The sequence below is a fragment of the Rhodococcus sp. ACS1 genome (assembly GCF_002300155.1).
Taxonomy (GTDB): domain Bacteria; phylum Actinomycetota; class Actinomycetes; order Mycobacteriales; family Mycobacteriaceae; genus Rhodococcus_F; species Rhodococcus_F koreensis.
The window spans coordinates 346028-403342 of sequence record NZ_NSDZ01000001.1 but is presented as its reverse complement, the minus strand read 5'-3'; the positions used below and the strand labels follow the sequence as shown (position 1 = coordinate 403342).

At 65.2% G+C, this 57315-nt stretch carries 52 protein-coding genes and 9 pseudogenes (2 of these 61 only partly in view); 18 read left to right on the top strand and 43 right to left on the bottom strand.

The genetic code is table 11. The features are described 5' to 3' along the window. The 4 genes from CJ179_RS01900 to CJ179_RS01885 form a co-directional block, all read right to left on the bottom strand. Positions 1 to 809, bottom strand: partial view of a metal ABC transporter permease gene (locus CJ179_RS01900; RefSeq protein WP_095860569.1) — the 5' portion only. It extends 82 nt beyond the left edge of the window; the window shows 809 of its 891 coding nt (coding positions 1-809); the start codon lies at positions 807 to 809; its stop codon lies beyond the left edge, outside the window. Positions 810 to 815: 6 nt separating this feature from the next. After that, entirely contained in the window at positions 816 to 1553 is a 738-nt protein-coding gene (locus CJ179_RS01895) for a metal ABC transporter ATP-binding protein (protein ID WP_095860568.1), read from the bottom strand. Next, on the bottom strand, positions 1550 to 2476 hold the full coding sequence (locus tag CJ179_RS01890) for a metal ABC transporter substrate-binding protein (RefSeq protein WP_306454234.1): 927 nt from the start codon (positions 2474 to 2476) through the stop codon (positions 1550 to 1552). The genes CJ179_RS01895 and CJ179_RS01890 overlap by 4 nt, the downstream gene beginning before the upstream one ends. Positions 2477 to 2612: 136 nt before the next feature. Next, the gene (locus tag CJ179_RS01885; protein ID WP_095860567.1) at positions 2613 to 4004 is read right to left on the bottom strand and encodes an NAD(P)/FAD-dependent oxidoreductase; all 1392 of its coding nucleotides are present in this window, start codon (positions 4002 to 4004) and stop codon (positions 2613 to 2615) included. 193 nt (positions 4005 to 4197) lie between these two features. On the opposite strand from CJ179_RS01885, the gene CJ179_RS01880 reads away from it, so the two are divergent. Next, positions 4198 to 4743, top strand: coding sequence for an Lrp/AsnC family transcriptional regulator (locus tag CJ179_RS01880; protein ID WP_095860566.1), 546 nt, complete (start codon positions 4198 to 4200; stop codon positions 4741 to 4743). A 16-nt stretch (positions 4744 to 4759) separates the two neighbouring features. On the opposite strand, the gene nrdH is transcribed toward CJ179_RS01880, so the two are convergent. The 3 genes and pseudogenes from nrdH to CJ179_RS01865 all read right to left on the bottom strand — a co-directional run. Further along, positions 4760 to 4987: a glutaredoxin-like protein NrdH gene (gene nrdH, locus CJ179_RS01875; RefSeq protein WP_095860565.1), complete on the bottom strand. Its 228-nt coding sequence runs from the start codon at positions 4985 to 4987 to the stop codon at positions 4760 to 4762. 126 nt (positions 4988 to 5113) lie between these two features. Beyond that, positions 5114 to 5455: a YciI family protein gene (locus CJ179_RS01870; RefSeq protein ID WP_072941977.1), complete on the bottom strand. Its 342-nt coding sequence runs from the start codon at positions 5453 to 5455 to the stop codon at positions 5114 to 5116. Between the two features lie 260 nt (positions 5456 to 5715). Next, positions 5716 to 5989, bottom strand: a pseudogene (locus CJ179_RS01865) (nucleotidyltransferase domain-containing protein); the annotation flags it as partial. Between the two features lie 931 nt (positions 5990 to 6920). Between CJ179_RS01865 and CJ179_RS01850 the strand changes: the two are divergent. Next, complete coding sequence (locus CJ179_RS01850; protein ID WP_072942435.1) at positions 6921 to 7370, top strand: hypothetical protein; 450 nt, start codon at positions 6921 to 6923, stop codon at positions 7368 to 7370. Between the two features lie 140 nt (positions 7371 to 7510). Here CJ179_RS01850 and CJ179_RS01845 read toward each other — a convergent pair whose 3' ends face one another. Next, entirely contained in the window at positions 7511 to 8470 is a 960-nt protein-coding gene (locus CJ179_RS01845; RefSeq protein ID WP_095860563.1) for a hypothetical protein, read from the bottom strand. 234 nt (positions 8471 to 8704) lie between these two features. Between CJ179_RS01845 and CJ179_RS01840 the strand changes: the two are divergent. The 6 genes and pseudogenes from CJ179_RS01840 to CJ179_RS01815 form a co-directional block, all read left to right on the top strand. Next, positions 8705 to 9585 (top strand): annotated as a pseudogene (locus tag CJ179_RS01840) (IS256 family transposase); the annotation flags it as partial. Between the two features lie 1284 nt (positions 9586 to 10869). Beyond that, complete coding sequence (locus CJ179_RS01835; RefSeq protein ID WP_257015253.1) at positions 10870 to 11118, top strand: hypothetical protein; 249 nt, start codon at positions 10870 to 10872, stop codon at positions 11116 to 11118. Positions 11119 to 11122: 4 nt separating this feature from the next. After that, positions 11123 to 12940: a hypothetical protein gene (locus tag CJ179_RS01830; RefSeq protein ID WP_095860562.1), complete on the top strand. Its 1818-nt coding sequence runs from the start codon at positions 11123 to 11125 to the stop codon at positions 12938 to 12940. Then, complete coding sequence (locus CJ179_RS01825) at positions 12940 to 13737, top strand: hypothetical protein (RefSeq protein ID WP_095860561.1); 798 nt, start codon at positions 12940 to 12942, stop codon at positions 13735 to 13737. Before CJ179_RS01830 ends, CJ179_RS01825 begins: the two co-directional genes overlap by 1 nt. Before the next feature lie 377 nt (positions 13738 to 14114). Beyond that, positions 14115 to 14381: a hypothetical protein gene (locus CJ179_RS01820; RefSeq protein ID WP_143548867.1), complete on the top strand. Its 267-nt coding sequence runs from the start codon at positions 14115 to 14117 to the stop codon at positions 14379 to 14381. 247 nt (positions 14382 to 14628) lie between these two features. Next, entirely contained in the window at positions 14629 to 15303 is a 675-nt protein-coding gene (locus CJ179_RS01815) for a ScbR family autoregulator-binding transcription factor (RefSeq protein ID WP_095860559.1), read from the top strand. 5 nt (positions 15304 to 15308) lie between these two features. On the opposite strand, the gene CJ179_RS01810 is transcribed toward CJ179_RS01815, so the two are convergent. From CJ179_RS01810 to CJ179_RS01800, 3 genes are all read right to left on the bottom strand, one after another. Further along, positions 15309 to 16235 carry a ScbA/BarX family gamma-butyrolactone biosynthesis protein gene (locus CJ179_RS01810; RefSeq protein WP_095861031.1) on the bottom strand — a complete coding sequence of 309 codons (927 nt, stop codon included), beginning with the start codon at positions 16233 to 16235 and terminating at the stop codon, positions 15309 to 15311. A 386-nt stretch (positions 16236 to 16621) separates the two neighbouring features. Continuing rightward, positions 16622 to 17236, bottom strand: a complete 615-nt coding sequence (locus tag CJ179_RS01805; protein ID WP_257015252.1) for an RES family NAD+ phosphorylase — start codon at positions 17234 to 17236, stop codon at positions 16622 to 16624. 19 nt (positions 17237 to 17255) lie between these two features. Then, positions 17256 to 17867 carry a hypothetical protein gene (locus tag CJ179_RS01800; RefSeq protein ID WP_095860557.1) on the bottom strand — a complete coding sequence of 204 codons (612 nt, stop codon included), beginning with the start codon at positions 17865 to 17867 and terminating at the stop codon, positions 17256 to 17258. Positions 17868 to 18008: 141 nt separating this feature from the next. Between CJ179_RS01800 and CJ179_RS01795 the strand changes: the two genes are divergently transcribed. Then, complete coding sequence (locus CJ179_RS01795; RefSeq protein ID WP_095860556.1) at positions 18009 to 18782, top strand: hypothetical protein; 774 nt, start codon at positions 18009 to 18011, stop codon at positions 18780 to 18782. Positions 18783 to 19282: 500 nt separating this feature from the next. Here the strand turns inward: CJ179_RS01795 and CJ179_RS01790 are convergent, their stop codons facing one another. The 4 genes from CJ179_RS01790 to CJ179_RS52555 all read right to left on the bottom strand — a co-directional run bounded on the left by CJ179_RS01790 (position 19283) and on the right by CJ179_RS52555 (position 22303). Beyond that, the gene (locus CJ179_RS01790) at positions 19283 to 20443 is read right to left on the bottom strand and encodes a hypothetical protein (protein WP_095860555.1); all 1161 of its coding nucleotides are present in this window, start codon (positions 20441 to 20443) and stop codon (positions 19283 to 19285) included. Then, positions 20440 to 20790 carry a hypothetical protein gene (locus tag CJ179_RS01785; RefSeq protein WP_095861030.1) on the bottom strand — a complete coding sequence of 117 codons (351 nt, stop codon included), beginning with the start codon at positions 20788 to 20790 and terminating at the stop codon, positions 20440 to 20442. Before CJ179_RS01785 ends, CJ179_RS01790 begins: the two co-directional genes overlap by 4 nt. A gap of 254 nt (positions 20791 to 21044) precedes the next feature. Further along, complete coding sequence (locus tag CJ179_RS52560) at positions 21045 to 21854, bottom strand: transposase (RefSeq protein WP_257015251.1); 810 nt, start codon at positions 21852 to 21854, stop codon at positions 21045 to 21047. Then, positions 21851 to 22303, bottom strand: coding sequence for an IS110 family transposase (locus CJ179_RS52555; protein ID WP_257015250.1), 453 nt, complete (start codon positions 22301 to 22303; stop codon positions 21851 to 21853). The genes CJ179_RS52560 and CJ179_RS52555 overlap by 4 nt, the downstream gene beginning before the upstream one ends. Before the next feature lie 627 nt (positions 22304 to 22930). Between CJ179_RS52555 and CJ179_RS01775 the strand changes: the two genes are divergently transcribed. Together CJ179_RS01775 and hadA are read left to right on the top strand one after the other, a co-directional pair. Beyond that, a complete protein-coding gene (locus tag CJ179_RS01775) occupies positions 22931 to 23341 on the top strand; it encodes a class I SAM-dependent methyltransferase (RefSeq protein ID WP_179377509.1) in 411 nt (136 codons plus the stop codon). A 41-nt stretch (positions 23342 to 23382) separates the two neighbouring features. After that, positions 23383 to 23841 carry a (3R)-hydroxyacyl-ACP dehydratase subunit HadA gene (gene hadA / locus CJ179_RS01770; protein ID WP_095860553.1) on the top strand — a complete coding sequence of 153 codons (459 nt, stop codon included), beginning with the start codon at positions 23383 to 23385 and terminating at the stop codon, positions 23839 to 23841. A 379-nt stretch (positions 23842 to 24220) separates the two neighbouring features. Here the strand turns inward: hadA and CJ179_RS01765 are convergent, their stop codons facing one another. Continuing rightward, complete coding sequence (locus CJ179_RS01765; protein WP_257015249.1) at positions 24221 to 24619, bottom strand: hypothetical protein; 399 nt, start codon at positions 24617 to 24619, stop codon at positions 24221 to 24223. A gap of 300 nt (positions 24620 to 24919) precedes the next feature. On the opposite strand from CJ179_RS01765, the gene CJ179_RS01760 reads away from it, so the two are divergent. Further along, on the top strand, positions 24920 to 25660 hold the full coding sequence (locus CJ179_RS01760) for a VIT family protein (RefSeq protein ID WP_095860552.1): 741 nt from the start codon (positions 24920 to 24922) through the stop codon (positions 25658 to 25660). 1001 nt (positions 25661 to 26661) lie between these two features. On the opposite strand, the pseudogene CJ179_RS01755 reads toward CJ179_RS01760, so the two are convergent. The 9 genes and pseudogenes from CJ179_RS01755 to CJ179_RS01715 all read right to left on the bottom strand — a co-directional run bounded on the left by CJ179_RS01755 (position 26662) and on the right by CJ179_RS01715 (position 38309). Then, a pseudogene (locus CJ179_RS01755) lies at positions 26662 to 27527 on the bottom strand (CoA ester lyase). A gap of 184 nt (positions 27528 to 27711) precedes the next feature. Continuing rightward, on the bottom strand, positions 27712 to 28881 hold the full coding sequence (locus tag CJ179_RS01750; RefSeq protein ID WP_095860551.1) for a Glu/Leu/Phe/Val dehydrogenase: 1170 nt from the start codon (positions 28879 to 28881) through the stop codon (positions 27712 to 27714). Between the two features lie 273 nt (positions 28882 to 29154). Further along, a complete protein-coding gene (locus CJ179_RS01745; RefSeq protein WP_095861029.1) occupies positions 29155 to 30693 on the bottom strand; it encodes an AbgT family transporter in 1539 nt (512 codons plus the stop codon). A gap of 252 nt (positions 30694 to 30945) precedes the next feature. Beyond that, a complete protein-coding gene (locus tag CJ179_RS01740) occupies positions 30946 to 32196 on the bottom strand; it encodes a lyase family protein (protein ID WP_179377508.1) in 1251 nt (416 codons plus the stop codon). A 1256-nt stretch (positions 32197 to 33452) separates the two neighbouring features. Continuing rightward, a complete protein-coding gene (locus CJ179_RS01735) occupies positions 33453 to 34580 on the bottom strand; it encodes an ABC transporter ATP-binding protein (protein ID WP_095860549.1) in 1128 nt (375 codons plus the stop codon). After that, positions 34577 to 35389 carry an ABC transporter permease gene (locus tag CJ179_RS01730; protein ID WP_179377507.1) on the bottom strand — a complete coding sequence of 271 codons (813 nt, stop codon included), beginning with the start codon at positions 35387 to 35389 and terminating at the stop codon, positions 34577 to 34579. Before CJ179_RS01730 ends, CJ179_RS01735 begins: the two co-directional genes overlap by 4 nt. Next, entirely contained in the window at positions 35386 to 36150 is a 765-nt protein-coding gene (locus CJ179_RS01725) for an ABC transporter permease (RefSeq protein WP_095860548.1), read from the bottom strand. The genes CJ179_RS01730 and CJ179_RS01725 overlap by 4 nt, the downstream gene beginning before the upstream one ends. Before the next feature lie 128 nt (positions 36151 to 36278). Next, positions 36279 to 37331, bottom strand: coding sequence for an extracellular solute-binding protein (locus tag CJ179_RS01720; RefSeq protein WP_179377505.1), 1053 nt, complete (start codon positions 37329 to 37331; stop codon positions 36279 to 36281). A gap of 324 nt (positions 37332 to 37655) precedes the next feature. Next, on the bottom strand, positions 37656 to 38309 hold the full coding sequence (locus CJ179_RS01715) for a GntR family transcriptional regulator (protein WP_095860546.1): 654 nt from the start codon (positions 38307 to 38309) through the stop codon (positions 37656 to 37658). A 609-nt stretch (positions 38310 to 38918) separates the two neighbouring features. On the opposite strand from CJ179_RS01715, the gene CJ179_RS01710 reads away from it, so the two are divergent. Continuing rightward, on the top strand, positions 38919 to 40385 hold the full coding sequence (locus tag CJ179_RS01710; RefSeq protein WP_095860545.1) for an aspartate ammonia-lyase: 1467 nt from the start codon (positions 38919 to 38921) through the stop codon (positions 40383 to 40385). Between the two features lie 149 nt (positions 40386 to 40534). Here the strand turns inward: CJ179_RS01710 and CJ179_RS01705 are convergent, their stop codons facing one another. Next, positions 40535 to 43816, bottom strand: a complete 3282-nt coding sequence (locus CJ179_RS01705; RefSeq protein ID WP_095860544.1) for a protein kinase — start codon at positions 43814 to 43816, stop codon at positions 40535 to 40537. Between the two features lie 381 nt (positions 43817 to 44197). On the opposite strand from CJ179_RS01705, the pseudogene CJ179_RS01700 reads away from it, so the two are divergent. After that, positions 44198 to 44479, top strand: a pseudogene (locus CJ179_RS01700) (hypothetical protein); the annotation flags it as partial. 345 nt (positions 44480 to 44824) lie between these two features. Here CJ179_RS01700 and CJ179_RS01695 read toward each other — a convergent pair. The 13 genes and pseudogenes from CJ179_RS01695 to CJ179_RS01635 all read right to left on the bottom strand — a co-directional run. Further along, a pseudogene (locus CJ179_RS01695) lies at positions 44825 to 44902 on the bottom strand (DUF4193 family protein); the annotation flags it as partial. A 93-nt stretch (positions 44903 to 44995) separates the two neighbouring features. Beyond that, on the bottom strand, positions 44996 to 45418 hold the full coding sequence (locus CJ179_RS01690) for a DUF6262 family protein (protein WP_095860543.1): 423 nt from the start codon (positions 45416 to 45418) through the stop codon (positions 44996 to 44998). Next, a complete protein-coding gene (locus tag CJ179_RS01685) occupies positions 45415 to 45600 on the bottom strand; it encodes a hypothetical protein (RefSeq protein WP_143548866.1) in 186 nt (61 codons plus the stop codon). Before CJ179_RS01685 ends, CJ179_RS01690 begins: the two co-directional genes overlap by 4 nt. Then, a complete protein-coding gene (locus tag CJ179_RS01680; protein ID WP_095860541.1) occupies positions 45597 to 45923 on the bottom strand; it encodes a hypothetical protein in 327 nt (108 codons plus the stop codon). Before CJ179_RS01680 ends, CJ179_RS01685 begins: the two co-directional genes overlap by 4 nt. A 37-nt stretch (positions 45924 to 45960) precedes the next feature. Further along, entirely contained in the window at positions 45961 to 46524 is a 564-nt protein-coding gene (locus CJ179_RS53945) for a site-specific integrase (RefSeq protein ID WP_095860540.1), read from the bottom strand. Positions 46525 to 46563: 39 nt separating this feature from the next. Continuing rightward, a pseudogene (locus CJ179_RS01670) lies at positions 46564 to 46689 on the bottom strand (DUF4193 family protein); the annotation flags it as partial. A gap of 35 nt (positions 46690 to 46724) precedes the next feature. After that, a complete protein-coding gene (locus CJ179_RS51235; protein ID WP_179377502.1) occupies positions 46725 to 46868 on the bottom strand; it encodes a hypothetical protein in 144 nt (47 codons plus the stop codon). Positions 46869 to 47069: 201 nt separating this feature from the next. After that, on the bottom strand, positions 47070 to 47240 hold the full coding sequence (locus CJ179_RS53735; protein ID WP_306454232.1) for a hypothetical protein: 171 nt from the start codon (positions 47238 to 47240) through the stop codon (positions 47070 to 47072). A gap of 136 nt (positions 47241 to 47376) precedes the next feature. Continuing rightward, positions 47377 to 47904 (bottom strand): VOC family protein, encoded by a 528-nt coding sequence (locus CJ179_RS01655; protein ID WP_095860539.1) that lies wholly within the window; start codon positions 47902 to 47904, stop codon positions 47377 to 47379. 88 nt (positions 47905 to 47992) lie between these two features. Continuing rightward, entirely contained in the window at positions 47993 to 48271 is a 279-nt protein-coding gene (locus CJ179_RS01650) for a YciI family protein (protein ID WP_143548865.1), read from the bottom strand. Between the two features lie 33 nt (positions 48272 to 48304). Then, on the bottom strand, positions 48305 to 48736 hold the full coding sequence (locus tag CJ179_RS01645) for a cupin domain-containing protein (RefSeq protein ID WP_095860537.1): 432 nt from the start codon (positions 48734 to 48736) through the stop codon (positions 48305 to 48307). A gap of 70 nt (positions 48737 to 48806) precedes the next feature. After that, a complete protein-coding gene (locus CJ179_RS01640) occupies positions 48807 to 49859 on the bottom strand; it encodes a hypothetical protein (protein ID WP_143548864.1) in 1053 nt (350 codons plus the stop codon). 166 nt (positions 49860 to 50025) lie between these two features. Continuing rightward, positions 50026 to 51180, bottom strand: coding sequence for a substrate-binding domain-containing protein (locus CJ179_RS01635; RefSeq protein WP_095860535.1), 1155 nt, complete (start codon positions 51178 to 51180; stop codon positions 50026 to 50028). Positions 51181 to 51582: 402 nt separating this feature from the next. Between CJ179_RS01635 and CJ179_RS52550 the strand changes: the two are divergent. Together CJ179_RS52550 and CJ179_RS01625 are read left to right on the top strand one after the other, a co-directional pair. Next, positions 51583 to 51672: pseudogene (locus CJ179_RS52550) on the top strand (recombinase family protein); the annotation flags it as partial. Positions 51673 to 52154: 482 nt separating this feature from the next. Beyond that, positions 52155 to 52373 (top strand): hypothetical protein, encoded by a 219-nt coding sequence (locus CJ179_RS01625; RefSeq protein ID WP_257015247.1) that lies wholly within the window; start codon positions 52155 to 52157, stop codon positions 52371 to 52373. Between the two features lie 297 nt (positions 52374 to 52670). Here CJ179_RS01625 and CJ179_RS52100 read toward each other — a convergent pair. Next, positions 52671 to 52868, bottom strand: a pseudogene (locus CJ179_RS52100) (Tn3 family transposase); the annotation flags it as partial. A gap of 376 nt (positions 52869 to 53244) precedes the next feature. Here CJ179_RS52100 and CJ179_RS01610 point away from each other — a divergent pair. Beyond that, positions 53245 to 54057, top strand: coding sequence for a helix-turn-helix domain-containing protein (locus CJ179_RS01610; RefSeq protein WP_179377501.1), 813 nt, complete (start codon positions 53245 to 53247; stop codon positions 54055 to 54057). Positions 54058 to 54186: 129 nt separating this feature from the next. Then, the gene (locus tag CJ179_RS01605; protein ID WP_095860532.1) at positions 54187 to 55017 is read left to right on the top strand and encodes a phytanoyl-CoA dioxygenase family protein; all 831 of its coding nucleotides are present in this window, start codon (positions 54187 to 54189) and stop codon (positions 55015 to 55017) included. 923 nt (positions 55018 to 55940) lie between these two features. Here CJ179_RS01605 and CJ179_RS51230 read toward each other — a convergent pair. The 3 genes and pseudogenes from CJ179_RS51230 to CJ179_RS01595 form a co-directional block, all read right to left on the bottom strand. After that, complete coding sequence (locus CJ179_RS51230) at positions 55941 to 56087, bottom strand: hypothetical protein (protein WP_179377467.1); 147 nt, start codon at positions 56085 to 56087, stop codon at positions 55941 to 55943. 74 nt (positions 56088 to 56161) lie between these two features. After that, positions 56162 to 56318, bottom strand: a pseudogene (locus tag CJ179_RS52545) (phosphatidylserine/phosphatidylglycerophosphate/cardiolipin synthase family protein); the annotation flags it as partial. A 684-nt stretch (positions 56319 to 57002) separates the two neighbouring features. Further along, a protein-coding gene (locus CJ179_RS01595) for an AMP-binding protein (RefSeq protein WP_095860530.1) crosses the window boundary here: on the bottom strand, positions 57003 to 57315 show its 3' end. Its footprint extends 1349 nt past the window's final position; only the last 313 of its 1662 coding nucleotides appear in the window; the start codon falls outside the window, past its right edge; the stop codon is at positions 57003 to 57005.

The window sequence follows — 57315 nt, the reverse complement described above, 5'->3', positions numbered from 1 at the left end:
CGCGGCGCGAACAGATAGACCAGCGCGAAGGCCGCGCCCTGGGACAGCACCACCATGCCGCCGCTGGCGGTGTCGAGGTGATAGCTCAGGTACAGGCCGATGACGGCGCAGGATGCCGAGACCGCCGGGGCGATGATCAGCATCCGATGGAAACTGTCGGTCAGCAGGTACGCCGTCGCCCCGGGAATGATCAGCATGGCCACGACCAGGATGACGCCGACGGCCTGCAGAGCCACCACCGCCGTCAAGGCCAGCAGCCCCAGCAGCGCCGCCCCGAGCAGCCGCGGGTTCAGGCCGATGGCGTGCGCATGGGTGGGATCGAAGGCGTACAGCGTGAAGTCGCGGCGCTTGACGATCAGTGCGATGAACACGAACGCCCCGAGGATCGCGATCTGGACCAGGTCGGACCGGCTGACGCCCAGCAGGTTGCCGAAGATGATGTGGTTCAGATCGGTCTGGCTGGGGGTGACCGAGACCAACACCAGTCCGAGGGCGAACAGTGTGGAGAACACGATGCCGATCGCGGCGTCCTCCTTCACCCGGCTGGTGTCGCGGACCAATCCGATCAGTGCCACGGCCAGGAATCCGAAGATCACCGCGCCGATCGCGAACGGGGCGCCGACGATGTACGCCAGGACCACGCCGGGCAGGACGGCGTGCGAGACCGCATCACCCATCAGCGACCAGCCGATCAGCACCAGCCAGCACGACAGCACCGCACACACCACCGCCGCGATCAGGGTGGTGATCAGCGCGCGGACCATGAAGTCGTAGCGCAGGGGGTCGACGAAGAAATCGATGACGTCCATTGATTCTCAGGTCCTTGTCATCACGTCGAGGCCGAACGCGGCCGCCAGATTCTCCGGTTGCAGCACGACCGCCGGGTCGCCGTGCATCAGCACCGTGCGCAGCAGCAGGATCGCCTCGTCGGCCAGATCGGGTAGCGCATGCAGGTCGTGGGTGGAGACCAGGATCGCCGCGCCCGCGTCGGCGAGTTCACGCAGCAGCGCGGTGATGGTGGCCTCGGAGCGTTTGTCGACCCCGGCGAACGGTTCGTCGAGGAGAAGGATGGTGGCGCCCTGCGCGATTCCCCGGGCGACGAACGTGCGCTTCTTCTGGCCGCCGGACAGTTGCCCGATTTGCCGGTCCGCCAGGTCCGTGAGTTCGACGCGTTCGAGAGCGTGATCGACGGCCTCGCGGTCGGCCTTTCCGGGCCTCCGGGTCGGTCCCATGCGCCCGTACCGGCCGGTCATCACCACGTCCCGCACCGAGAGCGGGAACGTCCAGTCGACGTCCTCGCTCTGCGGGACGTACCCCAGCACCCCGGCCTTGCGCGCCGCGGCCGGCGCCGCGCCGGTGATGCGGACCGCGCCGGTATCGGGTTTGACCGTGCCCATGATCGTCTTGAACAGGGTGGACTTTCCTGAGCCGTTCATGCCGACGAGTCCGCAGACGCGTCCGGGGCGAAGGGCGAGGGAGACCCGGTCGAGCGCGAGGACGTCGCCGTAGTGGACGGTGACGTCCTCGACCTCGACGGCCGGCTGCGCGGTCACGACCGCTGCCCGTTCAGTGCGGAGGTGAGGGTGTCGGCGTCGTGCCGGATCAGATCGAGATACGTCGGCACGGGCCCGTCCGCCTCGGACAGCGAGTCGACGTACAGGGTGCCACCGAACGCGGCGCCGGACGCTTCGACGACCCGTTGCATCGGCGCATCCGACACCGTGGACTCGCAGAACACCGCCGGAACCCGGTTCTGCTTCACGAACTCGATCGTCGACGCGATCTGCTGGGGAGTGGCCTGCTGCTCGGCATTGACCGGCCAGATGTACTTCTCCGTCAGCCCCGCGTCGCGGGCCAGGTACGAGAACGCTCCCTCGCACGTGACCAGCGCCCGTTCGTTGACCGGCAGTGCGCCCAGTTCGGCGACCAACTCGTCCTGCACGGCCTGCAACTGCGCCTTGTACGCGTCGCCGTTGGAGCGGTAGTCGGCGGCATGAGCGGAATCGAGTTCGCTGAACGCGGCGACCATGTTGTCGACGTAGATCTGCACGTTCAGCGGTGACATCCAGGCATGCGGATTCGGTTTGCCCGCATACGCATCTTCGCCGATGGCGATCGGTTCGACGCCCTCACTGACGACCACGTGCTCGACGTCCACCCCGTCGACGAACTGGCCGAACCAGGCCTCCAGGTTCATGCCGTTGTCGAGGATCAGGTCGGCCTGCGCGGCCTTCTTGATATCGCCCGGGGTGGGCTCGTATCCGTGAATTTCCGCGCCCGCCTTGGTGATCGACTCGACGGTCAGGTGCTCGCCGCCGACATTCGCGGCGATGTCGGCGAGCACGGTGAACGTGGTCAGCACCACCGGTTTGTCGTCGGCGGGCCCGTCGCCCTTGCCGCACCCGGACAGCATCAGCGTCGCGGCCAGCGCTGTCAGTACCGCGGCAGCGGTCGCCGGCCGTCGTCGCGCACCCACCTTGAAGGACGTTATTTTCACGTAGCGAATCATAATGTTCGGCTCGCCGAAACCACAAGTGCGGATCTTCGAGCTGCGTGCCGAGCGGGGCGAGATCGCGTCGTTCACGACTGCGCGCCCACGGCGGATGCGACCGTCAGCTCGCCTGCGCGACAGGGGTGTCCGCATCCTCAATACGACGCTCGAGGCTGTGCAGCTGCGCGATCGCATTGCGGGCGGTGATCTGCTGATGCGTGTTGGTCAGTTGCCCGCGCCAGGTGCCGAGGAAGGTCCAGGCCCACGACAACAGGGTGGCGACACGGCTCCGGAACCCGACGACGTAGACCACGTGCACGGCCAGCCACATGATCCACGCAAGGAAGCCGGTCAGCTCGACGCCGCCGATCTTGGCGACCGCGTTGAACCGGGAAATGGTGGCCATCGAGCCCTTGTCGCGGTATCGAAACGGTGGCCGTTCCGGCGCCGGGCGTCCCTTGGCAGCCGGGGCGACCTCGGCGGCGATCCGCTTCGCGGCGTAGCGGCCCCCTTGAATCGCGACCTGGGCGACGCCGGGCAGGCGATCACGCGACATCATGTCGCCGACGACGAACACGTCGGGATGGCCCGGCAGGGTGAGGTCTTCGTCGACGGCGACGCGGCCGGCGCGGTCGAGGGCCGCACCCGACTGGGCGGCGAGCTGCGCGCCGAGTGGGCTCGCCGCCACCCCCGCGGACCAGACCTTGCAGACGGACGCGATGCGGTGCTCGGTGCCCTCCGCATCCCGGACGGTCAGTCCGCCGGCATCGACGTCGGTCACCGACGCACCCAGTCGCACCTCGACACCGAGCTTTTCGAGGGTTTCCGCCGCCTCCGAACCCAGGTTGTCACCGAACGGCGGCAGTACCGCGGAGGCTGCGTCGAGCAGGATGATCCGCGCGTCGCGGGGGTCGAAGTTGGTGTAGGCCCCGACGAGGGTTCGGTGGGCGAGTTCGGCGATCTGACCGGCCATCTCGACGCCGGTGGGCCCGGCACCGACCACCACGAACGTGAGCAGGCGTGCCCGCTCCTGCGGGTCGGCGGTCACTTCCGCCTGCTCGAACGCGCCGAGGATGCGGCCGCGGAGTTCGAGGGCGTCGTCGATGGACTTCATCCCCGGGGCGTGCTCGGCGAAGTGGTCGTTGCCGAAGTACGACTGCTGCGCCCCGGCGGAGACGATGAGGCTGTCGTACCCGGTGACGGTGGACTGCCCGAGGTGTTCGGACGTCACCGTGCGTTCGGTCAGGTCGATGCCGGTGACCTCACCGAGACGGACGGCGGCGTTCGCTTGGTCCTTGAGGATCATCCGCGTCGACGGGGCGATCTCGCCCTCGGAGAGAATGCCGGTGGCCACCTGATACAGGAGAGGCTGGAACAGATGGTGGGTGGTGCGGTCGATCACCGTGACGTCCACGTCCGCGCCGCGGAGGGCCTTGGTCGCGAACAACCCACCGAAGCCGGATCCGATCACCACGACGCGGTGGCGTGCGGGCGGGGACTGGGGGTTGCTCATAGTGAGCCTTTCCGATCACGCTGGGAAGCGACGATCTCGGTATCGGGGCATCTTGCAGCCGTGGACCAGGGGAGTCGGGCGGTGCTCATGGTTCGTGAAGGGCCAGTCGGCGAATTCGGCCGACAGGCACCAATGGTGAACAATCAGCGCACCGAATCCAAGGCGGAAGAAGAAAATTCTCTAGACTGAGCTGATGAAGAAGAATGTTCCGGGCGCACCGTATGCCGAAGGCCCGCGGTCGAATGATGTTCGAGCAGGGGCGCCGATCGACGACATCGACCGGATCCTCCTCGATCAACTCTCGCGGGACGCCCGTACTCCCAACAACGCCCTCGCCGCGCTCGCGGGCATCGCCCCGTCGACCTGCCTGGGTCGGGTGCGCTCCCTGATCGACCGTGGAGTGATCCGCGGCTTCCATGCCGACATCGATCCCGCCACCCTCGGCAGGGATCTGCAGGCGATGATCGCAGTTCGCGTGCAGGCCAATGCAAGACAGCACCTCGGGCAGCTCGCCGAGCAACTCGCCACCCTCGACGACGTGCTGAACGTGTACTTCATCGCCGGCGCCGACGACTACCTCATCCACGTCGCCACCGGCAGCAGTGAGGAGTTGAGGCGTTTCGTCCTCGACCACCTCAGCGCGCACCCTGCGGTCGCCTCGACCGAGACCATCCTGATCTTCGAACATGTGCGCCCGCGGCTCCGGGCGCCTCAGGTCGAGCAATCTTCGGGCCGCTGAGGGGCCTGCGTCCCGGTCAGGCCGCGGTGAGGGCCTTGATGCGGTCGGGCCGGAAACCGGCCCAATGGTCGTCACCGGCCACGACGACGGGCGCCTGCAGGTAGCCGAGAGCCCGCACATAGTCGTGGGCGTCGAGGTCGCGGGTGATGTCGACGACCGTGTAGTCGAGGCCTTCCTTGTCCAGGGCGCGGTAAGTGGCGGTGCATTGCACGCAGGCCGGTTTGGCGTAGATCGTGATGGTCATCGTGCGCTCCGCTCTGTCTGGTGTGTGCCGGCGGGGGACCGGAAGCATATGCGTTCCGGTCCCGGTTCGCCCGGCGAGCGGCGATGGCGGAGCCTCGTGGGCGATTCCCAGCGAGGTCGAGACCCGTCAGCTGGCGGGGTCGTACCCGAACGCTCGCACCTCCTGCGCGCACCGGCAGGCAACTGCGAGCTTCGCGGCCCATTCCAGTGCCGCCTCACGGGACGGCAGTTCCAGTACCGCGTAGCCGCCTTCGAGCTGAGTCGTCTGCGGGTACGTGCCCGCGGTCACCGTTCCGTCCCCGTCGACCATGACCGGTGGAACACTTTCGTCGATGCCACCGCCGAACACCCAGACGCCGGCGTCCTTCGCCTCTTGAACCACCGCGTGCGACGCATCGGACACTGCCTGCAGATCCCCGTCGGGAATGACCATGGCACCACTCGGGAACGAGATCAGGTACTTCGTCATCGCGTCGACTCCTTCTTCGCGTCGGAATAGCGGACTCAGGATAGACACGACATTAGGGGACCACGCCGACAAGCGATTTCAGTCGAACGCAAGTTCGATCATCTGTCACGGTGACGGTTCGGCGGTCGGGCGCAGTGGATGACATCCGATGTTGCGATGCCCGCGTGCACCCAGAATGTCGTGACCGCATCATCGACACCGTCCAGGTTCGTCGGCGACGTCGCGACCGGTCTCGGCCAGGTGGAAGAGCTGTTCGGCTCGGTCCATCTGGTGACCTCGGCCATCAGTTCCGCCACCTGCTCATCCCACTGCTCATCCGAGGCGTGATCCGGCCGGACCAGGAAGAGGTCGATGTCACTGTCGATCGTCATCGTTCCGTTTGCCGCCGACCCGAACACGGCGGCATACCGTGCCCTGCTTGCTCAATCGTTGCAGCACCTTCCGTATCCCCTCTTTCGACTGGCGGTGCAGCACCCGGTGCAACTGGCCGGTCGTGAACCTCGCCTCGGATGCGGCGCCCAGTGCAGCGAGCACGTCACCGTCGAGCGTGGGCCTCACTGTTTCAGGTACTCTCCGCCGCCCCGACTGTCGTTGTCTCGGAATCGGTGGATTCTGTAATCGAAAAGTCATACCCAACAGCGTATTTGGTGCTTTGTTCGATCTTCCGGCTGCGGGATGATGTCGTGGTGCTCGGGTTCGGCGGGGACGTCGTGCATGCCGTTTGCGTGGGGAGTGACCGCCTGGTGGCCGGCGCCGTACGGATCGAGTACCGGCCGGCGGGGCCGCGTCACCGGTGAGCTGCCATTCGGCGAGTCCGGTGTGACGGTCGGCAGGTCGGTCGAAGAAACTCGTGTACCAGGTAACGGCGGCCTCGACGTCGACGACAGAGGCTACTGCGCTGACGTGGCTGGGCTTGATGGTCATTTTCTCCAGTGGACCTGAGTAGTGATCGATCGACCGTCGATTCAACGCCCGGTCCATCCATGTTGTGCGGGCAGCGAGATCGATGTGACGCTCCGTCGGTCCGGGGTGTTCGGCGTGAGGCACGGTGATGCGCGATAGTGGCAGGGGTTCGGACTCGGGCCGCCCACTTCGAGGAGGACTTTGCGGTGTCACTGTCGCTGGCCGTGTTGGCGGACCTGGGCGAGGAGCAGGGCCGGGGCACCGTTGAGTTGGTGTCGCCGCGGGTCCTGATGCGGAGTGTGCGCAGAGTGCCGCGCTCGACGGTGTCATCGGACGGCTGTCGGACCGCTGTGGGCGGTGTGGGTTGACACCGGTCGAGTCTGCGCCGTGGGCGCCTGGGGATGTCGACTGCCTTCGAGGCGTGTGGGGTGGCACGGTCCCGGCTCGGTGCGGTCCGCGCGACCACGCTGTCGTTGTCGCTCGGTCAGCTTCCCCGCCCCCGGTGCCGGACGAGTAATCGAACCGACGCCATATCATCCGCCCGATATCCAGGAGAATGCCGATGCGCAGCTTCGTCCATGTGGTCCTGTTCGCGTGCGCCATTGCGGTCGCGATCGGTGCCTTTCTTCCCGTGGTCGGCGGCATTTCCCCGGGCGACGTCGCGGTGATCGATCTGCGCGACGGCTTCCCTGCCGGAATCACCGTCGAGCAGATCGAGAATCAGGCCGTGACCTTCTACCGGTCGATGACGGTGTTGCTGTTGGGGGCTGCGGCCTTGCTGCTGGTCGCCGCGTGGGTGGGTTCATGTGCGGCCGAGTGGGTGGGGGTGATCGTAGGGATCGGCACCCTCGCGGTGTTCGGGTGGCGGCTCAATGACCGTGTCGGCGACTACCTCCGGGACAACTCCGACACCGTGTTCACCGATCGCTGGGGGTTGTATCTCGCCGGTGGTGGCCTGATCGTCGCGCTGGTGGCGTTACTGGTGCCGAAGGAACGACCGGCGGCGGCGTGATTCGGGCGGTCTGACTCGGTTCACAGGGACTGCACCTGGACCGACGACGTCGCCCACTCCACCCGGGTCGGCGGCCGCACACACCGCGTCGCCGGTCATGTCGTACGCACGGGGTCGAGCCGGGAATCGTGCGGATCGGCTCACAGGTTCCAGAGTCGAAGCAGCGCGGCCCGCAGGCTGGCGGAGACGATGCGGTGGTCGGTGCGCAGCCGGGGGCCCGGGTGCCCGAGGTCGGCGAGCAGTACTTCCGCGTCGGTCACCGCGATCGGCTCCAGGTCGATCCGGGTACGCAGGTGGTGTGCCACCGCTGTGCGTGTGTGGGGGATCGCGATCGGGTCGGAGTCCACGACCGCGGGCGGGTAGAGCCATTCGTTGTCGGCGGTGACCTGGAGCAGGACGTCGCCACGCTGGAGCCGGCCGCGGCCGCGGCCGGCGGGGGTGTCGATGCGGAACCATTCGAGCTGGTATTTCGCCGCCGGACCCGCGGACTTACGGTGGCGGCTGGTGTGGGCTGCGCGCTCGTGTTGTTCCGCGGCGCCGGGCTGGTAGTGGGTGATGTGCCACAGGAACATCCGGGTTACCGGGGTGGGGAGGAAGTCGGGTTCGGCGCGGTTGCGGCCGCCGATCCCGGGCAGGGGTACGGCCCGGCCGATCTGCCAGATGGCGGTGGCGTTGTCGAGGAACACCTGGTCGACCTCGGTGATCTCGTCGATGCCGTCGATGAATGTCCGGACGGCGGCCACGACCTCGGGATCATCGGTGATGACCACGGCCTCATCCGAGATGGTGGAGCTGTGGGAGGCGCCTGCGGAGCCGATGACCGCCCACCTACCGGTGGCGATCACGCCTGTGTGCAGGTTCGGCGACGACAAGACCCGCACCCCGGCGGCCACGTAGTGCGCGAGCGCGGCGGGGGAGGTGGCGTGCGCGCGCACCGCGGCTCGCGAGGCGTTCACGACGAGGACGTCTCCGGCGCGCAGCGGCAGCAGGTCAGGGGCGTCCTGGCCGAGGTAGGCGATCGCGGCGTGCCGAGGTCCGCGCGTGCGGATGGCGCGGGTGATGTGCGGCCAAGGGCTCGGCCCGTGGAAGGTGGTCCCCATACCCGGAAAGAGTAGCGGGATGATCACGGTTAGCTTCTTTGCAGCAGTGTCGGCGGCTTTCCTCCCTCACAAGGTCCGAGGCTCCCGTGGTTGTTCGGCGGAGACGGGGCGAGGCGCGGGTCGGGATTTCGGAATTCGTCCGAGGAGTGGCATCGAGCGTGTGGGACTGGGCTGTAGATGATGCCGACGTTCGAGCTCCTACACGTTCGACGTGATCACCAGGGTGTCGCCCGTCGCGCCTCTGCATGTCCCCAGCGCCTCGATGCACAAGTCGAGGCGTTCCGTAGCCGGCCGCTCGACGCCGGCCCATACACGTTCGTCGCCGCCGACGCCCTCGTCCTCGAGGTTCGCGAGAACGGGCGGGTGGTCAACGTGCATCCCTGGTCGCGGTTGGCGTCAAGGCCGAGCGCTCCGGGAGATACTCGGTGTGGATGTGACCTTGTCCGAGGACGGCGCCGGCTGGCTGGCGTTCTTCCGCCCGCTCGTGGCACGCGGCCTGTCCGGGGTCGGGTTGGTGACCTCCGACGCCCACGCCGGGCTGGTGGCGGCGATCGGCGCGACCCTGCCGGGCGCCTCGTGGCAGAGGTGCCGAACGCATTATTCGACGATCCTCATGGCGGTGACCGGAGAAGGCGTCGTGGCCTTGGGGGTACCGCCCGCTTGCGGGGGAGGGTGAAGGCACTGCTGCACTCGGTCTACGACCAACCCGACGCCGATTCCGTTCATGCTCAATATGATCGGATCATCAACGCACTCTCCGAGAAGCTGCCGAAGGTTGCAGACCACCTCGATGCCGCACGGTCCGACCTGTTGGCGTTCACCGCATTTCCCAAGCAGATCTGGAAACAGATCTGGAGCAACAATCCGCAGGAGCGTCTCGATAAGAAACCCGCCGGAGAACCGATGTGGTCGGGATCTTCCCCGACCGCACCGCGTTGACCCGCCTCGTCGGAGCCGTCCTCGCCGAGCAACACGATGAGTGGATCGAGGGGCTCCGCTATCTCGGTCTCGACGTGCTCGCCCGTTCTCGTTGCGACAACACCACGACCGAACCTGACCAGGAGGTGACACTCGCGGAGCTAACCGCATACCCCCCAAGGGGAGTCACGCGATGAACTCGTACACCACACCCCGGGACTCGACCCGATTCAGCGTGATCCCGCTTGTGTGGAGCGTCCCGATGCGTAGCTGTACCGATCCGCCTCCGGCGGGCGATACACAGCGCAGGAGGTGGTTCCCGTGGATCTTTTGTTCTGGTCTCCGTTCTGGCCTGCGGTGCCCAATTTCCTGGCGTGGTGAAACGCCCTTCTTTCACTAACCGGAGGTGACGACGGTGATTCCGATCCCGCCGTATGGGTTGGGAACCAGCTGGATGGTGTGGACACCCTGGCTGGTGCCCATAGTTCTATGGTGGAACTCTTGGCATTGATCCGGTCGCCTCGGTTCAGCAGATCCAAGCGCGGCGTCGCGGTTGGGTGCGACAAGCCCTGCGCCGTAGACCGATCGGCAAAGCAAATAGGACTGCTCTCACTAGCATCGCGGGGGCTTCGGCAGCCTCTGCCAGACGCGCGACCAGCAACGGATCCGTCCGGCTACGCGCAGCTCGACGCCTGACAGGGGGTGGACCATGTTTCGAACCGCTTCGATGCCCCGCAGCATGACTACTCTCGCCGGGATCGCACTCGCGGCACTGCTGCTCGCGGCTCCGCCGGCGAGCGCAGCCCCGACCGACACGGTCCTGCCGATCCCCTTCGCGGGACTGACCAATGGACCGACTGGATTCACCAACCCGCCGTCCAGTACGTTCATCTCTGTCCTAACTGACCCAGACGAGCCGGGAATCACTCGATTCCGCTGCGGCGCATACCCCTACTGCGATCTAGTCGTCCACTGGCGGAACCTATCGACCGGCGCGAGTGGCGCTGCGGACCTCTTGTACGGACCTTCTCGGGGGGTCGCCCAGACTGGATCCGGGACGGTGGTTGCTGCCTTCACAGCGGGCGGCATGCCCGGTTACCTGGGCACGCCCACCACGCTGCTACCGGGCGCCGGCGTTTGGCCAGTTCCTTAACCTGGATCCGCTGCTCGAGCGATCTGGACCAGGCATCCGCGGCGATCATTGCCGCTCCATTGACCGGATTCTGAGAATGGGCGTGTCTCACAACGTGTGGAGTCGGGCAGTTTTCTGCATCCAAACATGCGTGCACATCTGCGCGTAATAGAGCGTGCGAACTTGCGTGTATCGACTAGGATGGGTTGCAGTGGCGGCCGGCAACACGCGCGGCGGCCAAGGCCAGTGGGGCAAAGGAGTGGGCATGGCGCAGGCCGGAAAACGTGGAGGCCACTCGTCGCGACCGAGTGAGAGAGGCCGAACCTCGAAGCTGCACAACGATGCCCGTGTGTCGGGAGGTAGCCCCGAGGTGGAGCCGTCCATTGCAGGTTTGACGTCGAAGCTCGAGTCCCGCAGGGGTCCGGTGAAGGTGCAGCTGAACACCTGGGTGTTGGCGTCGACGGAGGCCCGGTTGAAGTGGCTGGTGGCGAACCGGCAGTTCACGGTCACCAGCATTGTGGATGTGGCCCTGCAGGAGTTGCTCGACCGCTACGACGTACCACCGGCGGATCCTGATGGCCGGATCGGGGAGCGGTAGAGCGATGAGCCGTCCGTGGGAGCAGATTGCCCTGTTCGACCTGCACGAGCCCTCGACCCCGGATCCTGCCGCCGTCGAGGCCACCGAGAGCGACGCGGAGGAGGCCGCTGTGGCGGAACCGCCGGCACCGACCGTTGCCGTGGAACCGCCGACTGCACCGGCACCCGAGCCCGAGCCGACGGCACCACCGAGTCGGCCGGTGTGGGAGTCGCTGCCGGTGGGTGCCGAGGCCGATGAGCATGCGTTGATCGTGACCGCCGCGGGAACGTACACGCCGTCGGGGCGGGAGTTGACGGGTCCGGTCGATTCGGTGGACAAGCTCGACAAACTCGTGCGCTGGGCTGCTTTGAAGCCGTTGGGTTCGCCTCCGCAGGTGTGGATCGTGGGCCAAGGCGCATGTGAATCCTTGGGGTGGGTGATCGACCCGGGCAGCGAGGACGACTTCGACGACATGGAGGCACTGCGCACCCGCGCCGCCGCCGACCTGACCGCGGTGCTGCAGGCGACGTTGACGCCGATGCTGAGCGCGGGCTGGGAGTTACGGGGAGATCCGGGGCACGTGGTGCACCTGTCCCGCAGCATCGGCAAGTTCACCTCGATGGTCGATGTGGTGATCGAGCCGTACGTGTGGACGTACTGGAACAAGGACTTCGGCTGGAACAACCGGGTCGGGGAGATGGGGATCCTCGGCTCACCCACGGCGGGAACGTATCTCCCCGACGAGGACCTGCCGGCGGCGCGGGAGTTGGGTCGCCGGTTGGCGTGGTCCGCGAAACACCTCGGCGTGCTTCCGGGGCCGACACCGGCGCGGACCGGTGCGGCGATCGTCGACAAGATCAAGCGGGAACGCACCCGGTCGGGCAAGGGCCTGGTGGTGGCGACGGCGGGGCCGGTGCCGCCGCTGGACGGCGCCCCGCGCGGGGACCTCGAACCCGCGGTGGGGTGGACACGCGTCCCGGAGGCCGATGAACTCGACAACGTCCACCGGTTGGTGTCCATCGACCAGCGGGCCGCGTATCTGGCGTCGGCGGGGATGCTGGAATTCGGGTACGGGCAGCCCGCCCATGTGACCGGCGGGGCGGCGGCCGCTGCGGCGGTGGGGGAGAAGGGGGCCCCGTTCGGGCTGTGGCGGGTCACCCTCCCGGCGGCGCAGACGTTGTCGCTGCCGGAGAGGCTGCCGCCCCCGCACCCGCACATGCTCGCCGATCAGCCGGTGCAGACCTGGGTCACTACGGTCAGCCTCGACGCTCTTCGGGAGCCGGTGGCGGATGGGGGGATCGGCGCCGACATCGATGATCTGGATGTCACCGAGGCCTGGGTGTACCCGCAGCAGGGCCGGGTGCTGGACAAGTGGGCGAAGATTTTGCGGGAGGCGCGGAAGGTGTCGGTGGACACCGAGGATGCGGCGACGAAACGGTTCCTCGGGTCCTGCTACAAGGGCTATATCGGGCGGATGGTGAACCCGGACATGTGGACCGCGACCCGGATGGCCCACCATCACCAACCTTTGTGGCGGGCGGCGATCATTGCGCACTGCCGGTGGCGGGGCCGGCGGGTGGCGATGCGGATCGGCCGCGAGCGCGGGCGGTGGCCGATCCGGACGGTCACCGACTCCTGGGTGTATCTGCTCGCCGAGGGGGAGGATATCGCGGATCCGAGTGCGGCGTTGGGGAAGATGTCGGTGGAGAAGGACACCCCCCTCACCGGCACACTGCTGGCCGCGTTGGCGTCGGCTCAGGATGTGCACGAGGTGAATCTGGCGATCCGGGCGGCCTTCGCCGACGACGAGTTCGCCGCCGAGGAAGGGGAGGGGGTGCTCTGATGGCCCTGCACTTGCCGAAGCCGCGCACCACGAAGCCGGCGCAGCAGGCGGTCGGCCTCGATGGCCTCAAGGTGTCGGTCGCCAACGCCGCGACCAGCGGTGTCGAGAAGTCGAAGCAGGTCAAGTCCGGGGGTCTGGCCGGGCTGACCAGTAAGGTGTCGGTCACGCAGCTGCGGAAGGAGCTCGGGAATGAGGGTTTGCGGCAGGCGGCGATCGATGCCGGCCGCACACCCCCATCCGCTCGCACACTGCGCCGGTGGGCGCAGCAGGGGCGGATCCCGCACGCGGATGTGCTCGAGCGTGCGCAGCGGCGTGCGGCGATCGAACGCCTCGGTGGCGTCGATGCGGTGGCGGCGATGATCGGGCGGTCCCGCTCCGCGGTGTCGCGGTACCGGTCGGGGGAGACGAACGAGTTGCGTGCGGATGCGAGCAAGAAACTGAAAACCGTGAGGGCACAGGACATCATGAAGCGGGCGGGGGTGTTGCGGCCGGACGGCACCCCGAAACGGGCGGTGATCCGGGTCAGGGGTGGTGTGATGGTGCGTAACGGGGCCGACGAGGGGTACGACTACCGGGTCCGGACCCTGGATTTCGCGAACTCGGACACCCCGTTCAGCAGCGATGAGTCCCGTGAACTCGCGGCCGCGTTGGCCAATGATGATCACGCCCGGGTCGTGGCGTTGCTGGAGCGGCACGCCACCCTCGACTACCCGGAGAACAAGGGTTTCGACAGGTACAGCGACCAGTTCGGGTTCCACTTCGACCACATCGATTCGGTCCACATCGACTGGATCTGATCACAAGAAACGTCCCGTTTCCGCAGGCCAAGTCATGCAAGCACATTCACGATTTGCCGGCTACCCCGAGAGTGCGGACGCAGCAGGCGACGTTGCGTCCGGGACCTGCAGGCGCCCAGGCCTTTCGCACCATCAAGCTCGAATCCCCGCTTCAAGAACTGGCTTCCGCGCAGCTGCACTGTCGGTGCACGCCGTAGTCCCACGCTTCCGTTTCGACCATCGAGCAGACCTCCGGCGCGCACCGCCGCACCGGAGGTCGTTCCGGCAGAAAGGGTGCGAACTGCCACCGGCATTGTCGGAGGAGAGGCGGCCGCCCGTATCGCCGGGGCGGTAAACCGCGTCCCGTTCCGAGGCGTCCGGCGGACGGACACGTCGGCGTGGCGGCGGTTCGAACGGTGGCGCACGGCGCCCAGTGCAAGGCGTTGCCATCGCACCCGGTGACCGCCGCCGCGTATCTGGTCGACGTCGCCACCTACGACATGGGCGGGGAGCGGGCCTACGCCCCGGTCGCTCTGGCCCGGCGGGTGGAGGCGATCGGCTTTCACCACCGCATCACCGGTCGCTGCGCTCTGGCTCCACCCGTCCCGTGCGGGAGTGCTGTTGCACCCAGCCCGCTGGGCTCCCTGATTTCCCGTGTCACGTGACCAACCCTCGAGAGGAGGACAAGCATCAGTACAGCCGAATGGTCTTTTTCTTTGGGATGGCCGCACGCCTCGAAGTCGTTCCGTGGAAACGATGCCCGCAAAAGCGAGAACGCGTGCGGACTACCACGATGGTCGCGGTCGTCCGGTCCGCGACTCTCGCTGAGCACTGGTAGCGTTCGTCCAGCTAATCGGGGTGGGTAGATTCGTTGGTCGTTTTCTCGCTCACGGGGGCAGGGAAGGTGTTTCAGTGTCTCAACAGGCCAGGGCTGTGGCGACGAGAGCGCAAATCGTGCTCGGAGCGGCGGAGACGTTCGAGAAGCAGGGTTACGTCGGAGCCAGCGTCGGAACGATCATCGAGAACGCCGGCCTCACCAAGGGCGCTCTGTATTTTCATTTCCGGTCGAAGGACGAGTTGGCGCGGCACATCGTCGCCGAGCAGCATGCCATCTCCATCGCCTCGGTCGAGGCGATCGGCCGCGAACAAGCTTCGGCGATCGAGCAGATTGTGATGCTCTGCCATGAGATGGCCCGGCAGATCGTGCACGACCCGATCGTCCGCGCCGGTATCCGGATCACCCTCGAACTCAGTGCCGACGAGCAGGGCCCCACCGATCCGTACCTGGACTGGATCAATACGTGCGAGCAGTTGGCGCGGCGCGCCATCGCTCAGGGCGACCTCAAGTCCGACATCGATCCGCCGAGGTTCGCCCGGTTCGTGATCGGTGCCTTCACCGGTGTCCAAACGGTCTCGCAGGTGCTCGCGCACCGCACCGACCTGGAACAGCGGGTCGACGACATGTGGATGTTCCTGCTGCCCGGGATCATGCCTACAGGCCGGCATCCGGACATCGAGCGGATCCGCAAGGCCCGCAGCGTCGGCGCACCCGGTGTCGGTGCCGGGCAGGTGGCGGCACGGCGCTGAGCAGCTCAGCGGCGGGCCAGCCGTACGCATCCCGTGGTGACGTCGACGCCGGCCTGCCGGATCACCGCCCGCACCGACAGCGGATCCCCGTCGAGGGCCCGGACACGGACGGTGGCGCGCTGGTCGAGTTCGGCGAAGCGGTGGAACACCGCGTCGAACGACTCCAGGTGAGCGTCCGGAACCTGGAGGGCCGCGACCGCGCCCTGGCGCAGCGCCTCCAGGAGCAGCATCCCGGGCAGATGATCGAGCGGATGGTCGAACAACACCGGGTGGGTCACGTCGACCCGCAACTCCCACTCGCCCGGCGCGCACTGCCGGCCGAGAACCACGTGCTGGTCGTCGACGTGCCCCACCATCGCGGGCGGTGTGGCGGTGCCGCACCGCGCCGGGCCGGGGGTCCGCGGGCCGGCGGTGCCCCACCGTGCCCTCGTGTAGGCGGACGGCGGGAGGGCAGCGGCGACACCGGATGCCGATCCGATCTCCCGGCCCGCCAGCCAGAACCGCAGCTCAACCCGGAAACTCGACAGCACCTCACCGCGGTACACCAGATCGGACAGTGTGGCGGTCGCCGTCACGTCCGCGGCCGCCGCCCCGACCTCCAAGGCGTCGAGGTGCGCGCGGACGTGCAGGTCTTGCATGATGAATCGCCGGTTCAGCGGCACCCGGTATCGCGAGTGGGCGAGGTAGATCGCCGCTTGCCTCAGTGTTTCCCCCAGCAGCATCGGGTCGTACAGGCCGTCCCGTGCGCGGTAGAAGCCGTGCAGTCGCGGCCACTGCGCTGCGACGGCGAACCCGTTCGGCTCAGCGAGCTCGACGCAATCGGTGAGGAAGACCTCGGCGACCGCCTGGCGGTGCACATAGCGGCGGGTCACCGGTCGCTCGAAAGACAGGGCGGGAAGTGCCTCACGCAGCGGTTGGCATGCTCGCGTCACGTACCCCTCCACGGAAACCGACCGGTCCTATATGCCGGGATGTCGAACTATAGAACTGGAGTCGGACAAACCGGTCAGCCGGGTGGCGTCCCGCGGCGAGCCCGCGAAACCACTGCGGAGTGGGGCACGGTTTGGGAGGGAATGACGGCCGAATCCTTCCCCTCGCCGACACGCCGCGAAAGTGTCATTCACCGACCCCAGGAAGGCCTGGGTAGGAAGGGCGGCAGCGCGACAAATACCGTATCGCCGTGCGACTTCCGTCCTGTGGGGGAGGACCGGCCGCAGCGCTCGGCCGGACGACGGCGATCAGCCGTTTCTAGTTGGTCTCGCACCGCCCACCGCCACACGAAACCATGGCAATCTCTGCATGAGATCTACGTAGACGCTTAGATGAGTGTTGCGTTGTACTTTGCGAGATGGGATCTGACCAGCTCCAACCCGGCTCGGTCATCGAGCGCGATCGGGCCCCGGGACACCGTCATCAGATCAGGCAGCCCCACACCGGCATTGGGCTTGATTGCCATCACGACGGAGAACCTGTCCTCGTCATTGCGTGCCCGGTACTTGATCCCGAGAACCCCGTCGGTCCCGTGCAGGATGGCTGCCGCCCAGTCCCGGGTGGTCCGGTAGTCGACGGGATCGCACTTCGTCAGCCAGCTGTCCTGACCGATCGCCGCCAGATGTGAGCCGTGCACCAGTGCGACCGGGACATCGTCGGTGACGGTGACCTGGGACAGGACCCGACCGGCCAGCTTGGCCTTCCGCAGGATCCTCGGAACGTGATCATCCAACGGCAACGACCGACAGTAGGTCTCCGCGATGCAGGTGGAGACGTCCTCCCCGAAATAGCTGTAGTGGTACGACCCGTCGGAGGAGTCGAACCGTCCGCCTCCCGCTCCCGCCGGGGTCGGATTCAGGGTCAGGACACCCCGGCTCGGGTCGCCGGAGTGGATGCGCCAGAGCTTGGTTCCCGCGGTGAGCGACCCGACGTGCGCGGTCACCGAGGCCGGCGGTGGGCGGTTAGGCAAGGTCGTCGGCGATCTCGGCTCGCAGCAACGCGCGCACGGCGGTGAACGATCCCTCGCCGAGCAGTTGGACCGGGGATTTGCGGTCTTCGGCCGACGGGTTCGGCGAGAGCCACCACGACGCGACTCCCCACGGATCGTCCCGGGCACCGAGAGCCACGTTGCCTTCCCGCACTACCTGATTCGCCTCGCCCGGCAGGGAGAACTGAAACTCCGGATACCGGAACTTCCCGGCCCGCTTGAGTCCGATGACCTCGCCTTTGGCGCTGAGCTTGCGGAGCGCATCGCTGGGATTGGCCCAGTTCTTGTCGTAGTTGTCGGCGACCTCTTTGGCGGAGAGATGCGGGAACGACAGGATGCGTTCGACGGCGTCGCTGAGCACCGTCTTCTCGTCGAGGATGTCGTCCGATTCGATGAGCTCGAGGATCGGGTCGTCCCGATCGATCCGTCCGGCCAGCATGATGTGGGTGACCCTGTCGGCGACCAGCCGCATGCTCGGCCTCTTGTACAGCTCGGCTCGCATCCGGGCGATGAACTCGTGGTCGCTCAGGCTGCGCTGCTGTTGCGAATCGGACTCGTGGCTGGGGCCCGCGGTCTTGTGCTCCATGTCCCCTCCTCGGTGCCCGGGCAGGTACCCTCAACCCTCTTCTATATAGAAGTCTACCGTAGATTGGCGTTGGAGGGCAGCTGTGGGCGCTTGCGGGGGTCCGTGCGACAGATACGTGACCAGGGGGAACGATCCGCCCCGGTGAGAGACAAATCGTCGAACGGGAGCGTCGACTGGGACATCGAGGATGGGGGTGGGTCCCGCAAACTGGGCCAGCCGTCGCTGATCGATGTCTCGGCGATCCATCGCACCGCTCGCGACGCCCACGCCCACGCGCTCTCGGAGTTGCGAGAACTGGCGGCCGGCAACGCCCGCATGAACCCCCGAGCACGGCTGGGTGCCCTGCCGCTGACAATCCGCGGCCCGGATCCTCCACAGGATCAGGCCCGCCAGCTCGGTCTCGGCAACACGTCCGAGGCCCTCGGCATACTCACACCACAGCAACCCCAACCAAATACCGAGAGAAGCATCGCCATGATCAGTTGGACCCTCACCATCGCCGCCGAAGACGGCACGATCACCCAGACCGGTGCCGCCCTCGACCTCCGCACTGCAGCAACCGAACTCATCGACGCCAGAGCCTCCATCATCGAGTCCGCTGCCGCACACCGGCCGGTCTACCCGCTCACCCTCGACGGCGACTGGCTCACCTCGATCGCCACGGGCGACACCCCCCGCCGGTGCACCCGACCGCGACCTCGCCCTCGACCGGCTCGCCGACATCGAAAACGAGCTCGTCGGCCGCGACCGCGTTCCCGGCGCGAACTCACCGGCACCACGAGCCGTACACGCGCGGGCGCGGGCGAGCGCGGACAAGTTGGCAGCGGTGTCCCGGCTGCCCGGCCGACGCACGGAAGAAGAACCAGAGCGGTCTCCGGCCGCCCTCGCGGCCACGGCGATTTCGTGACCCGGTAGGCCGACCAGGGGTTTCTTCGAGGTTCACCGTGAACTTCGCCGTGGCCTCAGCGAATATCGCGGCGTTGCGTTCCCGATCCGACACCACCACCGGCGCCCGATGGGAACGCGCCACGTCTCGCCGCCGGGGTAGTACGTGTCCGCTGCGCTCGGCGCGTCGACGCGAGTGTCGGTGCGAGCGGGGGACAGGCCTGCCGCGGTAGTTTGGTCGGCGCCGCTCGCTCCCGGTCTTGGGCGGCCTCGACCCCGTCGGCCGGTGCTGAATCCGATCGACGACGCGCATCGCACGGTGGAGGTCACCACGATCTGCCACCGCGCGGATGCTTATCGGTCCTCGTCCTGACCGCAAGGATCGACCCGGACCCTGGCGAAAGTCAGCGGCGTCGAGCGCGAGTCACGATCCCGCGGCGGTGTGTGCAGCTCCGGCTTTTCGGTGGCACTACCGCAGTTCGCTGGTGACCGGGCAATCCGTTACGGCACCCATCACTGCTTCTGCCAGTTCACACGCCGGCCCGGTCGAGGCGTTCGATGAGGCGTGGTTTGCGCGCGTGTGTGTGACGTAACGCCTGGCTGCGCTGGGTGAAGGTGTCACGTCGGCCGTCGCGGTCCGCGAGCGCCTGCAGATCGGTGAGCAGCGCGGCGGCGGCGTCGTACTCGCTGGGCTTCCGGGTGGCGATCATCGCGTCGATCCGCGACCACACAGCCTCCTCGTCGTGGGCCAACTCGTCTATTCGTTTCTCGCGGGCGAGGGAGCGCTCCTTGGCCCGGCGGGCTTGCTGCTCGGCCCGCCGGGCGGCCTCCTGGCGCTCGCGGTCGGCCCGGCGACGCGCTGCGGCGTCGAGAAGGTCGGCCACGGTTCGGCGAGGCGACGCTGGGGTGGGTGTGCGGTGCTCGCCATGGAAGCGGCGCAGCATCTCCGCCCGGACGGTCAGGGCGGCGTGGTCTTCGGCGATCCGCAGCAGGAGCCGGTCCTTCTCGGCAACGGGCAGGTCCTGCACCCAGGCGGCGAGTTCGCCGGGGACGTCGGTGGTCTCGGCGAGTGGTGCGCTGGTGTGGGCCGCGATGGAGAGCAGGTCGTCGTCGACGCGGAGGAAGTCGGCCAGGGCGCGCTGCGCCGCGGTGAGCGTGGCCAATCCGGGTGGCACAGGTGGCTCGAGTTCATCAGCGTCGTGGTCGACGGAGGATTCGCTGGCCTCCCGGTCGCTGTAGCCGGCCAGCCAGGCGAGATGGAGCGGCCGGAGATCGCCCGCGGCGAGTTCGGTGCGGACTCCGACGATGGCGGACATCGGTGCGACGGCGTCAGGATCGAAGTCGCTGGCCTCGTCCTCGCTGGTCAGGTCGAGTACAAGGTATTCGCCTGTGGTCCAGGCTATTACCTGGTCGCCGACGCTATAGTCCCGGGCGACGTCGATGTCGAGCAGGCCGCGGGGTAGGCGGAGCATGATCCGGTGTGTTCCCCAGTTCGCCAGATACAGGTGCGCGTCGTAGAAGCGCTCCATCATCCGGTTCGGATCGCCCCGAAAGTTGCCCCAGTGGTACTCGTTGACGAAGCTGGTGGCCGTGATCCGCGCGCGAGTGGACAGTGAACGGACCTCGGCCAGTTGGCGATCGTCCAGCGGCCGGTCGACGGCGAGGAACTCGTAATACTGGTACTCACTCATCGCCGATCCTGCCGATCGGCACTAACAAAGGGCTCCGCCCGGAAGCCCGAGTCGTCTCCGAGATGGATGAACAGGTGCCCTTGGAGGGTTGCGTCATCCAGCAGAGCGGCCCAACCGCGTCCGCTGACCTGGTCACCTTCGTCGTCACCGTCCCAGCTGAACTCCACTACGGTGTGGTCGTCGCGTTCGGTGGTGCGGCAGTCCATCCAGCCCCGGACAGCGATGAAGCCGAACTCGCCGGTCCCGTCGTCGGCGAACTCGATGAAACCAGGTTCGACGAGGTCGATGGCGTCGCGGTCCCACATGTCCATCTCCACGATTCGCCATCGACCGGTTGGGCGTCTCACGGGTCCTCCCATTACTTGTCGGCACGTGCGGTGTCAGGGTAGCCACCGCAGGGACCGGTGCCACGCGTCGGGGCTGCGCCAACCGGTGGCCCCTTACTTGCTGGCCCGCTCCGCGCGGGCCCGCCGCGCCGATGGTGTGCACCGAAAGCCACGGACCCACGCGCGGGCCGAAGGCGCCTCTGTGATCGAGGCCCCGACGCGCCGGTCCGGTTGCGTCCATGAAGATGGATGCTCCTATTGCTGTCAAGATCGCTTCAAGCCGTATCGGCCAGGGATAGGGAGATGGACTGCTGCTCGCGGTCGGTGAGCCACCGCGAGTAGGCGGCGGCGAGATCGGGGTCGAGGCGTTGCCCGATCTCCAGACGTCGTAGGCGCTGGTAGGGAACCGCAAGTGCGGTTGCCACCGTGGTGATCGGGATGGCCAGAGTTCGGCGACGTTGGCGAAGTCGGCCCGTGGCGCTGTTCACCGGCTGCGGATTCCGGATGATCTTGAAAACCTCGCGCGCGACGAAGCGTTTGAGGCAGCGCATGATCTCGCGCTCGGACTTGCCCTCCGCTGTGCGTCGCGCGATGTAGTCGGCGGTGCGCGTGTCACCGGCGGACATCCGCACGAGCACGATGCGATGGATCGCGGAGTTGGCGGTGCGGTCTCCGCCCCGGGAGAGCCGGTGCCGCTGATGCTTGCCCGACGAGGCGGGGATGGGTGCAGTTCCGCACAGTGTGGCGAACTGCTGCTCGCTGCTCAGTCGTTCGGGGTTGTCACCACAGGCGACCAGAAGCTGGCCGGCGACGAGGGGGCCGACGCCGGACAGTTGCAGCAGGGCCGGGTTGATCTGGGCGGCCAGCTCACCGAGCCGGGTGTCGATAACATCGATGTCGGACGTGTGCTGCTGATGGCGCACGGCCAATCGCCTCAAAGAGCCACGGAGGGTCTGCTCCGGCCCATGGCCGGGAGTCGGCCGTGATCGAGCCAGTGCGGCAACAAGTTTCACACTGCCGAGGTTGCGGTAGGTGGCGCGGATCTGGTCGGGCGCGGTCACCAGCAGCGCATGAATCTGGTTCATCGCCGCGACTCGTGCCTTGCGTGCCGAGGACCGTTCGGTGAGAGGATCCGCATCGATTCGACAAGCCCGTCGCGATCTTTCGGGGTCGCCAACCCGCGCCCGGACAGTGCGGTGACGGCCGCCTGGAGCGCGTCGAGCGGGTCGGACTTGCCGTGCAGACGGCGTGCACGGCGGTCGGGCCGGACGACCTCGAGAACGGTCATCCCGGCACGGCGCAGTACGCGCGCCAGTTCGGCGCCGTAGCTGCCGGTGCCCTCCACTGCGACCGCGACGACGAGGCCGAAACCGCGGAGATAATCGATGATCTTCCGATAGCCGGCGCCAGTCGCTCTGAACTCGCGGTCACCGAGTGGCCGTCCGTGTTCGTCGATGACCGCGACGTGATGGGTGTCTTTGTGGGTGTCGATTCCTCCGTAGACGCTGATCTCGTTGTCGTAGTCGGTGCCCATCGATGATGCCCTTCCCTCGATCGGTGTTGGACACGCACCAACCGGGCGGGCAGACAGCACATAGACGAGACTGCCGAGGTCAAGCTCCTATCAAGTCATGCCTGCCCGGTCGGTGCGCGCGGCCGCGAGGTGACGGACAGATCCATCGGAAGACAATCCCAGATCGGGGCGTCGGTGTACGACCGAGTCACGTCACCCCGCGGCCGTATCCATCATCTATGTGTATGAACCGGTTCTGCATCTGACCGGCGTGTCGTAGCCAAAGACGGCGGCCATCGCGTGACTCTTCGAGGGATCGACGAAAGTCACTCGATGAAGGAGCGCGCGAGGACCACTGCCCACGATATCGACCGAGCACCAGTTCCTGAGCCCTGTCCCTCGCCCGGCTGGTCGTCGTATTGCCGCTAACACGGCAGGCACCGTCGTTCGAGTGGTCTCATTGGGGGAACGATCATCGCCGCAACGGCAACGGCAACGGCAACGGCAACGGCGATGTCGCGGCGCGGTCTTGGTGGTGGGTCCCGTCCGTCCTTGGGGGACAACGCATGAGTATGCGAATCATCGAGGTTCCACTCGATGGGGCGCAGCTGGTGTTCGTCGCGGTGGACGGCGAGGATTTCTATCGGGGTGGGGGATGCTTTGGCGTCGGTCGACAACGTGGACAAGATGCTCCCTGTGTGGGGATCGGTGCGGTCGGCGATGGATGACGTGATCATGCCGCCCATGCACACGATCTTCGACCGAGTGAATGAGGGAACGCCTGCCCGGGACTCTGTCGGGGTCACCGGCGACGGCGAAGCCGCCGGATTCCACGTCGACCAAATCCAGGCGCTGCAGCCGCACAACGCCCGCACCCTCGACGACCGGGGGCGGGTGCTCCAAGCACATCATGACGAGGCGGTGCAGATCGCCGCCGAGGAGGTGCATCAGCGCCACATCGAGTATCTCACCGGTTCCGCCGCTCACTTCGGCAGCGGACGCATCGACGTGATGCCGGTGACCCGCGTCTACCACGGCACCGGCGGTGTGCCCGGGTGAGCGATGACGACGCGACACCGGGGACGGCCGATCCTGCCGACATGGTCGGCCGGCACTTCCGTCTTCCCGACTACTACGAGGTCGGGCGGGAGAAGGTACGCGAGTACGCGCGGGCGGTTTTCGACCCGCACCCGGCACACCGGAACGAGGCCGCCGCCGCCGACCTCGGCTACGCCGGGCTGATCGCGCCGCTGACCTTCGCCTCACTGCTCGGTGGCGTCGCCCAGCAGCGCGTGTTCGCCGACCTGGTCACCGGCTACGACCTGAGCCAGGTCCTTCACACCGAGCAGCGCCTGCACTTCCACCGGCCCTTCACGGTGGGGGACCGCTTGATCTGCGACATCTACGTCGATTCGTTCCGTCGCAGCCACGGGCAAGACGTCATCGTGATCAAGAACGTCATCACCGACGTGCACGGCACGCTCATGCAGACCACCTGGACCACCATGGTCGCCCGCACTCCGGACACGGCCCCACGCCCGCGACCACCTCGGCCGTGACCATCCGCAGCCCATACGGCCATGCCAATATCGCACGGTGAGACGCAACCCGTCAGAGGGAGCGAAGCGTCCGTTTTCTGGGTCCCTACTATTCGCACGCCCAACTCAGTTCGCTCCGTGCGTCACCGTTTCGCGGCTGCGGTCCACCGCGGTGACGGCCCCGTGGGTTGTCCCGTTCCCTACATGAGGGACCCGCCCGATTGCCGTGCAGACGTCTGGGATTGGCAGTAATCGCCCAGCTCATGTGTCCGGTCTGTCGGCCCGGCCGGGCCGGTGACACCCTAGGTAGCTAGAGATGGCGTAGCCGGATTGTTGAGTCAAGTTTGCGGTGTTCGGGTCACGTTCGGCGGTGTTCGGGTCACGTTCGACTGCTTGATATTCAGGCTGCGAGTTGCGCTGTGGCGGTGAGGATATCGACAGCGGTGCGGTACGCGGTCGCAATCGCTCGGAGGCGGCCGGGAGTGGTTGTCGGGGTGGCGAGTTCGGCCAGGCCGGTGCGCAGGACCCGATCGTGGACACAGGTGAGGAACTTCGCGGTGTCGAGTCCGAGGTCGGTGACCTGGTACCGGTGGCTGCCCTCGATCCGGACGATGAGGTTGCGGGTTTTCAGCCGGCGCAGGTCGTAGGTCATCTGCCCGGTGGACACCGTGTCCGGGTCGAGTCCGCGCAGCTCGCCGGTGAGGGTGCGCAGGTCCTTGTTGGTGAAGCCGTTCGGGTGCAGCCGGAAGACCAGCAGTGCGGAGAGCAGGGCGTGGCTGCGCTGATCGGCGAACCGCAAGCCCGGGACGCGGGTGCCGGCGGCGGTGGTGACGGGGCCTCCGAGTGCGGTGTGGCGGCGACCTGGACTCGAAAGCGTCGGAGAGATCGCTGGCCGATCTTCAGGGGAGGAAAATTTCCGGACGGATAGGGCTGCGGGCAGTCTGCTGTCAACTTGCCAGGACTTGTGAAAGTAGATTTCAGGTCTCGGTTTTGGAAGTGCGCCACCCACGGAAATCGCCGAATTCTATTATGGTAAACTAACTTTGGTAAGCCTCTGGAGGCTGGAACGTCGAATCGCAGCGCATTATGCTGCTGGACCATGGACGCTCCCAACTCCCTCACATCGAACGTCACAATCGGACTGCACAAGACGGAACCACATACCGATGCAATTGCTTCGCGATTGAACTGGCTTCGCGCCGGGGTGATGGGCGCCAACGACGGAATCGTGTCCATCGCCGGTCTTGTGGTCGGGGTCGCTGCCGCGAGCCCCGAACGCTCGCCAATCTTCACGGCAGGAATCGCCGGGGTGGCGGCCGGTGCAGTGTCGATGGCACTCGGTGAATACGTCTCGGTGAGTACCCAGCGTGACACTGAACGAGTAATGCTTGCCGAGGAGAAACGAGAACTCGAAGAGGACCCTGAGCAGGAGTTCGCGGAGCTTGCCGCGCTGTATCAAGCGAAGGGCCTAAGCGCCGGCACAGCACTTACGGTCGCTCACGAACTTACCGAGCGCGATGCGTTCGCTGCCCACGTAGATATCGAACTGGGCATCAATCCTGACAACCTGACCAATCCGTGGCATGCAGCCTTTTCTTCCGCAGTCTCGTTCACAGTCGGCGCATTGTTGCCACTCATCGCTATTCTCATAAGCCCTGTGCCCGCGCGCATCCCGATCACTTTCGGGGCAGTCTTGATCGCACTTGCGCTCGCTGGCACGATAAGCGCCCAACTGGGCCGTGCCGCACGCAGTCGGGCGGTCCTGCGCATCGTGGCGGGCGGTGCGATCGCGATGATGGCCGCATATGCAATCGGGCACCTGATCGGTGGCCCCCTTTAATCTCAAGCTACCGCTGCCATGATTTTGAGCAACACCGCTCCGGCTGGGAGGAGCGACGACGACCCTCGCACAATATGTGTCTATCCGATCTGTGCCACGGTCCAGGATCTCTCCTGCCCGCCAGAGCTTGCGGGGGCGTCGATCTTGCCGGACGGAACGGCCATCGTCGTTCTGGCCCCGTTGAAGAACCGCCCAACGTGTGAAACTAGGGGCTCGACTCCGGCGCCTATTCCGGTGCGTGACTGCGGATGAAACCCGCATCGTGGCCTCACTACCCGCCGAGAGACGACTCGCGCTGCTGCTCTGCACCCAGGGCTCCATAGGTGGCGAGAACGGCACCTGTGGAGCGCGTTGACTGTACGATCCAGACGCGGCCGCGGACGACCTCATCCCGTTCTCCAGTTGATCTCACTCCGTTCCGGGTCGCCGACATCCTGACAGATCTCGCCAAGCTCTCCGACGGCGACATCGGCGACTTGTCATCGGACACAAGCAGGCAGAACTGGCGGTCAGCTTCGTCGACGACCCGCGCCCCAGAGGCCCTACCGCTACCAACGCCACCGGAAGGGTCGGCTGCGGTTCCGGCCTCTCTCGTGCCTGGACCCCGCTGAGCTGCCCAATGTGCTGGCACGCGACAGGCTTGAGCTTCCTCGTATCTGATGCTTCCAGTCGGAACCGAACGCAGATCTGCCGACGATGCTGATGGTGCACCGCGACCCTTGATGACGGGACACCAGAGATAGCCTGGGCGTGCAGGTGCTGGCCAACCGCGGACACGCCATGCTGGAGGGCAACTTCCGGGCGTACACCGGATAGGGCACGGGACATACCCAGGCCATGATCGGAGAGTTCGTCGGCTCGATACCACGACTTGATCGACGCCGCCTGCTGATCCGTCCAGCGCGGGCCGGCCGCGGCCGCTGAGTGTCGAGGCGAAGCCACTTGAGGCGGTATTTCGTCGCCAGGCCGGACAAGGTCCGTTGCAGCTGAATTCGCCACCATCATCGAAGTTCTGATGAGTGATCGTTCGGACCGGTACGGAACACTGCTGACAGTCGGCTGACTTTCTGGGCACGCTTCAAGAGGGGGAGGTCACTTCCGTCGCGTATTGTGCCTCCCCGGGCTTCGAAATCGTCTAGGAAATTTGTCGCCCAAGCGGTTTCCGAGGGGCTTGGGCTGACTATTTCGTTGATCGTTGGTGCTTGTTCGGGGTCAAGGCAAAGTTTGCCTGTGAGCCCGAGTCCCACTGCGGTCGTTGTTCGTTTGTGGAGTAGACGACGACTGCTGCCGAGTGTCGGGCCATCAATCGGTCCGGGTAGGTGCCCGAGACGGCTGGCGACGACGAGTCGAGAACGCGGGTAGGCCATTGCGAGGTCGTTGTCGTTCGTGCCGCTGTCGCGGCGGTAGTCTCCGCTGCCGAAGGCGAGCCGGAATGTTCCGCGAGTCGAGGCGATGCGTGATGATTCTTCGATCCCTAATGCTGATTCGATCAGCCGATAACGGGTGTTGTACCGCCGAGTCGATCGAAGGTCTCGGTGACCTACTCGGCAGATTCTGTCTTTGCGAGCATGACACCGGTCAGCCCAGGTAGGCCTTTGAGTTGGTCGACATCGTCGGACCAGAATGATGTGGAGTGATCGTTGATCCGCACCCACGCCACTTCGCGTTCGAGCCAGCGGACGACTGTCTCGCGTGCTTCCGGCTTATGCTGGGGAGCAACAGCATCTTCGATATCAAGCACGATTTGGTCGGCAGCGGAACGTTGCGCGTCCTCGAGTCGGTCGAGGCGAGTGGTATTGACAAGCAGCCAGGACCGAGCGAACTCGGACGAGACTTGGCGGGATGTAGCTGGGGCTGAAAGCGACATGTTGTGTGCCTTTCAATGCAGTCCTGTGCCTGCAGTGTGGTGGCGTGGGAGAGGGGCGAAGCTCTGGTAGACAGTCGGCTAAATGAGACAGACCTTGTTCTCAAGGCGTTCCGGTGCGTTTCTACTCCTTCTGGCTGGTATCTGCAGGTGCGCACTCAGCCCGGCGGAGATCAGTGTCCGATTCTCACGGGTGGAGGCCGCGGATGCGGTCCGCGTGGGCCACTCGTTCGACGGCAACCAGTGTCGCGGCCGAGCGCAGTGACACCAGTTCTTGCGTCGCCACGTCTGCCACGTGCCGCCACGCTGTGAGGATTCGGTCAGCGAGGCGGGCTTGCAATTCGTCCCGACTCCACCAGTTCGCCCGGTCGGCCTGCGCCGACTCGAAATGCGAGACGATCACACCGCCGGCGTTGGCCAGGATGTCTGGGACCACCTCGATGCCGCGTTCGGCGAGGATCGAATCGGCGGCGGTGCTGGTCGGGCCGTTGGCACCCTCGACGATCACCCGAGCCTGGACCCGGCGGGCGTTACCCTCGTGCAGCACACCCTCGACAGCCGCCGGGACCAGTAATTCGACTTCGAGCTCCAACAACTCGTCGCCGGAGATGGTGTCGGCGTCGGATAGTCCGGCGACCGAGCCGGTGCTGGCCAGGTGCTCGTCGAGCCGGTCCGGATCCAGTCCGCGGCGGTCGTGCACCGCGCCGAACCGGTCGGAGACCGCGACAACCCGCACGCCGTGCTCATGCAGGAACCGCACCACGCCGCGGCCGACCTTGCCATAGCCCTGGACTGTGGCCCTCGCCCCGTTCACAGTCACTCCGGCCCGCTCGAGCGCCGCCTGCGCGACGTGCACGACACCGCGCGAGGTCGCGTCCGTCCGGCCACGTGAACCGCCGATGAACAGAGGCTTGCCGGTGACGACCCCGGGCACCGTGTACCCGCGGGCGGCCGAGTAGGTGTCCATCATCCAGGCCATGGTCTGTTCGTCGGTTCCGATGTCCGGGGAGGAAATGTCGCTCTTCGGGCCGAGGAGCGACATCAACTCGCTCGTGTACCGGCGAGTGACCCGCTCGAGCTCACGCTGCGAGTAGTCATCCGGGTCCAGTGCAATCCCTCCCGTCGCCCCACCGTAGGGGAGGTCAATGAGCGCGCACTGCCACGTCGTCCGCATGGCGAGGGCACGTGCTGCGTTGAAATCGACGTCCAGATGGAACCGGACGCCGCCGATTGCCGGGCCGCGTGAGACGTTGTGCTGGACACGGTAGCCGGTGAGTACCTCGATGTCACCGGAGTCGCGGCGCACCGGGATGCTGATCCGGGTCTCGCGGCGGGCGTTGGCAAGCATGGCATGCATGCCGGCGTCGTAGCCGAGTCGAGCAACGGCCTCGGTTAGCTGAGATTGTGCGGCAGCCAGCGCCTGCGAACCCGCGGACGATGGGGTTATCGCGGCAGGAATCAGGATGTCCCTCACGGGGTGGCCTCTTTCTGGATCGGCGGTTGGGACGTGCCCGACCACCCCCAACCGCCGACCTCGGACTATTCGTCGTCGTCAGGGATCTTGTCGAATTGCTCAGGTGTGCAACAGCGTCGGGCAGTCACGTGGATATGGCGATGTACGCGGGGAGAGTCAATAGAGGTAGCCGCCGGGGCCCAGTGGGACCCCGAGCAGGTACCAGACGACGAAGAGTCCAGACCAGGAGATGAGGACTGCGATGGATAGAGGTATCGCGAAGGAAATGACCGTTCCGATTCCTGCGTTCTTCTTGTATTGCTGCACGTATCCGAGCGCAAGAATAAAGAAGGCGTTCATAGGCGTGACCGGTCCGGTAGCCGAATCTCCGATCATGAAGGCCGCCAGCGTCGCCTCCGGCCGCATGCCGACGTACATCATCATCGGCACCAGAATCGGCGCGAGGATGGACCACATCGCGGTTCCGCTCGAGATAACCAGATTCAGTACCGCGATCGCGAAGATCACAATGACCAGAACGACCAGATGAGGGGCGTTCAATTTGTGCAGGAGGTCAGCGCCCTCGACCGTGATAACGGAGCCCAGCCCGGTCCATTCGAAGTAGCCCAAGAACTGTGACGCGGCGAAGAACAACACGAGCACCGGCGCGACCGGAATGATGCCGTCCGCCATGATCTTCGGAAGCGCTGACAGCGACGTCACGCTCCCTGTCGCCCGCCCATACACAAATCCCAGTACCGCAAACAGCAGGCCGATGAACACGGTGATGTTCAGCACCACCACCGACTGCACAATACTGCCGTTCTCGCCGAGCAGAGGGGAGCCCGGAACCAGCATAAGCGCTATCACAGCCGCGACATAGACGACGAGCGCGACGCCGGCCCGCTTCAGCCCCCGGCGTTCCAACGAGGTGAGCTGAACATCCAAGTCAGTCACGTCACCCGCGGCCGCACCGTCGGCAGGCGAATCATCATCCGCCGCAGGCCACTGACTGAACTCAGGGCGTTTCGCCAGGACAAACTCGACCACCAGCGTGATGACGATCGACAAGTACACAGACGCGACTGCGGCATAGAAGTACGTCGCAACGGGGGTAACCACATAGTCGGGATCGACCGTCTGCGCGGCCGCCGTTGTCAGTGAGGCCCGAATCGCTGCGGACGGCGTGACAAGTGGACTCGCGTTGAAGCCCGCCGAGACCGACACAAATGCAACGAGGACACCGAGAACAGGGCTCCGCCCCACAGCACGGAAGGCCAATGCTCCGAGCGGAATCATCACCATGTATGCCGAATCACCCAATACGTGCGAGATCATCGAGCCGAAAGCGACCGCGAACGTCACCCAGCGAGCCGGCATGCGGATCACGGTGGCTCGGAGGAGAGTAGTCATGAGCCCACTCGCCTCAGCGATACTCACGCCGAGAATCATTGCGATTACAAGGGAAACAGCCGGAAACTCCGAATAGTTGTCGAGAGCGGATTCCGCGGCATAACCGATCCCCTCGAGGGAAAGCAGGTTCTTGACCTCCACGACTTCACCGGAGTTCGGCAAGGTCACCGATACTCCGGCCAGGGAGAGGACGAAGCTGAGACCGCCCACGATTCCGGCCATGATCCAGAACAACCAGAATGGGTTGGGAAGCTTGTTTCCGGCACGTTCGATCGCGCTGATCGCCCGGAAGAGGATCTTCATCGTCCTACTGCTGCTGCTGTCGACGACAGGGGCGGTGGTGCTTTGCATCTTTCTGGTCCAATCCGGTTTCCTGTAGGGACGATGCGCTGTCAGGCGAACGAAGCTCTGGACTGTGACAGCGATTCGATCTTCTTCAGTTCCCCGACTTCGAGACGCCGGGTATTGTGAGAGTGAGGCGAACAAGCCTGAGCCGCTCTCATATTCGCGTGGCGATACGCAGTAGTCGACCAGGTCCTGATCGCGGGAAGCGCCTTAAACCGCGTGGCTGGCGACGGCGTCATAGCCGTCTTCTTCCGCCTGGGTAATGAGCGAGTCAAACGGGCGAGAAGCGAGGACGGCAAGTCGGTCCCTGTTCCATTCCAACCCGTCGATGCACTTCTCGGCAAAGACCGGAATCACAGCGGCCAGCTCGGTTAGCGCCGGCGACAAGGAGGCGACGACCGAGGGGCTGTTCGAGTTGAAGTCGGGCTCGCCTCCGGCGACAGCCAAACTTACCGCCGTAGCTGCTGCGCGAATTGAGAAGCTGGCCTGTCCCACCATGCTGGGCACGACCGGATTGACCTTGCCCGGCATGATCGACGACCCAGGCTGAAGTTTCGGCAGAATTACCTCCGACAACCCACCGTTCGGGCCAGAGCTCAAGACCCGGAGGTCGTGGCTCAGCTTGTACAAGATGCTGCCACACCGGGCGGCGGTGTCGGCGAGCGCCGAGTATCCGTCGGCATGCGCGAAGGCGTCGATCGGGTTAGCGCTTGGACGCAGGGGCAGGCCCGTAATGTCTGCCAGTTGCTGTACGACTGCGGCCGCGAATCCGTCTGGCGCCCCGACTCCGGTCCCGAGAACCGTCCCGCCGAGCGGAACGGCGTAGAGTGCCTGCGCTGCGACCTCGAACTGATCGGCGAAGCGCTCTGCAGCGGCCGCCTGCGCCATGTGGATCTCGGACACCGGAACCATGACGGCGTCCTGCCAGCCGGTGCGCCCCATCCTCTCCACACCAGAGTGTCGCTCGGCCTGTCGAATGAAGCTGCGCGCAAGGTTTCGCAAGGCGGAAGCCACGCCTAGCGCCTGGCGGGCAAGGAGCAGCCGTGCGGCTGTCGGATAGGCATCGTTGGAGGACTGGGACCGATTCACATGGTCGTTTGGGTGAATCGTCAGCTCTGATTCACTCGGAAGAAGCTGGGTTGCCCGGGAGGCCAGCACTTCGTTGACATTCATGTTCGTGGACGTTCCGCCGCCAACAGCAACGACTCGCAGCGGAAACTGATCCAGCAGCTCACCGCGCGCGACTTCGACCGCTGCCTCCTCGATGGCGTTCGCGCGGGTCTTGTCCAGCAGTCCCAGGTCTCGGTTCGTGCGGACCGCAGCCAGTTTGATTTCGGCGAACGCACGGACAAACTCGGGCAGTTGGTGCAGGCGGAGTCCGAAATCCGGCGAGTTCTGGAGTGCTAGCGATGTCACCTTGCCCCACAGCTGGGCGTTGGTGAGGTCGGTCGATTCTCGCACTTTGTGCCTTTCGGTGTTGGGAGGAGTCGAGCCTTGGGGATAGCGGCGCGGAGGGCGGTGATGCTCAGGTGTTCTGCCGTGAGCCATGCCCTAGCCGTCCTGCTCGTGTAAGGGAAATCATAGAACGGTGCAACTAGGTTGTCTAGTTACTAGGTTGTCATTGTGGTTCGGCTCGGCTTAGTCCGCCTCCCACCGACCGTGTCTTCGCAGGTAAAGCCGTCGAATGAGAGCCGAAGGTGCGGGTGATTCTGCCGGGCTCGCCGGTCGAGAACTGAGCGTGCAAGGTCGGCTACCAATTCGGAGGGCACGTCTCAGGCAGATCAGTCGCCGGTGGGAGTTGTCGGGAGGAACGCCGGCTACGGCGCTAGGACGCCGGTCGCGTCAGATGGAGGCGTGAACGAGCGTCGAGCCGGCGGACCAGCTGGCACGCGGTCCGGTTGAGTACTCCTGCAACCCCCGTCCACAATCCGTCCTGTCCGCTCGCCGCGACCGAATTTGCGTCGATCGCCACAAAATTGGGTGACGATCGAGCCCGCTCCGATGGACCGGATCCCGTAATCGGGATTGGTTCTCGACACCACGTAGGGCCGACCGCGGCGGCCCATGCACCTGCGATCGGATTACGTCGAGTTCGCATTCTGCGCGCACGGTTCGTGAACCCGTGAGCGGTGGCGGTCACCAGGGTGGGGGAGCTCCACGGAGATGCGGTCGGCGCGAGCATCGCGGTGCCTGCCGGCACCACGGGCACCACCGCCATCCGAAGCCAGAGGTGGGATGGTCGGAAACTGCCGCCGTCCATCGCCAGGACCACAAGCTCGTCAATGGCGATGATCGAGTGCTCACGCAGTCCCTCGCCCAGTGCGCGATCGCGGCGTCGGTGCGGACCGTTCGCCGGTTCGGCCCTCTTACTCGCCGAGCGGTCCGCCGATCCGAGCGTGCTCGGTGATGGCGTGGAGAAGAGCATATCGCCGAATACGGCACGGCCAACCGCGTGAGATGGGTTCACTGTCGAGCTACCGACTGTGTGCGCACTCAACTCGATTCCCGAGTGCGGGTGGGGTTGGCGGGTTCGCAGGCTCCGAGGTGTTATTGGTCAGCTCTAGTCCCGATATGTGCGTGGATCGAGGACAGGCATTCTCATTCTGAACTGAACCTCGGGACCTTTCGAAAAGTGTTCCCAGAATAGGTGATTCGATGTTCTTCACCAGTCGCTGAAGTTGCGGTTTTCTGCAATTTCCGGCCGAGACGCGGGGTTGTTAGTTGCCGGCGGGTAGGGCGCGGGCGGCGCCCCGGGGAACGGTGACGTCGATCTCGTTGCCGAGCGCGGGCAGGCTGAGCGCGCCTGGATCGGGCACGGATACCCGGAGCCGAATGTCTGGGGTGATCTCGAGGACAACGGTGGCGAGACTGCCTTCGTTGACGACCTCGACCACCCGCCCCGCGATCGACGTCGCGGCATCCGTACCGCCCAGGCGGAGCGCCTCCGGCCTGAGCAGGATGTGGACCGGGTCACCCGCTGCGACCGCTCCGGAGTGTCGCGCATGCACTGTGTCGGTAGTGGACAGTCGGACGAGGCATTCACCCGACCCGACCTCCACACACACGCCGGGGATCAGGTTGGACTGTCCGACGAACCCGGCCACGAACGCGTTCGCCGGTTCCTGGTAGATCGTCTCGGGCATACCGAGTTGCTCGATCCGGCCGGCTCGCATCACCGCTATCCGATCGCTCATCACCAGTGCCTCGGTTTGATCATGGGTGACGAAAATCGAGGTGATCCCGAGTTCGCGTTGCAGGTGCTTGATTTCCAGTCGGAGTTGCTCGCGCAACTTGAGATCCAAGTTCGATAGTGGCTCGTCGAACAGTAGTACCTTCGGGCGCACTACGATCGCCCTGGCGAGGGCGACGCGCTGTTGCTGCCCGCCGGACAGCTGAGTGGTCAGACGATCCTGGGCCCCGGCGAGGCCGACACGATCGAGCGCGTCCGAGACGCGCTCGCGGATCTCCACTTTCGGGCGTTTACGCATCCGCAGCCCGTATCCGACGTTCTGGCCGACGGTCAGGTGCGGGAAGAGGGCGTACTGCTGGAAGACCATCGCGGTGTCGCGCCGATCCGGTGGCAGGTGGTGGACATCCTGGCCGTCGAGAAGGATGCGTCCGGCGTCGGGCGTCAGGAAGCCTGCCACCATGTTCAGGGTTGTCGTCTTGCCGCAGCCCGAGGGGCCGAGCAGAGTGAGGAATTCGCCGGGATGCACGTCGAGATCGAGGTTGTCGACGGCCGCCGACGAACCGAATTCCTTACGGATACCACGCAACGCGACGGCGGAGCCGCCGGTGCTCGCTCGCGTGGCTGCCTCCGTGATGGCGCGTACGTGTGCGGTCACGTGGTACCTCCGTGGATGAACTCGGTCAAGTGGACGAACCGAGATGCCACGCCCGTGATGAGACAGATACCGACGACGCTGGTGACCGCGACACAGGCGAGGGTCGGCGAGTACTCGTACTCCATGTACTGCAGTAGTCGGATGGGCAGCGTGTTCGAATTGCGCGTGGTGAGGAACAGGGAGAGCTCGACGTTGTTGAACGACACGATGAAGGCGAACAGTGCGCCCGCGAACATCCCCGACTTCATCATCGGGAGCGTGATCGTGGCGAACGTGCGCCACGCCGAGGCACCGAGGTCACGGGCCGCGCGTTCCCACAGCGGGTTGACACCGAGCAGACTGACTCCCACGGTGCGCAGAACGAAGGGGATACCGATCGTGACGTGGGTTATGACCAGCAGGGTGGGACCGATCAATTCTCTTGCGCTGAGGAGTGAGACCAGCTGAACGACGGACAGGCTGATCACAATTTCGGGTAGCAGTAGTGGGCTGGCGAGGAACCCTTCCAGGAGGGAGCGCCCGCGGGCCGGTCCGCGGGCGAGGGCATAGGCTGCGGCTGAGCCCACCACGACCGCGCACGCCGCGGAACCGAGCGCGATTTGGGCGGACAGCGCCATGGGCAGGAGCCACTCGGGGGTGAGCGCGGAACTCCACCAGCGCAGGGAAAGCCCGCTGGGCGGAAACGCGGGGTAGATGTCGGGCTGGATGGAGGTCCAGACCACGACGAGCATCGGCACGGTCACGAAGGCGAGTACGAGCACGAGTAGCGCGGTGCGCAGCATCAGCCACGGATGGAAACGCATCGTCATGCCCCCTTCGATGAACGGCGGCCGGCCCACGCCAGCGCGGAGACCGTGATTGCACTGATCAGGAGGATGACCGCGGCGATCGCCGCGGCCTGCCCCCATTCGAGGCTGACCACCATGCGGTCGCGAACCAGGGTTGCGAGCGTTTGCACTCGTCCTCCGCCGAGGATTGCGGCCGCGGCATACGCACCGAGACTGATCGCGAACGTGAGCATGAAACCGGCGATCAGGCCGGGCCGGATCAGCGGCAGTGTGATCCGGTAGAACGTGGTGACCGGTCCGGCACCGAGATCGCGGGACGCGCGCTCGAGGACAGGATCGACGCTCTGCACACTCGCCATTGCGGTGAACACCGCGAATGGCAGGAGCACGTGCACGAGCCCGACGATCACCGCGAACTTCGACCCGATGAACGCCACCGGTGAGTCGGCAAGCCCGGTCCAGAGCAGGATCTGGTTGACCAGCCCGTCGTCCTGCAACAGCACCAGCCAGCCATAGGTACGGACCACGACGCTGGCCACCAGGGGAGAGACAACGACGAGCAGGACGAGCGTGCGGAACCGTGACCCGGATCGGACGATGAAATGCGCCACCAGCAGTCCTGCGGCCGTGCACACTGCTCCCACCACGACCGAGATCGAGACGGTGTCCCACAGCACGGACCAGAAGTAGTTATCGCCGAACAGGTTCGTATAGTTCGCGGTGGTGAGCGGTCCCGTGACCTTCGCGCCGTCGAAGGTCAGCACGCTGCTGGCTAGCAGCATTGCGGTCGGGATAGCGAAGACTGCCAGGACCCAAACCGTGGCGGGCAACGTCAACCACGGCAGCCCCGAACGCCTACGCGTCGGCGACCGCCTGGACGTAGGAGTGGGGGTGGACGACACAATCGCTGTCACCGGACGGCCTCCGCCCACCGCTGTGACCACTCGGTGCGGTTCTTCACCACAGTTGCCGCATCGGCGATCTTGATCTCCTCCAGCGCCTCAGGAGTCGTGATGTGTTTGGCTGCGAAGTCCGGGGAGAACTGCAGACCGGTGATCGCGGGCCCGACGTTGTACGCAAGCGCCCAACGCTGCTGCACCTCGTCGGAAAGCCAGTAGTCGATGAGTTTGTAGGCCGAATCCTTGTGCGCGGCACCGACCGGGATACCGAGGGAGCCCAGTGACGCATACGTTCCTTCACGCGGAACCGTGAAGTCGTAGTTGTTGGTGTGGGAGTAGATCGCGGCGCGTCCATCCAGGTATGGGAAGGCTGTGGCGGTTTCCTTCGCCATGAACGGCACCGCCTCGGCCGACCTTGTCGGTGTGGCGAGGGCATACTGGGCCAGCTCCGCTGTCCGGGCGAACCCAGGATCTATGTCGTCGATTCCTCCGCCATCCAGCTCGGCGGCGGTGAGCAGCGCGTAGACACCGAGAATGTTGGCTGGGTTGAAGATCAGCGCACCCGAGCGGTATTGCGGATCCCATTGCACCTCCCAGCTCGTGGGTGGCTGTGGAAATGCCGTGCGGTTGTACATCAGCACGACCTGCTGGATGTCCTGGATCGCGCCGACGCCGTAGGTGTTGTTCAGCAGTTTTTGCGGCAGGCGGGCCATATTCGGCACCTGCTGCGGCGTCACCGGGGTGAGCATCTCGTCCCGGCTACCCTGATATAGCTCGAGACTGGTCATCACAGCGAGATCGAAACCGGGGTCGCCATTGGCGGCCCGGATGGCCGCGTACTGTTCCGCGCCAGACCCGCCTGCCGAATACTTGACCTGGATACCGGTTGCCTCTGTGAACGGCTTGGCGATCTGCTCCTCGAAAAGGTCCTGGTACTCGGCGCCGAATCCCTCGACGAGTACCACATCCACTCCATTTGCACCGTCGCTGGTACTCGTCGATACGCACGCGACTAGCGTCGTTAGGACGCCGAGCGCGAGTGCCACGCGGGCGAGCTTCTTCACCACGTCGGCCTCGCCTCCGAGATGTAAGCAGGATGGGCGAACGTGGTTTCTTGGTCCTCGATCGCGCTGATCCCGTGGAGCGGGATGTCCACCCTGCTCTTGGTGGCGGTGCCGCTACGTCGTATCCCTGTTGTCGGCATTTCTTTGTCCGATCAGGTGTTTCGTGTGAAGCACTCGCAGTCGACGGATTGTTGGCTGTTGCTCACCCCAGTCAGGAAGGGGTGCGTGAGTGGATACAGGGGCGCTACCAGCTGCGCAGATGCGCCATCGCCAGTTGTCGTCCTCAGAGTTGAATGAGGTATCGGAACTGTTGCTCCCGGTTGATCAGCCGGGGAGGTTCTGTAAGACCCGCTCGCGTGCAACGTTCATTCGCCCTTCGAGCTGCTTGCAGGCGGCTTCTGTCTGTCCTGCCCGAAGCAGGTCGACAAACTCACGGTGGTTGGCCACGGCCACGACGCGATCGGCGCCGCGCGATGTGACCGCAGCCAGTCGAGCCTCCACCAACAGCTGGGTATGCGCGGCGACCAATCGTCGAGAACCGGTCAGGCCGACAACTGCGGTATGGCATTGAGAGTCGAGCCGAACCTGTGCGAGCCGGTCGGACGAGGCGACCGCGGCCTCGAGCTCCTCGAGGCTTCGATCCACCGCCTCGCGAGCGTTCTCGGTCGCGGTGTCGAATGATCGGGCGCCGGCCGCTTCGAGATGAAACCGTGCGGTGAAGATATCGATGAGGTCTTCACGGCTGATGCGGGTAACAGCATGTGGCAACCCTCGGCCCTGCTTTTGGACCAGGCCGTCGTTCTGCAGCCGCAGCAGCACTTCGCGGACGGTAGGTCGGGCGATTCCTAGCGAATCGCTGATCTGCCCCTCGGGCAATGGGGTGCCCGGGGGCAGCGACCCATCAATGATCTGACTACGCAGTTGTTCGACGGCCTGGTCTACGAGGCTCGTCCGCTCTAATTTCGTTGCCGGTTGCATCAATGACCGATCCTAGAATCCTGCCGTCTGTATGTGTTCATTGCCCTGCCTTCGGTGTCGAGAAATACGTGCGGGGCGTAGGTGGACGGGGTCTGCCCGAGCAACTAGTCACTGAGTTCTCGCTGGTTTGTTCTGACCGCGCGTTCAACGATGAGAATCCTGACTTCGTGGATGCGGCTGGCGTCACGTTACCGCGGCCCGGTAGGCGAGTGCTGCAGTGCTAGTGAGGTCACCGGACTCCGCAGCGGACTGACAGTCATGCCTTACCTCGATTGATTGGCTGCTCGGATGAGCATCGGCTACGGAGAACGCGAGTTCGCGAATCGCCCATGCGTCGACGTTGGTCGGGCGGGTGTTTTCCTCCAGCCTTCGCGGTCCGTCGCGAGGATGACAACGCAGCTCTCGCGTGCTCCTACTCACAGCGACAACTATAGAACCATCCAACCTGGTTGTCTAGCTGTCTAGTTAGTCGCTAGGATGGCGGACAGTGGCGCAGGTGATCGAGTTGCTTGCGGACCGCGCAGCGACGGACTTCAGGTTTGCAATCGAAGTCGCCATTCCGCCGAAGCGGTGCAGATGAGGCCAGGCCTGACCGGGCCGACAAACACGATGAAGGGATACACGGTGAGCACTGCTACGGACCGAACTCGTATCGAGCACGATCTCCTCGGGGATCGTGAGGTACCAGACGAGGCACTGTATGGGGTGCACACGCTGCGGGCGCTGGAAAACTTCACGATCAGCGGCACCCCGATCAGCCGATACACCGAGCTCGTGTCAGCGCTCGCCTATGTCAAGCAAGCAGCCGCGGTGGCCAACCACGAACTGGGCCTCCTCGATAACCAATGCTGCGTCGCCATCGTGCAGGCGTGCGAAGAGATCCAGCACGGCCGCCATCACGAGCAGTTCGTCGTCGACGCCATCCAGGGGGGCGCCGGTACATCGACGAACATGAACGCCAACGAAGTGATCGCCAACCGGGCACTGGAGATCCTGGGGCACCGACGCGGCCAGTACGAATACCTGCATCCGCTCGAACACGTCAATCTGTCGCAGAGCACCAATGACGTGTATCCATCGGCACTGAAAGTTGCACTGCACTTCGCCGTAGCCCGACTCCGCAGAGGTATGGATGCGCTGTCCGTCGAATTCAGCTCCAAAGCAGCCGAATTCGCCGACGTCCTGAAGATGGGCCGGACACAGCTGCAAGACGCCGTCCCGATGACACTGGGACAAGAGTTCGGCACCTTCGCTGTGATGATCAACGAAGACAGCGCCCGGCTAAGTGAAGCGCTGGTCCTCATCTCCGAAATCAACCTAGGGGGCACAGCGATCGGCACGGGACTTAACGCCCATCCCGACTACGCCGCTAAGGTGTGCGCCGAGCTGCGGCGGATAACGGGGCTCGAGTTGTCGACCGCGACGGACCTTGTCGAAGCCACCCAGGATGTCGGCGCATTGGTGCAGTTGTCGGGTGTCCTCAAGAGGACCGCTGTGAAGCTATCGAAGATCTGCAATGATCTGCGACTCTTGTCGTCCGGTCCTCGGATCGGTTTGGGTGAGATCACTTTGCCGACAGTGCAGGCCGGTTCAAGCATCATGCCTGGGAAAGTCAATCCGGTCATCCCCGAAGTGGTGAGCCAGATCGCGTTCGAGGTGATCGGCAACGACATCACGATCACCATGGCCGCCGAAGCCGGGCAGTTGCAACTCAACGCCTTCGAGCCGATCATCGCCCATAGCCTGTTCAAATCACTTAACCATCTGACAGCGGGTTGCGACGCTCTCACAAGACTCTGCGTGCCCGGAATCGCAGCCAACGTCGAGTATTTGCGCTCCAACGTTCAGCGCTCCATCGGCCTGGTGACCGCTCTCAACCCCCACATCGGATACGAGGCTGCCACGCGTCTCGCCGCTGATGCGCTGTCGAGCGGGCAGGCGGTGGCCGACCTAGCGGTGTCACAAGGCCTGCTCAGCCCGGAAGAATTGGCAGCCATCCTCAACCCAGTGACGTTGGCCTACGCATCACGGCCCAGTGCAGCACGGGAAACCATGTCAGGGAAAGGCAGCAAGTGAACCAGTGTCAGACCGAGCGTTCCGGACGGTCATCGATGGCGCCGGTCCGTATCGAATTGCGGTAGTGGAACGTTAAATCGCACGGCATTTTGGGAACGTACCACTGGCCATCACACCACTTTGGTGCCGCGAATCCTATCCCTAGCCACCTACACATCGTCGTGTGCCTGCTCCACGACCCAGGCCGCGACTCGTGTTCGGGAGGTGAAGCCCAGTTTGGCAAGGATGTGCTCCACATGTCCTTGCGCGGTGCGCGGTGCGATCACCAGGCGGTCGGCGATGGCCTGATTGGTCAGGCCTTCGGCGATCAGGTCGGCGACCTGGCGTTCCCTCTTGGTCAGCCGCGTCGACCCGCCGGTGTCGGGTGCGGAGATGCGGGGCGGATGTTCGTGGCGTGCGTAGGCGATGGCCGCGTCGAAGCCGAGCTGTTCACCCTTGCGGTGGGCCGCTGCGAATGCTTTGTCCCCGAGCGTCTGTCGGGCCGACCGAGCGTATTCCTCTCGGTAGACAAGAAGTGTGGAGTGGATGACGGCGGCACTGCCCACCGACTTCGCCAGCCCGTCCGCAGCTCCCATCAGCACTGCGGCCCGAGCCGGGTCGTGCCGCTGGCATGAGATCCAGGCCAGCGCCTCGAGGCAGGCTGCGGCAAAGCGGGGGCTGTGCACTTGCCCGGTCAGCTCCAGCGATTGTTCGAGAAGCCGGACCGCGCGATCGGTATCGCCCTGTCGCCACACGGCAATTCCCAGGGCCCACAGCGAATGCGATCGATACACCTTCTCGCCGTGCATCTGCGTGATCGCGAGAACACGTTCGTGGCATTCGATTGCCTGGTCGGTCAGGCCGGACAGTTCATAGGCCAACCCCAACGGGTACAGAGCTGCCACTTCGAGCGTGCGATCTCCGCGTTCGCTGAACGCCGTGAGCGCGGTTTCCAGGTGAGAGCATGCGCGGGGGAGGTCACCCCTGTAGAGGGCCAGCATGCCCTCCGCGTCGGCAACGAGCGCGCGCATCATCGGATCACTGGTCTGCGCGGTGAGCGTGCGTGCCTCCTCGACGAGCGCGGTCCCGGCCTCGAGATCGCCCTGCACATTCGCCATGACGCTGTCGAAGTAGAGTGCCTTGACCCAATCGCGAGTGGGTGGGCCGCTCTGGCGGGCGAGCAGTTGGTCGAGCCAGCGCCGGCCCTCGTTGTGGAGGCCTTGGGAGCTCCAGAACCAGCGGAGTGCGGCGGCGGTGCGCAGTCCGGCGGCGGGATCGTCGTCGACGCTGAATTCGAGGGCCTCCCGCAGGTTCGGTTGTTCCCGTTTCAGGCGGGTGATCCAGTCGAGTTGGCGGGCGCTGATCCACTCGGCCTCCGCATCGAGCGCCAACGCCTCGTACCAGTCCCGATGGCGGCGGCGCACAGCCACAGCCTCACCGGTCTGCTCGAGTTTCTCGTAGCCGTATTCGCGGAGCGTCTCGAGCATCCGGAACCGCACCACCGACCCGTGCTCCTCCCGGATCAGGATCGACTTCTCCACCAACGACGTCACCGTGTCGAGTAACTCGTCCGGGTCGAGGCCCTCGCCGCAGACCAGCTCCGCGGCATCGAGTTCGAAGCTTCCCGCGAACACCGCCAGCCGACCCCACACCAGTTGCTCGCCGGCGGTGCACAATTCGAAACTCCAGTCGATGCACAACCGCAGGGTCTGTTGCCGTGTCGGCGCGCCCCGGTTGCCGCGGGTCAGCAGGGTGTAGCGGTCGGTGAGGCGCCCCAGGATCTGCTCGGGTGACATCGCCCGCAACCGGGCCGCCGCCAGTTCGATCGGCAGCGGTAACCCGTCGAGGCGGTGGCAGATTCCCGCCACCGCCGCCGCATTGTCCTCGGTGAGCGCGAACCCCGGAACGGCAGCAGCGGCGCGTTCGGCGAACAGGGTCGCCGCATCGTATTTGGGCAACCCGCGCAGGGAGGGCTTCCGTTCGGGATCGGGGACGGCCAGCGGGGGAACCCGCAGCACCGCCTCGCCGCCGATGACCAGGGGTTCGCGACTGGTAGCCAGAATCCGCAACCGCGGACACACCCGCAGCAGGAGGCCGACGAGTTCAGCGACCGCGTCCACCACGTGTTCACAGTTGTCGAGCACCAGCAGCAGTTCCCGTGCCGCCAGATGCTCCACGAGGACCTCGCGCAGCGGCCTCGCCGAATGGTCCCGCACCCCCACCCCGCCGGCGATGGCGTCGACCAGCGATGTCTCGTCGCGCAGGTCACCCAACTCGACCAGGCGCACACCGTCGGCGTAGTCGCGCTGCACAGCGGACGTGACCCGCATCGCCAGCCGGGTCTTCCCAACACCCCCGATCCCGGTCAGCGTCACTAGTCGCGACCCGGTCAGCAGGTTCTTCGCCTCGGTGAGTTCGTGTCGGCGGCCGACGAAGCTGGTCAATTCCAGGGGGAGACTTCCCGTCGCGCCCAGCGTGGAGGGGGTAGTGGACCGTCGGAGGCCACGCGACACAGGTCCCCGAGCAGTGATCTCCGCATCCACCTCTGCGGTGGGTTCTGCGCGCAGGGCCATCTCGTCGACCGGGAAGCCGTGGGCGCGTTGCAGCCCGCGCAGCTGTTTCCCGAAGTCCGCGGTAGCCGGGCGCTGATCGGGGGTCCGGGACATCGCGCGGGCGATCGCCTCGGACACGTCGTCCGGGATTCCGTGCTCGCGCAGGTCGGGTACCTCCTGTGTGGTGACCCGCAGGAACTGGGCGACGACCTGTTCACCGCTGCGGCGCTCGAATGCGGCATGACCGGTGAGGGCACTGAACAGGGTGGCGCCGAGGGCATAGACGTCGGCGGCCGGTGTCGGTGGTTCACCGCCGAGGACCTCGGGCGCGGTGTAGGCCGGGGACCCGGTGACGGCGCCGGTGGCGGTCTCGAAGCCGCCGGTGATGTGGGCGATGCCGAAGTCGGTCAATTCCGGTTCGCCGTAATCGGTGAGCAGGATGTTCGCGGGTTTGACGTCGCGATGCAGGATGCCGAGCCGGTGCGCCGTCTCCACCGCGCCCGCCATCTTCACACCGAGTCGCAGCGCCTCGTCCACCGGCAACGGACCGTGACGGCGGATCCACACGTCGAGCGAATCCTGCGGGTGATACGGCATCACGATGTAGGGACGGCCGCTGTCGGTGGCACCGACCTGCAGAATGTTGACGATGTTCGGGTGCCCGGTCAGCCGGCCCATCGCCCTCTGTTCTCGGAAGAATCGAGCGCGGTTCTCCTCGTCGAGTTCGACGGTGAGCACCTTCACCGCCACCGTGCGATCTAGGTCCTCCTGGGTGCAGCGGTAGACGACGCCGAAACCGCCGCGGCCGATCTCCTCGGCATCGTCGAAGCCCGTGCCTGCCAGCTCCGCGGCAGGGGAGGACGGGTACCGCTGCGTGTCGAGCGGATCACCTTCACCCATCGGACGGTCTACTCACTCCGTCGGCTCGTGGTTCCCCACACTGGTCCCGACGGCACGACCAGCGCAAATGCAACCGTGGATTTGCCTCTATGGCGTGCTCTCAAGGATATCGCTGACATCGTTTTCGACGTGTATGAGGATGTCGCGGTCAACGCGGTAGCCCTTGAGGAATCACGCGATGGCCGCCCCAGTTGGGCACGCCGACGCACGCTCACCTGGCGATCGAGACGGCGTCTGCACCGCTGGTGTACCGCACGCGTCGTCCAGCCATGGATGACCGCTTTTGGCGGACGATATGTTCGTCGTGTCTTGCGTTGTTGTGTTGTTCGGAATTGATGTTTCAGGCTTACCGTGTCCGGCATGAGAGGTGATGAGGCCCGCGTGGTCGAGGACTTCGCGGGGTGGTTGTCGTCTCAGGGATGGACTGTCCGTACCGAGGTGGATTTTGTGGACATTGTTGCCGAGAAGGACGGCCGCCGGCTCTACGTCGAGGTCAAGGCTGCGTCCAAGGCGCCGGGGTTAGACGTCGATACCGCGATCGGGCAGCTCGTGCGGCGGATGCCGAGCGAACCGGATCAGTCGGTGTCGTTTGCATTGGTCGTTCGGGACCACCCTCTTTCGGTGGAGGCTGCGGTGCGGGCACCTCAGCGGATTCTGGGTCTGTAGGGGATGGCGCCGTATGCGGTCGATGAGGACGGCGGCGTGCGGCAGCTCTTCTGCCGCGCATGAGACTGTCCTCGCTACGAGCCGGGGCGACGGCCAGCGGGGTGGCCGGTGGCATCGTCATGCCCCGTGATGGTGGGGTTGTGCGGGTGGTGGGGCGGTAGCCCCGCCCGCCCCACCACCTCCATTACGGGCCGCCGGGGCCCGTGAGACGAAGGCATCGCGCGGGTCGAGTGTGTGCGATGAGGTGATACATGGCGGTGGCGGTCTCCGCGCAGATCAGCGCACCCGGAGGATTGCACCGTTTCTCGTGGACACGTGCGGGTCCGCGGATATTCCGACGTTTCAGGCGCAGTCGCGGCACATCCGCTGCGCGGGGTCGGCGAGGCGGCTGCGGTGATGGACGAGGAAGCAACTGGTGCACCTGGTATCTGTAGTTGGCGTCGCCGATCGTGTTGTCTGCGCTGCTAGACCGCTTGCAGTCGGGTCTGTAAGCGATCAGCAGTTCCCCGAGGGTCAGAGTTCCGCCGGGTGAGGGCCGTTTCCGCCGAGGCGGCGGCGGAGCTCGAGGTTCTCTCCGTGTACGGCCTCCAGCGCCGCCTTCAGCGTCTGCACTTCCTCGCGGTGCCGGCGTTTGAGTTCGGTGATCTGGACGGTCAGGGTGCGTACCACGCTGCTCGGGTGGTCGGGATCGGCGGGCGTCGATGGGGCCGGCGTGGCGCCGCGCTGCTGGGTCCGCAACTGCTCGACGCGGCAACGGATCTCGGGATTGCGGTAGAGGAAGTCCAGTGAGACGCCCGCGGTTTGAGCCAGGCCGCGGAAGGTGACGGGGACGTCGCGGCGAATCATTTCCCGGATGCCGTGGTCGGCGCGGGAGTGAGCGGCGGCGCTCTTGGCGGCGGCGGCGCGGCGCAGATTGTCGGGGTTGCCTCGGCTCACGGTCGCCTCTCCTGTTCGTGTTCGGCGGCCAGGGCGTCGGTGCGGGCGGCGACGCCGGCGCCGCGAACGGCCCGGCCGTCGCTGTCGGTTCGGTGGCCGGTTTGTTCGAGCGTGTCGATGATGCGGCCGAGGGCGTCGTGTTCTTGCGTGCGCCCAGCCAGCCACACGTTGTCCGGGCTCATCTCCTGCCCGGTGCGGGCCGCGAACGCCATAACTGCCAGAGGTACTCGCCGTAGAGGCGGTCGAGGTCATCGGAAACGTAGAGGCGCCGGTAGCCACTCTTGGCGCGCACACCGCGCGGATGCTCGCGGGCGACGACCTCGATGAACGGCGTATCCCCCGGACCGGTATGCCAGTCGCGGTGCTGCAGCCCCAGCGCCTCACCCAGACGCAGCCCCGTCTCGGCAAGAAGAGCCCACAACAGCCGGTTGCGCACCGAGCCCCGCCACTCCCGCGTGGTCGGATCCCACTGCGCGCACGCCGTGCAGATCCGATCGATCTGCACGGGCGTCAGCGTCGACGGCGCCGCCCGCTGCGGTTGTCTAACCCGGATCACCGCCCGGCGGCGACCCCGACGCCGGGCGATGCGCTCGAGCAAAGGTTTGTATCTGCCGTTGCGGCCGTGGACGATCCGATACAACTCGCGGCCGACATCGATGTTGCTGGTAGGAGTAGAACGCGAGCACAGCCCGCAGCCGCACCGCGATGGTCGACTCGGCAAACCGGGCCCGCCCCGGCGCGATCGACACCACGTCGGGTCCGTCCTCGGTGCGCAACCAGCACAAGAACCCGCCGAAATCCTCCAAAGTCACAGCGCGCCAGTCCCGATCGAACTCCGACAGGTACTCCCACCACAGCGCCAACGCCCGCGCGTAGGACTTCACCGTGCTAGGTGAGTTCCTCTGCACCCGAAGGTATTCCAAATACTTCTCGGCTGGCGCGACCGGAAGATAGTCCCGACCCACCACGGTCCACGTCCGCTCCCCGTCGGCCAGCACCAATCGTTGTGACCTGCAGGGCCCCGCTGTTGCGTTCGTCACAGACACTAGCGTAAGGACCGCGGATAACCCGTCCACAGACGACACGCCGACGCTCCACCGACTCATTCATGCCGCGTCGCAGACGCCCCCAGAAAGCCCCAGATAACAGGTGAATTCGTCGGCGTGCTTGGGGATGACGCGGACGGTGAGTTCTTCACCGGACAGGTCGGCGCCGGGAAGTTCGAAGGATTCGGCGGTGTCGGTGTCCTCGACGTCCACGGCGGGGGACTGGTGTCTTTCCGGCCGGTGGTCAGCTGTTCGAGGGACTACGGGTGATGCGCCGTAATTCTGATCCGGTTGCCGGCGGGGTCGGTGATCGTCGCTGTCCCGTCGATGATCATCTCCGGGATGATGTCGTGGTGCTCGAGGTCGGCGAGGACGCCGTCCATGCCGTCTACGGCGAGCGCCACCGTCGAGCTGCCGGCGCCGTACGGGTCGAGTACCAGTTGCAGCGCCGCGTCACCGGTGAGCTGCCATTCGGAGAGGTCGGGTAGGCGACGGTCGGCAGGGCGGCCGAAGAACGTCGTGTACCAGGCAACGTTGGCCTCGGCGTTGAGAGATCCATCCCTTGGACTTTGCGAGTGTCATGGCGGCCTTCTCGACGGTCGCATTCACCGATCAGGAGTTCGACGGGCCTTGGCCTCTGCGATGACGTCGAAGTCGCGGCGGCCGACGTTTCCGATGACCGCCGCCGCGAGCAGGGTCACCCGGTCCATGGCGACCTCGTCCTTGACGACGATATCGAGGTTGGGCGGCCGAAGTTTTCGGCGGCGGCCAGGCACCGGTACCCGTTGATCACCACCCACCGGGCGAGCCCGATCTTTTCCTGCCTGCCGCCGATGCCGCTGGCGACATCGACTGGATGGTCAGCGTGGACTCGCCGTTCAACCGCGTGCACCAGCACGCCACCACCCGGGCTCAGACGCGGACGACGTAGGGATGATCGGGCCGGGCCAGTCCCTGCCGAGCAGCATGGTTGATGGCCGGGGTCTGGAGGCGTGTGTCGTTCTCGACCAGCTCGACGCGCTTTCCGTCTGGGTCGCGCACGTCGCAGACCTTCTGCCAGCGTGGTGTCTCACTCCCGTCGGGAGCCTCGACGTAGATCTCCCTGAGTGACGCCATGATGTCGACTCCGAGCTTCACCAGCCGGTCGTACTCGGCTTCGAGATCGTCGACGTCGAAGGACAGGTACGCATACCCGGTGTTCTCGAGACCACCGCCTAGCGCCTCTCGCGTCGGGGTGAACTCGTGCAGCTCGATCAGGCCGGTCTCCCCGATCGGAACGAAGGCCACCCGCTGAAGGCGGCCCTGCCCGTCCGCGGACGCGTCCTCGGCGAGGATGTCGACATAGAGTCCTGGCGGTAGGCCGAACAGCGTGCGGTAGAACTCGACCGACTTGTCGAGATCACTCACAGTGATGCCGATGTGATTGAAACGAAACTGCACTGCGCCTCCTGCTCAAGGTCAATGGGGTTGTCGAAGGAGTCTGCGAGATGACCTCGCGGGCGAATTCGCTCCACGAGGCCAGGTGGCTTCATCCAGCCGTGGGCTGGGCGCGCGGAGTCACCGCGAAAAGATCGAGACGAAGCACACCGTTCTGGACGAAGGGAAGCTCGCGGAGCCGCGCCTGCGCCGCCTCGAGACTCTGCTCCACGACCACTGTGAAACCACCGCCACCGTCGCTCCTCTGGAACCCTTGGACGATGAATCCCTCCCGCTGCAGGCGGGCGATTGTCGCCGTTTCCGCGGCCTGAAGCTCGTCCTTGCGGCTTAGCTCACCCCAGGTGGAGACCACCATGAACATTGCAGCCATCGTCAGTTCCCCTCGCTCTGGCCCGGCATTCGTCTACGCCTCGTCCTTCAGCACCATGACGTCGCTGTCACGGGTTGTTCGAGGCGTGTAGTCGGTCCGGTCCTCGCCGAATCCCCTGACCGTGTCGTACTGGGTCACGGACGCCTCGACCTGCAGCAGCTCGAGGACCTCACTGCCCACGCTCTCGAACCAGTATGGGTATCCCCGAGGAATGAGGATCCCCTCCTCGGCGCTGAGCTCCGCGAGCACCTCGTCGTCGGTGGTGTAGAAGCGGGCCGCTCCGCGCAGCACAAACCAGAAGCCGTCCAGCTTTCCGTGCGAGTGGAGGTTCGTCTCGCCGCCGGACCGGACGACCTGGACCGCGGCGAAGACGATGTCGGAGCGGCACAGGACGTGAGCGGCCTTCCTCCGTCCGGTCTCCTTCTGGGTGTACTTGAACACGGTGCATTCGGTGCTGGCAGTCATTTCATCTCTCCACAGGTCTTGTTCTCGGGGGTTGCTCGGAATTTCATCGGACTCGTACCAGGGGTGGCCTTCACGACACCAAGGGCGTGATGGCGAGCGCCCGGGTCTCTCCGAACTCGTGATCGATCAGCTCCCACACCAGGCCGCCGTCCGTCGTCACCAGAACCTGTCCGTTGAGGGTGATCGCGACCATCGTGTCGGGCATGTCCGGGTGACTCGCCATGGCCCATACCTCCGAGCGAAGGACCGGGCTGACCGGCACCCAGGTGTCGCCGCCGTCGTCGCTGCGTAGGATTCCGCCGCGCACCACGTGCTCCGGAGGCCGGCGTCCCACGCCGACGAATACGACCGTAGGGTCGTCCACCTTGGTCGCGATCGACCGCGCGTAGAACATGCCCTTGTCGAAGCGGTCCTTCTCGGGGAACCGTGTTTGGTACCAGCTCTTCCCGAGGTCCTCGGTCCGGAAGTAGCCGATAGGCATGGCGACGGACAGTGCGGGATGCCCCTGCGTGGTGGTCGAGTGGGTTACGGCGTGGATGTCCGCGGGGCGGTCCTCCTTCCAGACCTCGTCGTCGCCGAGCAGGGCACGCCCACCGGTGGTCTCGAAGCGAGTCCAGGTCTCGCCGTTGTCCTTCGTGAAGTAGATGCCGTCGATCTCGATACCGGCATAGAGCTCGCCGGGTACGTCAGTGAACGTCAGGCTCAGCAGTCGGGTCTTCCCGGCGCTGCAGACCTTCGCGGCACCGATAGGCATCTCCGACCAGGTCTCCCCGCCGTCGGTGCTCCGGATCAGCCCGGCAGGCCTGGTTCCCGCGAAGATCAGCTTTGGATCATGGGGACTGATGGCAAGGGACCAGACCTGTCGGCCGTTGACGGGCACCTTGACGCGCTGGTAGGTGTCGCCGAGGTCCGTGCTGCGAGCGATCACGTCTTCATGTTCTTCGCCCTCGATCGCGGCCCACACGACGCGCGGATCGTCCGGGGCGACGACCATTGCTCGGCAGTCGAGCTCGTACGGCTGCGCGGGATCGTCGCAGGTGCTGAGGTTCCAGTTCCGGCCCGAATCGTGGCTGGCCCATAGGCCGCCCCCGGTCGAGCCAATACAGATGGTGAAGTCAGACATGTCATCTCCTGCTTCTGTGTCGAGTTCAACGCGTTCTTGCGGATGGGTGAGGAGGGTTCTGGATCGGGTCCGAGAGGTTCGGTCCGCGGCGGGCGCAACTGGACATCGGTGATGCCCTCTCGGTTGCCGGCGTTGTCGTTCTCGCCATACGGGCTCGCCTTCGGTGCTACTCGATTCCCCACAACTTTATGAAGAAGGCTTCGGTATCAGCGACATCGAGAGATCCGTCCTGGTTCACCTTCGCCGAGCTGACGTTCTCCGGAGTCAGCAGTTGTGCCGGCATCATCCACTTGTCCGCCACCTCCATGGACTCGCCCTGCGTGCCGCGTGCCAGCGCGTCGAGGCCCACATAGATCAGCAGCTGGTTGCTGTAGGCGAAGTCGGCGGCCTGAAGGCCATCCCTGAGGTATTGGATGTTCGTGCGCCCAGCCGACTGGGAGTAGAGCTTGACGTCGCTCATGCCGATCGCGCGGAGAGCATCGGGGACGCCGATCGTCATGTCCCCGAAGGCCATGAAGACATACTTCACGTTGGGATGGGCCTGGAGATAGCTGACGACCGATCCGGGAAGGTCCTTGCCGATCGAGTCGAAGCCCTTGATGTTCACGCGGTCGACCGAGCAGCCCGGACACGATTCTTCGATCCGACTGGAGTAGGCGTCCGCGACCTTGTCCAACGCCGGCTGGACGGGAATGGTGAAGACCACCGACGAGCCCTTGCCGCCGCTGTCCGCCACCATCCAGTCAGCCGCGTAGCCGGAGATGTTCTTGACCACACGGTCAGCCGACTGGATGTTGACGGACTTGCTGGTCCACTTGGGGTCATCGGTGATCGAGCTCAAGACGATCGGGGTTCCGCGAGCCGAGATCTTGTCGAACTGCGACTGCCACAGGCTGGGATCGCGACTGTTGACATAGACACCGACGATCGAAGAGTCGTCTGCAACCTCATTCATCACGTCGGCCATGTCCTCGGCGGAGGTGCCGACCTGGCGGATCCACAGATTGAATCCGAGCTCCTTGCCGAGCCTCTCCCACACGGGCTCGTTGGCGGCGGATCGAGCAGTCGTGGGAAGGATGACGGCGATCTTCTTCCCGACCGGCCTGCTCTTTAGCGGACCAGGGTTGTAGCCGATGTCCGGTGGCATGGACAGCGCCGCGACGGCGTGTTCGGCCTCGTCGACGTTTATCTGCGAAGTGGCATCGTTCATCTGCGGAGTGGGATCGCTGCGCGAGCTGTCACCTTTGCCGCCGCAGGCGGCCGTGCCGACCAGGAGGAGTGCGGTGGCTGCAAGCAGCGACCGTCGGAATCGAGTATTCACTGAGGGCTCCTTTGAGGCTGCTCTGAGCATCGCCCGGTGTGGTTTCGGTCACATTAACGACGGCTGCACTATGATGTCAAGCATTTACTAACCACTGCCTTCCAGGCTTGAACTTGCGTCTCGATGCCTGAGATATGAAGTGCCGGTGCCGATCCCCTGATCCGCCCGCCCAGCGATTGGACATAACCACTCACTCGGTGCGGAAGGCTCCAGGGCTTTGTCAGTATCGACAACCATCCACGACAGTGAATAGGTCCTAGCGGCGAGGAGATCGGCCCCGCACCTCCTGCGGTCGTCCCTGGGGCTACTTCACTCGCCTCGGCGCTATCGAATACCACGACAACCAAGCCATTTGCAGTACACAGAATCACGCCAGATCCACAGGAATTGGGGAACTCAGGGGTGTCGACGAGCAGGCAGCACCTCGCGCGGCAGATCGACGCGCTCACGAAGGCGGGGATCGACCAGGCGAACATCTACGTGGACAAGAAGTTGCGGCACTGGACTTGCCGGGGCACCCGATGCGGGAGTGGCCCGCCGGCCGGCAGGTGTTCGACCTGCCCCCGACCACCATCCGTGTCACCGAGTACCAACTGGTGGCCCGGCACCGTGCGTGCGGCACCGATAACAGCGCCGATGCCCCGACCTGGGTGAACGCCCCCAGTCCAGTACAGTCCGCGAATCCTCGCGGTTATCGTGTATCTCTACATGTGCCAGTACCCCTCGAAACAGCGCACTGCGCAGGCACTGAGCGAACTGTTCTCCACACTGACGCCGCTCGCTGAAACTGGATCCAACGCAGTCGTCATGATTCCTATGGGGCGCTTGACTATCCGTCGTGTAGGACACGTTTGCGGAGCAGGTCGAGGTTGGCGCGTCCATACATCTGCAGCTCGAGCATTAAAGTTACGTGGAATCTGGCCCTGCGGGTGATCATGCCTCCTCGGTGTTGACCACGGAACTGAGGAGATGGCTTGAGCGGCATGCTGGTGGTGAAAGAGAAGTGGCCGGTGCTGGGCAGGCATGTGCAGGCGGCCGCGTGGCTGCGGGTGTGGACCGATCTCGGGCGGGCGCCTCGGACGATCGACGCCTACGCCCGGGGGCTTGCCGAGTCCCTGGAGATGTGCGAACGGGAGGGCGTCGACCCGATCACAGCGAGTCGGGCGCATGTCGGCTCACGACCCGCAGCCTAATGACCCGGATCGCCGGCACCCACTGCTACCTGGTCACCAACCACGGACTCGACACCGTGAAGTTCCTTACCTGAGTCCATGACCGGATCCTGCCCACCGGCCTGGCCGAACTCGCCACCCCGACAACCACTCCCGGTCACCTCCGATCGGCTGCCACCGCGTACCGCACCGCCGTCGACAACCTCACCGCCACAGCGCAACTCGCGACATGAAACATCAAGCAGTCGAACGTGACCCAAATACACCACAAACTTGACCTCAAGAACCGGCCACGCCGCCACTGACCTGGCCTTAGACCAGGATGTCGTCGGAGATCCCCGACGCCTCCACCATCCGGGTCAGACCCAGATTGGGGAGGCGAGCAGCACCGCGATCAGGTTGCGTTTCAACTCGGAGACGCGGGCCTGCTTTGCCGCCGGCGTGGGCGAAACAGTCCAGGTAGCCGGTGCGTTTGTTCAGCTCAATCAGCAGCGAAACGGTCGGCGCCGTCGCCAACCGGGTGTACACCAGATGGTGGATCTGGTCGACCGTCCGTCACCGCGTCGGATCGTGTCCCGCGCCTGCGACGGCGGTGATGAATGCACTCGCAGGCAGCTATATAGTGAGTACTTGACATATTTACTGATTGCGGCTAGAAATTGCTCGCGTGAGTTCGACGGCTACGCCGGTGCAGCTCAAACGACTCAACCTCGCTCGTCCTTCGCCGAGACGGATCCGGCTGCGGTGTCGCGCTGTTCGCCGAGATTCGAGACGAGCCCGCGACTGACGATCGAGCGTTGCACTGAGTACCAGATCGTCCGCGCTTCAAGCGTTTCAGCGGTGTGCATGCTTGCCGACAGGTTCCGTTTGGGACGCCGAGGAGGTCCGGCCTGTGGTGGAGAACGGGAGCAGGCTGGGTGAGTACCTGCGCGCTCGACGTGCATTGGTCAGCCCAGATGCTGCGGGAATTACCGATAGCGGACGCCGTAGGGTACCGGGTTTGCGCCGCGAAGAGTTGGCACAACTGGCGGGCATCAGCGTGGTGTACTACGTCCGGCTGGAACAGGGGCGTGACCGGCATCCGTCACCGGACGTGCTACGCGGACTCGCCCATGCACTCCAGTTGGACGACGAAGCGGCCCAGTACTTGCTCAAGCTCGGCCGATCCGACGAACCCTCGCACCGGATTCGCCTACGTGAGCTTGTGGCCCCGGGGATCGAGCAGGTAGTTCGGCGGATCTCAGCTCCTGCATACGTGCTGGGGAGAATGCGCGACGTGCTGTGCTCGAACCCCTCGGCCGAAGCACTGTCGCCGATGTTTCATCGGGGCAGCAACCAACTGCGTAGACTCTTCCTGGATCCGGACGCGCGAGAGCTGCTGGTGGACTGGAACATACTGACCGAGGATGCGGTCGCCAGCCTCCGGATCGCGACGAACAACGATCTCGAAGACCCCGCGGTCGGGGAGTTCATTGCCGACCTGGCTACCCACAGTTCACGGTTCCGACAGTTGTGGGACCGGCATGACGCGGGCCTGCGTCCGAGCGACGTCGTACGTTTCCGGCATTCGCAGATCGGTGAGGTATCGCTGCATTACAACAAGCTGGCGGTCGTGGGAGCGGATCGTCAGACGATCGTCGTGTTTCATGCCGTCCCCGGCAGCGACGCGGAGCAGGATCTGTGTCGGCTCGCGACGCGAGGGTGACAGTGCCGGTACTACTCCCGCTTCGGTTCTTCCTGTCAGGTATCGCAGGTCGCAAGATCGTCAGCACCGGCAGTGCGATTGCGGCGACCATCGCCATGAGGTACTGCCACTGGACGCGAAGGAGATGCGATGAAGACCTGCGTTGACCCGGTACGGGAGATCACAGACGAGGAGGCGGCAGCGTTTCGGCGAGACGGCTGGGTCCTCCTTCCGCGATACGTCGATACCGATGCTGTGAGGGCGATGGCGGATTTCTTGGTTGAGCACATGGGGACAGACGGTGCCCAGGTACCCGATGCGGCGGCGGCGCAGAATACTCGGTACTTCGATGCGGGTGCATGGCGAGACTGGCGGTTCCTGGCCCGCGACGGAAATGTGGAGCCCTTCCACAGGGTGTCCATGTCGAGGTCGATGGGTCGCAATGCGCAACGACTGCTGGGCCGCGAGATCGGAATCCACCTGGGTCTGGACGGAGCGTTGGTGAAACTGCCCGAGCAAGGGGAGCAGCGCAGCACGGCGACGGACTGGCATCAGGATTGGCCGAATCTCTCGCGCGATCGGATCGGATTCATCACGTTCTGGGTGGCGCTGCAGGATGTGCCACCCGAACGAGGTGCGCTTCGGTTCCTGACCGGATCGCACTTGGAAGGGCCTCTTGGGCGCTCGTTGCGATCCGACATCGATCTGGTCAGCCAGTATCCTTCTCTCACGGAGGAGTTCGACGTGAGTCCGCCGTTGCACTTTCGGGCAGGAGACGCCACCGTCCACCATGGCATGATGGTGCACAGCGCGACGCCCAATCTCACCGAGGAGCCTCGATGGGCGTGGGCGATGGGCTGTTTTCCCGGCGACGTGCGGTATACGGGAGCGCGGTTCGCCGACACCGACGACCTCGGTCTCGAGCCGGGTGCCCGACTCGGCGATCATCCACGCTTCGTGCGCATGACCGAGGACGCGTAGTCAGCCTGGAGCGGAGTTTGTAGGCATTTTCCGGGTCGATAGAGAGCATCTGCGCTGGTGGTGGCGCTGTGAGGTTTCCGCGACTCTTTTTGGAAATGTCGTGTACGGCGTGGGGGCTGTTTCGCCGGATCGCCTTACCCGGGTTCAGGTGTGCCGTGAATCGATCGTGCGCGAGTAGTGGTGTCGCTCTGGCTGGTTAGGCGGTGGTCGTTGTCGATCCAGTGGGTGAAGGTGTACCGGCTGACGCCGCGCTCATTGGTGGTCAGGATCGTCTGAAGGGGCAGATGGGACCAGGTCCGGATGCCTTGGACCGCAACTGAGCGACGGTCTGCGCCTCCACGTCTGCTGGAGTCGAGTTTGCCGGCAGTTCCAGTAACACTCGTTCGATTCCCACCGGGAACACTGTAAGGCAGCGATGTGAGCCCATACTCCTCTACCCGTCCGGTGGATGCAGGCAACAGACGGTGTGACAGCCGTGGAGGAATCCGTTGTGCGGTTCTGCAAGAAGCCCCGCCGATGTCTGCGCGCACATTTTCATGCATGCTCGAGCGTAAGAGGGCAGGCACGTACATTCGCGTCAGGACTGCTTTCGCGCACAAAGTGATTCGAGACCAGCACGTGGTGACGTCTCAACGGCGGTCGGACTCGACCCGTGCGGATTGATCGCTAGGTAATCACAAAGGTGCGTCGTGCTTTGTGCTCGAGTCCGTCGGCCAGACCTGTGGGTACGGAGGACAATTCCTGCTTCCGGTACCCCGGTGAGGAGGAACGGGCTCAGCCTGCAGGGGGAGTGCCTCGGCAAGAACTCGGCCCGTACCTATGCGCAGTAGTGCGCAGATCTCAACGTGGGCATTCGCGAGGTCGATCATCCACAGGCGATGAACATGCCGGCTCTTGGGAAATCCTGGTGGTGGGATTTCACATCAGAAGGATGCCTGGAGCCACCACTCGGTGGCACTGGTTTCGATTTCGAGAGCGTGGGCGGGCCAGTCGGGATCGGCGATCAGCGACGACATGATCACGGTGCGGGCGGCAAACGTGTACCCATCTGCGATAGACCAGCTCGTCAAAATCGGTATCCGAGCTCGGGTCGCCGGAATTCCGGTCGATCGTCGACCGCGTCGGTAACCTCGATGCGATGACTCGGCGGCATTCACGTCGAGGACGTCCCCGGCACGCAGTGGCGGCAGGGCGGGCGGGTCCTGGCCGAGGTGGGCGATCGCCGCATGACGGGTTCCGTGCGTGCGGATGGCGCGGGTGATGTATGGCCACGGACTCGGCCCGTGGAAGGTGGTCCTCACACTCGAAAACGGTAACAGGTGTGAACACCCGGTTGGGTGGGTTCCGGGATTGGCGGCCTCACGTACGAGCCACGGATGCAGGCCGCTGACTGTGAAGATGGCATGTCCCCTTCCCCTAGAACTGATTCGTAGGTCCCGCTTCTGGTACGAAGGATGGATGCCGTCACGGGCGCCCCTCGTTCGCGGTGTGGGATGGGTTCGGCGCGCCCGCACGGGTACCAAGCGTGCGCGCGGAGGTCGGTAGCGCGGTTGACGACAACGTGCGCCGTGTCAGAATACGCCGCCGTGGGTTAGGCATTCCTCCACTGGCGCGCGCCGGGGCTATTTGGACTGCGTCTACTGGGTTGGAGCGCAACGGTGGTCGATACCTTGCTGGTGCTCGAGCCGCCGGCCGGGCCGCCATGATGCCCGCCGGCCGGCGGTTCTGCACCCTTTCCGGGATGTGCACTCCGGAAAGGGAAACCTAGGGCGCACCGCGCCGTTGTCCCTGGCAGTAATTACGCGGTCGCTTCCTCGTGCACGCTGTGCGGTGGTCGTCACAAGTACGAATAATGTTGGTATGCAGAATAATTAATGACTCTTGTGCCCCACGTGAACCGTCGCGACGATTCACACTCAACCATCACCTCTGCATGGCCGCAATAATTCTCGGGAGCTTCGATACCGGGGGATCTCGCATTGTGTTCACGTCCGGATTGTTTGTGTTGCGCGGCGTAGCCTGTTGAGGCTTGTCTCAGGTGGAACGTTCTTCGAACCAGTGGCGGCGGACGGTGTGGCCTCGCTGTGAACTTTCGGATTGTCTGCGAGCGCTGGTTCCGATTGTGGCGCGTCGTCTGACCGAAGCAATCGGCGTTGCAACTTGCCGGCTTCGGTACGGGGTAGGCGCGAGCGGAACTTGAAATGTCGGGGGTGCTTGTAAGGGGCGAGTCCCTGGCGGCAGTGGGCGAGGAGTTCCCCGGCAAGTTTGTCGTCGTCGGTGACGTCGGCCGACGGTTGG

Coding starts and splice junctions, on each gene's coding strand:
- CJ179_RS01830 (WP_095860562.1), top strand. CDS start 11,123: ATGAGCCGTCCGTGGGAGCAGATTGCCCTGTTCGACCTGCACGAGCCC.
- CJ179_RS01745 (WP_095861029.1), bottom strand. CDS start 30,693: ATGAAGATCCTCTTCCGGGCGATCAGCGCGATCGAACGTGCCGGAAAC.
- CJ179_RS01880 (WP_095860566.1), top strand. CDS start 4,198: ATGAAGAAGAATGTTCCGGGCGCACCGTATGCCGAAGGCCCGCGGTCG.
- CJ179_RS01710 (WP_095860545.1), top strand. CDS start 38,919: ATGAAGGGATACACGGTGAGCACTGCTACGGACCGAACTCGTATCGAG.
- CJ179_RS01715 (WP_095860546.1), bottom strand. CDS start 38,309: ATGCAACCGGCAACGAAATTAGAGCGGACGAGCCTCGTAGACCAGGCC.
- CJ179_RS01845 (WP_095860563.1), bottom strand. CDS start 8,470: ATGGGGACCACCTTCCACGGGCCGAGCCCTTGGCCGCACATCACCCGC.
- CJ179_RS01760 (WP_095860552.1), top strand. CDS start 24,920: ATGGACGCTCCCAACTCCCTCACATCGAACGTCACAATCGGACTGCAC.
- CJ179_RS01790 (WP_095860555.1), bottom strand. CDS start 20,443: ATGAGTGAGTACCAGTATTACGAGTTCCTCGCCGTCGACCGGCCGCTG.
- CJ179_RS01645 (WP_095860537.1), bottom strand. CDS start 48,736: ATGACTGCCAGCACCGAATGCACCGTGTTCAAGTACACCCAGAAGGAG.
- CJ179_RS01870 (WP_072941977.1), bottom strand. CDS start 5,455: ATGACGAAGTACCTGATCTCGTTCCCGAGTGGTGCCATGGTCATTCCC.
- CJ179_RS01730 (WP_179377507.1), bottom strand. CDS start 35,389: ATGACGATGCGTTTCCATCCGTGGCTGATGCTGCGCACCGCGCTACTC.
- hadA (WP_095860553.1), top strand. CDS start 23,383: ATGGTCGGCCGGCACTTCCGTCTTCCCGACTACTACGAGGTCGGGCGG.
- CJ179_RS01800 (WP_095860557.1), bottom strand. CDS start 17,867: ATGGAGCACAAGACCGCGGGCCCCAGCCACGAGTCCGATTCGCAACAG.
- CJ179_RS52555 (WP_257015250.1), bottom strand. CDS start 22,303: ATGGGCACCGACTACGACAACGAGATCAGCGTCTACGGAGGAATCGAC.
- CJ179_RS52560 (WP_257015251.1), bottom strand. CDS start 21,854: ATGAACCAGATTCATGCGCTGCTGGTGACCGCGCCCGACCAGATCCGC.
- nrdH (WP_095860565.1), bottom strand. CDS start 4,987: ATGACCATCACGATCTACGCCAAACCGGCCTGCGTGCAATGCACCGCC.
- CJ179_RS01640 (WP_143548864.1), bottom strand. CDS start 49,859: ATGTCTGACTTCACCATCTGTATTGGCTCGACCGGGGGCGGCCTATGG.
- CJ179_RS01825 (WP_095860561.1), top strand. CDS start 12,940: ATGGCCCTGCACTTGCCGAAGCCGCGCACCACGAAGCCGGCGCAGCAG.
- CJ179_RS01705 (WP_095860544.1), bottom strand. CDS start 43,816: ATGGGTGAAGGTGATCCGCTCGACACGCAGCGGTACCCGTCCTCCCCT.
- CJ179_RS01850 (WP_072942435.1), top strand. CDS start 6,921: ATGCGCAGCTTCGTCCATGTGGTCCTGTTCGCGTGCGCCATTGCGGTC.
- CJ179_RS53945 (WP_095860540.1), bottom strand. CDS start 46,524: ATGAGTCGGTGGAGCGTCGGCGTGTCGTCTGTGGACGGGTTATCCGCG.
- CJ179_RS01725 (WP_095860548.1), bottom strand. CDS start 36,150: ATGCTGCTAGCCAGCAGCGTGCTGACCTTCGACGGCGCGAAGGTCACG.
- CJ179_RS01650 (WP_143548865.1), bottom strand. CDS start 48,271: ATGGCTGCAATGTTCATGGTGGTCTCCACCTGGGGTGAGCTAAGCCGC.
- CJ179_RS01685 (WP_143548866.1), bottom strand. CDS start 45,600: ATGAGCCCGGACAACGTGTGGCTGGCTGGGCGCACGCAAGAACACGAC.
- CJ179_RS01605 (WP_095860532.1), top strand. CDS start 54,187: ATGAAGACCTGCGTTGACCCGGTACGGGAGATCACAGACGAGGAGGCG.
- CJ179_RS01885 (WP_095860567.1), bottom strand. CDS start 4,004: ATGAGCAACCCCCAGTCCCCGCCCGCACGCCACCGCGTCGTGGTGATC.
- CJ179_RS01750 (WP_095860551.1), bottom strand. CDS start 28,881: ATGCATGCCATGCTTGCCAACGCCCGCCGCGAGACCCGGATCAGCATC.